Consider the following 56,103-nt stretch of genomic DNA (forward strand, 5'->3'; position numbering starts at 1 on the left):
CGCCGGAACGCAGACGGTGATGGGTTCGATCACGGCGGCCGCCGCACCGGACAACCGCCGGACGCCGAGCCGATTACCAAGTGCCACCGCACAACCCGCGAGCGCGATGCCCGCGCCCGCCCGGACGGCCGCGCCGATCACCGGGGCGCGCTCAGCGCCGGGCGCGCTCGCGCCACCATCGCGACAGCGAGATCCGCACCTTCGGATAACCCTGCGGCGGTGCGGGATTGCGATCCATATAGGCCACCGCCGCCACCACGGCGGCGACCGCGAGCGTGATACCGCCGACGATGCCCGCCCATCCGGCGAACGAGCGGGTGTTGGGGTCGGCGTAGCTCACCTCGGCGCGCAGCGTCGACACATCACCGGGCGGCAGCTTCCACGACACGGTGGAATCGTCGTCGCGATTGCCGTTGGTCTTGGCCACCCGGGCCGGGAAGGCGATGGTGAACTGCACGTCCGACCCTTGCGGCGGAACGGATTTCAGGTCGACCCGGCCGTTCATGCTGACCAGATCGCCGGTGCGCTGGAACTGCAGGTTGAACATGCCCTGCGTCTGATCGGAGAGCCCGCCCAGCTGCTGCACCTCGCCGAAGGACAGATCCTCGAAGAACACCTGACTGCCCACGTAGCCGTCCTGCGCGTACTTCTCCACCCGGACCTTCGTCGCGATCGGGTCGGGCGCCTTCAGCTGCGGGCCCTTGTCACCGGGGTTGGCGGGCACCACGGCGGCGACGATCCGGCCGGACACCCGGTCGTTGGAGGAGACGCCCATCGACACCTGCACCCGCAGGCAGCCCGCGAGCACGGGTGCCAGCAATACCGCGAGCAGCAGCGCCGCCGCGACGCGTACGCGCCTGCGCGGCATCCGTTTCACCGGGGCATCGGGCATGGTCGTGAGATCAGGGCTCGGCTGCACGGCTCACATCGTGCCAGGCCGGTCGCCCGGACTGCCACACGACACCGCCGTGCCCGCGCCGGATTCCGGCGAGCAGCAGCGGAATCCCGAGGATGCCCAGCCCGACACCGCCGTACCAGGCGGAATACGGCAGTCCGAGGAAGGCGGCATGCGCCAGCACGGAACCGAGCCAGGTCCACAGGAATACCGCGACCGGCACGCCCGGCATCCCGGCCGGGCGCGGCGAGACCTGCTCGAGCAGGCTCAGCAATCCGGCCATCACCAGAGCGACCGCGAACCAGCCCAGATAATTCGTGTACGGAATCTGCGCGATACCCGGCAGCCCAGGCGCACTCGCGCACCAGGTCCACTGCCCGTCCGCGACCATCTGCGGATCGAGGAACAGATCCCATCCGACCGCGCCGACCGCCGTGAGCCCGACACGGACCGCCCGCCTCCGCGTCAGCAGCCCGGCCACCACCCACACCGGATACAGCCCGCCGGTCCACGCCAGCGGCACAAGCAGCGGCACCCCGGCCAGTGCGGGACCGATCCGCCCGTCCGCGTAGTCGTAACATCCGAACGGGAAACCGGTTGCCGTGCCGAGTATTTCGGCCAGCAGTCCGAGTCCGGACACGATCGTCAGCAGGCCCGCGGCATAACGAATGCCTCGGGTACCTGCGGCGTGCGTCAAAGCCGTTGCCGTCGAAAGCAGTACCACGCCCACGGTGATTCGATCCCGGGCAGCGCCGTGGGCCAGCGGGTACATGATCTGCGCCGCGACCCAGGCCGCCGTGAGCAAGATCGGCGCGACCCCGGCGAGCGATCTCCGCCGGACCGGGCCCGGCTCGGGCGGTTGCGCCACGATACGGGTCGTCGCGAGCGCGATCGGCGCGGCCCGGGCGAGCCATCTGGACCGGATCCGCCTCGACCCGGGTGGTTGCGCCGCGATCTGGGTCGTCGCGACCGGGATCGGCGCAACTCCGGCGAGCCATCTCGACCGGCCCCGGCTCGACTCAGATGCCCGCGCCGCGGCTGACCCGGCCGAATCATATTGTCCGGCACGATCTGTCGCATTGCACGCGGCAGTGGGCCGGAGCGACTCCGGCTCGGCCGCCGCCGACCGGTCGCCGCCCGTCGATGATGGCGGGTCGGAGCGGTCGGAACCGGATGTTTCGCTCATCGCCTGCGCAACAACGGAATCCGGCCCTTGCGCCGATCGCGCAGCACCAGCCGCGCCGCCGTCCGTCCACTCGCGCCGGACACCCCGCCACCCGGATGCGTCGACGCCCCGGTCAGATACAACCCCGGCGCACCGGGCACCCGCTGCCCGGCGAGCTCCGGCAGCGGCCGCCACAGCATCATCTGATCCAGCGACATCTCCACATGCATCACGTTGCCGCCGCGCAGCCCGAGCTCGCGTTCCAGATCGACCGGCGTCTGCACGAACCGCTGCCGCACCGAATCCGCGAAACCCGGTGCGTACGAATCGACCTCGGCGACGATCCGGTCCGCCTCCCGCTCGGCGTGCCCGGCCCAGTCGCCGCCGTCGGCCAGCCGGTACGGATGCCACTGCGCCCACAGTGAGAGCTGATGTTCCCCGGCGGGGGCGATGCTCGGGTCGAGCGCGCTGAAGCTCATCGCGAGCACCACCGGGCGCGGCGGCAACTCCCCGGCCAGCGCCGCGCCGTGCGCCAGCCGCAGCTGCCGCCGATCGTCGACGAGCAGTTGCAGCCCGTGCGCCGATTCGTCCGGCGAACTTCCCGGATACCTGGGTAATTCGGTGGTCGCCGCGCGCACCACCATGCCGATTCCGGGGCCGACCCGGATCCGTCGCCGCCAGTCGTCGAGTGTGCTCGCGTCGAATCCGCCGTCCCGCAACATATCCAGTGTCGCCAGGATGTGTGTGCCCGCGATCACCGTGTCCGCGAACAGGTTTCGGCCCGACGCCGTGGTCACCCGCCAGCCTTCGCCGTCCCGCCGCAGCGCCGTCACCGCATCGCCCGCGGTGACCGTGCCGCCGTCGTCGCGCAGCCGCGCGACGAGAGCCGTTGTGAGCGCGCCGCTTCCGCCGACCGCCCGGCCCGGCGGCAGGGTGTGCATCAGCGCCGCGAAACCCACCATCGGCGCGGTGCCCGGCTCCGACATCGGCGGCCCGGACTGCGCGCCGAACCAGGCGAGCGCGGCCTTCAAGCGTTCGCTCCGGAACCAGCTGTCCAGCAACGCATCACCGGACTGCAGGAATTCACGGGAAAGCGCGCCGCCGTCGCCGCGCCCGCGCGCGCCCGCCGCGCTGCGCGGATCCAGCCCCCAGAACGAGCGCAGTAGATGCCCACCGGTCGGTGCGCCACCGAACGCCCGCATCACCCTGGCGCTGCGCGGCCCCCACACCCCGACGAACCGGCGATAGGCGTCGGCATCCGCCGCGCCGCAGGCGTTCTCGATCGACGCACAGGTCCGTGCCAGGTCACGATGGAAGACGATGGCCGCCGCGTCACCGGTGCCCGGCGCGAAACCCCAAGGGTCGCAATCGATGTACCGCAACCCGAAATTCGCGAGCTCGAGCTCCTCGATGATCCCGGTGTGCCGGATCATCAGGTGCGCCGACGACCCGCGATCCACCAGATGACCCGGAAACCGCTCGACGGTGGACACCGCACCGCCGAGCACCGTATCGCGCTCCAACACCTCGACCCGCTCGCCCGCACGCGCCAAATAGCAAGCGGCGACGAGCGCGTTGTGCCCGGAGCCGATGACGAGCACGCTCACTATCCCGCCTCCAGCGGCAGCCGCCGCCCGAGAATGGCGAACGGCCGGTTATCCCCGGCGAATACGAAATTCCGGATGACATCACCGAATCCGGCCCGCCGGTACAACCGCCACGCGCGATTGTCCTCGCGGTCAACCTCCGGGGTGGAAAGCAATACCGCGCGTTCCTGGCGCTCCCGCAGAAGTTTGGTCAACAGGGTTCCGCCGATGCCGCGACCCTGCGCGGCCGGATGCACATGTAGTTCGGTCAATTCGAAATAGTCCGAAAGTAGTTCGCGCGCGGACTGCTCCGGCCAGCCGGAGCGGCGCATGCCGCTGTGCACCTGCTGATGCCACCACTGATGCGGCGCGCCGCGGTACCCGTACGCGATGGCGACGATCGGCGCCCTGCGCAGGTCGATCCGCCCGGAGTCGTCGGGGACGACGGCCGCGACCGCCTGCCATCCCGGACGGGTGGTGTGTTCGGTCCACATCGGCGCGCGGTGCTGTTCGGTACCCCGCGGATAGTCCATGGCCGCGACATAGACGGCCAGCGCGTCGTGCAACCTGGAACGTAAGGCGGCGACGGAGAGGTCGACGACGGCTGGGGCTGGGGTGTGATTCGGCTTGACGGCGGTCATATCTCTCGTCGGCCGCGCACGCGCGGAAGTTTGTCGGTGGTCGTCTCTATATTCAAGCTCAATTCAAACGTTCGAATACCTGTTCGGTCCGCGCGGTGCGGCATTGCGGCGCAAAGGGACCGGGGTGCGGCGAATGCGGAGGAACGGCTGATGTCTGGTCGCAACGGTCATCCGGGGCAACCCGGCCGCGCGAGCAAGCTGCTCGAGCGGGCCGACGGCATGCTCATGCAGGCGGCGGGGGAGCGGGATCCGCGCGAGCGTTTCCGCTCCGCGTATCTCGCGGCGCTGCGCGGTGCGGGCGCGGTGCTCGCGTTCACGGGGGCCGATGCGGCGCCGCGGGCGCGCTCGCGCAACGCGTGGGTGCTGATGCAGCGCGCCGCACCGGAATTCGTCATGTGGGCGGACTATTTCAGCGCGCATTCGGAGTTGCGGGCCGCGCTGGAGGCCGGGCTGGACCGGGATGTCGATGATCACACCGCCGACGAGTTCGCCTCGCGGGTCGGCGCATTCCTCCACGATGTGGAAGACCTGCTGGCCACCGCCTCACGCCTGCGTCCGGCGCCCGGTCTGTCCGGCGGCATGACCGCTTAGTTATCACCGAGTAGGTGTCTTCTTGTGGTACGGCTCTGATCGAACTCGTATCATTGGTGGCAGATGGCCCGAAAAGTCGGCCGTCTGTCGTCTACCCGGAGGCGACAGCCACGTCCTAGTGCCGGGGGAGGTACCGTGCCACTCTCCGAGCACGAGCAGCGCATGCTCGAACAGATCGAGAGCGCGCTCTATGCTGAGGATCCGAAGTTCGCCTCGTCCGTCCGCGGCGGACGTCTTCGTTCGACCTCGAGTCGCCGCAGACTCCAGGCCGCGGCCTTGTTCGTCCTCGGCCTTTTCCTACTCGTCGCCGGCATCGCCGCACCAGTGAAGCCCGGCGGCTTTCCGATCATCAGCCTGATCGGTTTCATCGTCATGTTCGGTGCGGGCGTGCTGCTGTTGCTCGGCAGCACGAAGGGTATGACGCGGAGCAACCGCTCCGGCGACGCGCAGTCCGGCGGGCCGAGCGGTGGCGGATCGAGCGGGCCTGGGCGACAGCGCAAGTCCGGTGGTTTCTCCGAACGCATGGAAGATCGTTTCCGGCGGCGGTTCGAACAGGATTAACCCGGCCGTAGCCTGACGGCGGCAATATACGACGGCGGCGCCGCACCGAATTCCGGTGCGGCGCCGCCGTCTTCGCTTGTCTGTCAGGCCCCCTACCTAGCGATCTTTCCGACGCTCCCCACATTGCCCCACAAGCCTCCGTCATCGACCCTTCATGATCGGCCGAATGGGGTCGACCAGGCCGTTTGCTGGCAGTTTTCGGGCGATCGTGTCGAGGCGGCGCGCGTGTCGGCAGAACACGGAAAAAGTTCTCCCACCCCGTGATAGCTGGGATGACCTGGGAAATTGCGGACGCGGGGAGCCAGATCACCCGTGGTTTCGATTGAAAGTGGGGGAAAGTGGGGTAATGTGGAGCGCGCACTACAGGAGAGGCCGTACCAGCTGAGGTGATCCAGTAGGGAGGTTCCGGGGTGTTTCTCGGTACCTACACACCGAAGTTGGACGACAAAGGGCGACTGACGTTGCCTGCGAAGTTTCGAGACGATCTGGCGGGAGGGTTGATGGTCACGAAGAGTCAGGACCACAGCCTTGCCGTGTATCCGAAAGAGGAGTTCACCGCGCTCGCCCGGCGGGCGGCGGCGGCGTCTCGAAGCAACCCACAGGCGCGTGCGTTCGTCCGCGCACTCGCGGCCGGAACCGATGAGCAGCGTCCGGATACCCAAGGCCGGATCACCTTGTCGCCCGACCATCGGCGCTACGCCAACCTGAGCAGGGATTGCGTGGTGATCGGTGCGGTCGACTACCTCGAAATATGGGATAAGCAGGCGTGGGAGTCCTACCTCGCCGAGCATGAGGAGGATTACGCGCAAGCGAGAGACGAGTCGCTGGGCGGAATCTTCTAGCCCCGAGCGAGGCGAGTGCCACGCGGCCTCTGCCCGGACGCGGACCCTGACGTACTTCCCCGACGCCAGGTGCCGTATTCGGTCAGAGACCACGCGGCACTCGCCATTCGATTGGCTTTCGAAAGCTTAAGTCTGACAAGGCGACCGCAAGCAAGCGTGGATCCGGGAGGTCGAGGTGAATCATGAGCAGCCCGGCCCCCGCCATGTTCCGGTGCTGCTCACCCGGGCCGACGCGCTGCTCGGCCCCGCGCTGAGCGAACCCGGCGCGGTCTACCTCGACGCGACACTCGGACTCGGCGGACACGCCGAATATTTTTTACGCACCTATCCGCACCTACGCCTGGTCGGTCTGGACCGCGATACGTCGGCGCTGGAGCTGGCTCGGGCCAGGCTCGCACCCTATGCCGACCGAATCACGTTGGTGCACACCAGATATGACGGCATAGCCGCGGCGCTCGGCGAGGCCGGACTGCCCGCGACCGGTGCGGTGTCGGGCATCTTGATGGACCTCGGCGTGTCCTCGATGCAGCTGGACGAGGCCGACCGCGGCTTCGCCTACTCGGTGGACGCGCCGCTCGATATGCGGATGGATCCGACCACCGGGCCGACGGCCGCCGACGTGCTCAATACCTACAGCCACGGCGACTTGGCCCGGGTGCTGAAAACCTATGGGGAGGAACGGTTCGCGGGCAAGATCGCCAGCGAGGTACTGCGCAGGCGCGCCCGCAAGCCCTTCACCACCAGCGCCGAACTGGTGGAGCTGCTCTACGACACCATCCCCGCCGCGACCAGGCGCACCGGGGGACATCCGGCCAAACGGACCTTTCAGGCACTTCGGGTGGAGGTCAACGGCGAACTCGACTCGCTGCGGGCCGCGCTGCCCGCGGCGCTGGACGCGCTGCGCGTCGGCGGGCGGATCGTGGTCATGTCCTATCAGTCGCTGGAGGACCGGGTGGTCAAACAGGAGCTGGCGACGCGGTCGGCATCCAGGACACCGGCCGGCCTACCGGTCGAATTGCCCGGTATGGGACCGGAATTCCGGATGCTGACCCGCGGCGCGGAGAAGGCGACGGAGGCGGAGATCGAGGAGAACCCGCGCGCGGCGCCGGTGCGGATGCGCGCCGCCGAGCGGGTGGAGGTGAGCCGATGATCCCGCATATCGGCTCCGGTGGATGCGGATGTCCCGCGCAGACACAGCAGGAGGGGAGAGGATGAGCATGCGGACGCGCGCGGTGGCCGCGCCGGGTCGGGTCGCCCGGCGTGCGCAGGATGCCGAGCGGGTGAAATCCGGTGCGGCACAACGGGCCTACGCCCGCCGCCGGAGCCGGGCGGAGCAGCGGTCGGATGCGCCGGTACTGCCGTCGCGCAAGATGGCGGAGATGACGGCGGGGCGGATCCCGTTCGTCGCGGCGATCATCGCGCTGCTCGGCTGCGGACTCGCGTTGACACTGCTGCTCACCACCAGGGCCGCCGAGGACAGCTATCAGCTCAGCGACGCCAGACAGACCAACCGCACGCTCGCCGATGAGCGGGCCGCACTGCAGCGTGAGGTGGAGGCCGCCGATTCCGCACCCGAATTGGCCGCCAGGGCAAGGGATCTGGGCATGATTCCGGCGAAGGACCCGGCCCGGCTGGTGGTCGGCCCCGACGGCGCGATCACCGTGATCGGCAAGCCGGCGCCCGCGCAGGGCACACCGGTGCCGCCGCTGAACGTCTCGCCGACCGCGTCCGACGGGCCGCAGGCGGGCAACGCGCAGGCGCGCGGCGAACGGGTGGTTCCGGTGCCGACGACCACGAAGCCGCCGACGCCCGCCCCGGCCCAGCCCGCCGACCCCGCCGCGAATGCCGCTGCGGTACCGGGCGCTCAACCGGGCCCGGCCCAGGCTCCGGCGAATCCGGCAGCCGCGCCGGTCAATCCGGCCCAGCCGCCCGCGAGTCCGGCGCCACCGCCGCCGAATCCGGCTCCGGAACAGGCCGCGAACCCGGCCCCATCGCCGAATCCCGCTCAGCCCCCGGCGAATCCGCCTCAGCCTCCGGCAAATCCCGCTCAACCGGCGAATCAGGCGCCGCCGCCGAATCCGGCTCCGCCGCCCGTGCCCGCGGAAACCCCGCAGCCGGAAGCGCTTCCGAACCCGCAGCCCACCGGGGGTACGCCGCAGTGACCAGACAGACGTCCACACGCAGGCAGAGCAGGCCCGCGCCGCAGCAGCGACGCGGGCCCGCGCCGTCCAGGAAGCCGAGAGCGTCCGCGAGTCAGGCCGTCCCGGAGCGCCCGCTGCGGCTGCGGCTCGGCTTCGGCCGCATCGTGATGCTGGTCGCCCTGCTCGTCGTCGCGCTCCAATTGCTGTATATCCAAAGCATTTCCGCGCCGTCCCTATCCGCCCAGGCGGCCAGTCAGCGCACCACACGCGAGCCCGATTACGCGACCCGCGGTCCGATCACCGACCGCAACGGCAAATCGCTCGCCTTCTCGATCGCCGCGAAGGAGCTGACCTTCCTGCCGGTCGCGGTCCGAAAGCAGCTCGCGGCCGCGAAGGAGAAGAGCGACAAGGCGCCCGATCCGGACGAGCGGCTGAAGGCCATCGCGAAGGGTGTGCACGACAAGCTCGGTAAATCGGGTCCGTCGGAGTCGGATCTGCTGACCAAGCTGCGCAGCGACAAACAGTTCGTCAGCCTGGCGCAGAACGTCGAGCCGAGGATCGCCGCGGATATTCGCGCCGACTTCCCGGAGGTCGGCGCCGACACCCACTACCAGCGGGAGCATCCCGGCGGTTCACTCGCGGCCAATGTCATCGGCACCACCGGCTGGGACGGCCACGGTCAAATCGGCCTGGAGGCCTCGCTGGATTCGGCCCTCGCGGGCACCGACGGCTCGCTGACCTATGACCGCGGCTCCGACGGCGCCGTGATCCCCGGCAGCTGGCGCGACCGGCAGCAGGCCGTCAACGGATCCGGCGTCGAGCTGACCCTGGACTCGGACCTGCAGTACTACGTCCAGCAGCAGGTGCAGCAGGCGAAGGAATTGTCCGGGGCCAACGGTGTTTCGGCGGTCGTGCTCGACGCCAAGACCGCGCAGGTGCTGGCCATGGCGAACGACAATACGTTCAATCCGTCACTGCCGCCGAAGGATTGGGCGGCGGCCGATATGGGCAATCCGGCGGTGCAGGAGGTCTTCGAGCCCGGTTCGGTGAACAAGATCGTCACCGCCGCGGCCTCCATCGAATACGGGCTCACGAATCCCGATGAGGTGCTTCAGGTTCCGGGTGAGATCCAGATGTCGGGTGTCACCGTGCACGACGCGTGGCCGCACGGCACCGCGCCGTACACCACCACCGGCATCTTCGGTAAGTCGTCCAATGTCGGCACGCTGATGTTGGCGCAGCGGGTCGGCGATGAGCGGTTCGCCGATATGCTGCACCGCTTCGGCCTCGGCCAGCGCACCGGTGTCGGCCTGCCCGGTGAGAGCGCGGGCGTGGTGCCGCCCCGCGGACAGTGGTCCGGCGGCACCTTCGCGAACCTGCCTATCGGACAAGGGTTTTCGCTGACCACCCTGCAGATGGCCGGGATGTATCAGGCCATCGCCAACGACGGCGTGCGCATCCCGCCGCGGATCGTGAAGGCCAAGACGGCGCCCGACGGCACCCGCACCGAGGAACAGCAGCCGGAGGGTGTGCGGGTGGTGAGCCCGCAGACCGCCGCGACGCTGCGCACCATGTTCCAGGCCGTCACCCAGCGAGATCCGATGAACTCCAACCAGAACGGCACGGGTTGGCCCGCGGCGATCGAGGGTTATCAGATCGCCGGGAAAACCGGTACCGCGCAGAAGGTCGATCCGAGCTGCCACTGCTATTCGACCTCGGCGTTCTACATCACGTTCGCGGGCATGGCCCCGGCCGACAACCCGCGGTACGTCATCGGTCTCATGATGGACAATCCGGTGCGCAGTTCGGACGGCAGCGGCGGCCAGTCGGCCGCACCCCTGTTCCACAACATCGCCTCCTGGGCGTTGCAGCGCGACCGCGTTCCCCCGTCGCCGACACCGTCGAAGCGATTCGTCCTCCAGGCCGGATAACGGGAAACGGGCCCGGATCGCCGGGCCCGTTATTGTTTTAAACCTGTCCCCAGAACACATGGCCGTCCGGTGCGAGCTGGCAGCTCGCGACGACGTTCCCACGCGTGTCGTACAGCCTGTTGCCGCGATCCGCGATGGTGTTGCACACATTTCGATCACCGGTATCGGCATTCGCCGCGACAACCGGCAGCAACAGCCCCGCCGCCGCGATGGCCAATCCGGCGGTGGCGATTCGAATCACGGTCATATTGCCCCTCCATTGATGTGAAGACAGGGGAGGCTTCCCCCTGCAAGCGACGGTAGCCCGAAAACTGTTGGCCCCGTGAATGTTTGGCAGGAAGCTGGCAGGAGGTCGGCAGCTCGCGCCACACCCGGACCCGACCGGCCGATGCCGGGCCGTGGTCTCCGCGCGGACCGTCCCGGCGCGGGACATCGATCCGGAACGGACACCGTGCGTTTCCCGGTCGGTACCCCGCGTGGCGGTCCCGCTCTCGGCCGACCGCCATCGTAGGGTTGGGCGTGCGGGATTGATGCCGGGGACCGCGTGGTCGAGCAGTGGGCCCGCGCCGGTAACCTGACACCTCGATCACCGCCGCCGAGAGGAGCCTGGTTTCTGTGCAGTTCGGTCAATCGCGTGCGTTGCGCCCGGCGCATCCGCCCGCGACCCCGCTGACGACGCTGGCCTCCGCCATCTCCGCGCGGATGCGCGGCGCGGCGGACGCCGCACCGGTTTCGGTGACCGGGATCGAGCAGCGATCGGACGCGGTGCTGCCCGGCGACCTGTTCGCGGCCATGCCGGGCGCGCGGGCACACGGCGCGGCCTACGCGGGGGGCGCGGTCGAGCGGGGCGCCGTCGCGGTGCTGACCGATCCGGCCGGCGCCGAGCTGGCGGGCGAATTGCCCGTTCCGGTGCTGGTGGTCGACGACCCGCGCGCGGTGCTCGGCGAGCTGTCCGCCACGATCTACGGTCGCCCCTCGGACCGGCTGCGCATCATCGGCATCACCGGCACCTCCGGCAAGACCACCACCTCTTACCTGGTGGAGGCCGGGCTCGCGGCCGCGAAACTGTCCACCGCACTGATCGGCACCATCGAGACCCGGATCGGCGGGCAGCGGGTGCCGAGCGCGCTCACCACGCCGGAGGCGCCGCAGCTGCACGCGATGTTCGCGGTGATGGTCGAAAAGGGCGTCGACGCGGTGGTGATGGAGGTGTCCAGTCACGCGCTGGCGCTGGGCCGGGTGGACGGGGTGCGGTTCGCGGTGGGCGCGTTCACCAACCTGTCCCAGGACCACCTGGATTTCCACGCCGATTTCGAAGACTACTTCGCCGCCAAACGCAAACTGTTCGAGGCGGATTCGCCGATCGCCGCGCGCACCGCGGTGATCTGCGTCGACGACGAGTGGGGTGTGCGCCTCGCTGAGTCGCTGGAACGCCCGATCACGGTGTCCACCAACGGTTCCGGTGTTTGGAGCGTCTCCGGGCCGATCGAGGCGCACGGCGGCGCACAGGAATTCACCGCCGCGGGCCCGAACGGCGCGGTGCCCGTTCGCCTTCGGCTGCCGGGCCGCTACAACGTCGCGAACGGTCTGCTCGCGGTGGCGGTCTGCGCCGCGGCCGGAGTGGATCCGGCGACCGCCGCGTCCGCGCTGGCCCACGTCGACGTGCCGGGCCGGATGCAGCGGGTGGAACGCGGGCAGGACTTCCTGGCCATCGTCGACTACGCGCACAAACCCGCCGCGCTGGAATCGGTGATCGCGACGCTGCGCGAACACCTCGCCGCCGATACCGCCGGGCGGCTCGCCGTCGTGGTCGGCGCGGGCGGCGACCGGGACGCGGGCAAGCGGGCGCTCATGGGCGCGGCTGCGGCGACCGGGACCGAACTGCTGATCGTCACCGACGACAATCCGCGCGGCGAGGATCCCGCGGTCATCCGGGCCGCGGTACGCGAAGGCGCGCAACAGGTTCCGGCCGCCGATCGGGCCGAGGTGCGCGAACTCGGCGACCGGGCGGCCGCCATCGCCGCCGCCGTCGAGTGGGCCGGGCCCGGCGACGCGGTCCTCATCGCGGGCAAGGGCCATGAGCCGGGGCAGGAGATCCGGGGCGTCAAGCATCCGTTCGACGACCGCGACGTGCTCGCCGCCGCCATCGACCGGCGACTCGGCCAGACCACCCATCCGGGCCAAGCCACCCATCCGGGGGAGTCCCATCAGTCACTAGAACAGGGTCCGCAGGGGTCGGACACGAAGGACTTGACGGTTTCATGATCGAGATGACACTGCGGGAGATCGCGGAGGTCGTCGGCGGCACGCTGCACGACGTACCCGACCCGGAGGTGACGGTGCCGGGCGCGGTCGAATTCGATTCGCGCCGAATCGGTTCCGGTGATCTGTTCCTGGCGTTGCCCGGTGCGAACGCGGACGGCCACGATTACGCGCGGGCCGCGGTCGCGGCGGGTGCGGTCGCGGTGCTCGCGGCCAGGCCGGTGGGCGTGCCCGCCATCGTGGTCGCCCCGAATCCGGGCGCGGTACCCGCGAGTTCCGTTGCGCTGGCCGGTGATTCGGACGGTTCCGGCGCCGCGGTGCTCGCCGCCCTGGCCACCCTGGCCCGGGTCAGCGTCGAAAGGCTCACCGCCGCGGGCGGTCTCACGGTGGTCGGGGTCACCGGTTCGTCCGGTAAGACCTCGACCAAGGATCTGCTCGCCGCGGTGCTCTCACCGCTCGGGCCGGTGGTCGCGCCGCCCGGCTCGTTCAACAACGAGCTGGGGCATCCGTGGACGGCGTTGCGCGCCAACGCCGATACCCGCTTCCTGGTGTTGGAGCTCTCGGCCCGCGGCCCCGGCCACATCGCCGCGCTGAGCCGCGTCGTACCGCCGGGCATCGGCGTAGTGCTCAATGTCGGCACCGCCCACCTAGGCGAGTTCGGCAGCCGCGAGGCCATCGCCAAGACCAAAGGCGAACTGGTGGAAGCACTTCCGTCGTCCGGGCTGGCCGTGCTCAACGCCGACGACCCGCAGGTGGCCGCGATGGCCGAGCGGACCCGCGCCAGGGTGGTGACGGTCGGTCAGGCCGCCGGCGCCCAGATCCGGGCCACCGATATCCGTCTCGACGCCGAGGCGCGCGCCGAATTCACCATGCACACCCCCAAGGGCAGCATCGGAATCCGGTTGGCCGTGCACGGCGAACATCAGGTGGGCAATGCCCTGTCGGCCGCCGCGGTCGCCATGGAATGCGGCGCGGATCCGGAGACCATCGCGGCGGCGCTGTCCGGCGCGCACGCGGTCTCGGAACGGCGGATGGATGTGCGCACCACCGCATCCGGCGTCACCGTCGTCAACGACTCGTACAACGCGAACCCGGATTCGGTGCGCGCGGCGCTCAAGGCGCTGGTCACCATGTCGCGGGCGGGTGCGGCGCCGCGCAGGAGCTGGGCGGTGCTCGGCGAAATGGCCGAACTGGGCGAGGAATCCGTCGTCGAACACGATCGGATCGGACGGCTGGCCGTGCGCCTGGACGTGGACCGGCTCGTCGTCGTCGGCACCGGAAGGCCGTCCCGGGCGATGCACCAGGGAGCGGTGATGGAAGGCTCATGGGGCGAGGAATCGGTCCTCGTCCCCGATATCGGCGCGGCCATCGCGCTGCTCGACGCCTCCGTCGAGCCGGGTGACGTGGTGCTGGTCAAGGCATCCAAGTCGGTCGGCCTCTGGGAGGTCGCCGAACATCTGACCGGTGGAGAGGCGGTTAAATGAGGCAGATCCTGTTCGCGGCGGCCATCGCGCTCGCCGTCTCGATCCTGCTCACGCCCCTGCTGATCAAGATGTTCGCCAAACAGGGCTTCGGACAAGAGATCCGGGTGGACGGCCCGGCCTCGCACCAGGCCAAGCGCGGCACGCCGACCATGGGCGGCGTCGCCATCGTGATCGGCATGTGGGCCGGATATCTGGGTTCGCACCTGATCGGCATCGGCTACCACGCCGACGGACCATCCGCATCGGCGCTGCTGGTGCTCGGCCTGGCGACCTTCCTCGGCGCCGTCGGCTTCGTCGACGATTTCATCAAGATCCGCAAGCAGCGCAATCTGGGCCTCACCGCGGCGGGCAAATACCTCGGGCAGTTGAGCGCGGCCGTCGTATTCGGCGTGCTGGCACTGCGATTCCGCGGCGAGAACGGGTTGACGCCCGCGAGCAGGCACCTGTCCTACGTCCGCGACATCACCACGGTGTCGATGAGCGTGATCATCTTCCTGTGCTTCGTCTGCTTCGTGGTGGTGGCCTGGTCCAACGCGGTGAACCTGACCGACGGCCTGGACGGTTTGGCCGCGGGATCGATGAGCCTGGTGCTCGGCGGCTACGTGATCATCACGTTCTGGCAGTACTACCACGCCTGCTCCACCAAGCCGGAGGCCGGCTGCTACAACGTCCGCGACCCGCTGGACCTGGCACTGGTCTGCGCGGCGGGCGCGGCGGCCTGCGTCGGCTTCCTATGGTGGAACGCGGCCCCGGCCAAGATCTTCATGGGCGATACCGGTTCGCTCGCGTTGGGCGGTCTGCTGGCCGGACTGTCCATCACCAGCCGGACCGAACTGCTGATGATCGTGATCGGCGCGCTGTTCGTCGCCGAGGCGGCGTCGGTGGTGTTGCAGGTGGTGGTATTCCGCACCACCCGCAACCGGTTGTTCAAGATGGCGCCGTTCCATCATCACTTCGAACTCAGCAAGTGGGCGGAGACGACCGTGATCATCCGGTTCTGGCTGTTGGCCGGGATCGCGTCGGCGGTCGGACTCGGCCTGTTCTACAGCCAATACCTTTCCGCGGTCGGGTGAAGCATAACGATGGTCGAACATTCTCCGAGGGCCCTGCGATCACCGGGGCCCATGCTCGAATTCCTGCGCGGCCGTGACGTTCTCGTCGCGGGCTGGGGCGTATCCGGTCGGTCGCTGATCGAACCGCTGCGCGATATCGGCGCGCGCCCGGTGGTCACCGACGCCGGTGCGGCCGCGCTGTCCGAGGCCGCCGGTCTCGGTTTGGACGTGGCCACCTCGGTGTCGCTGGAATCCACCGATTGGAGCCGGTTCGCGCTGGTCATCACCAGCCCCGGCTGGCGACCGGATTCGCCGGTGCTGGCGGCCGCGGTCGCCGAGGGCACCCCGGTGTGGGGCGATGTCGAATTCGCCTGGTGGGTCGACCAGGCCAGGATCTACGGCCCGGTGCGCAAGTGGCTGGTGGTGACCGGCACCAACGGCAAGACCACCACCACCTCGATGGTGCACTCGATCCTGCGCGCGGCCGGTATCGCCAGCGTCGCGTGCGGCAATATCGGGCTGCCCATCCTGGACGCGCTGCGCCGCAACCCGGGTCCGCAGGTGCTCGCGGTGGAGCTGTCGTCGTTCCAATTGCATTGGGCCCCTTCGGTGCGGCCCGAGGCGGGCGTCGTGCTGAACGTGGCCGAGGATCACCTCGACTGGCACGGCAGCCTCGACGCCTACGCCGCCGCGAAGGCCAGGGCGTTGACGGGCCGCATCGGCGTCGTCGGCCTCGACGATCCGGTGGCCGCCTCGCTGGCCCGTCGCTCGAAGGCGCGACGGACCGTCGGCTTCCGGGTCGGCGTCCCCGCCGACGGCGAATTGGGTGTCGTCGACGGAAAGCTGCTCGACCGCGCCTTCACCAAGGCCGCGATCCTCGCCGAGGCGGGCGATATCAGCCCGCAGGGTCCCGCCGGTGTCGCCGACGCGCTGGCTGCTGCCGCGCTCACCAGGGCGATCGATGTCGCGCCGCAGTTCGTGCGCGAGGGTTTGATCGAGCACAAGGTCGGCCCGCACCGGTCGGCGTTCGTGCGCGAGGTGGCGGGCGTCGAATTCATCGATGACTCCAAGGCCACCAACCCGCATGCCGCGCGCTCGGCGATCCTGGCGCACCAGCAGGTGGTGTGGCTGGCCGGCGGGCAGTTGAAGGGCGCGAGCATCGAGGATTTGATCGAAGAGGTCGCCGAACGCTTGGTCGCCGCGGTGTTGATCGGGGCCGACGCGCCGGTGATCGCCGCCGCGTTGGCGCGACACGCGCCCGAGGTCCCCGTCGTCGAGGTCGACTCGGGAGACGATGCACTGATGCGTGACTCGACTGCCGACAAGGCCGATGCCGTCATGGCCCGAGCCGTCAAGGTCGCGGCCGGGTTCGCCCGGCGCGGTGACACCGTGCTGCTGGCCCCCGCGGCCGCGTCGTTGGATATGTTCGCCGATTACACGCATCGCGGGCGCAGCTTCGCCGCCGCGGTCGACGCTTTGGAAGACGGTGACATCGGGCGGCAGCTATGACGGAGCGGCGTAAGCGGCAGGTGGGTACTCGGTTCGGGGCTTGGCTGGCGCGGCCGCTCGCATCCTTCCATCTGGTCGTCACCATCGCGACCCTGCTCACCGTGCTCGGTCTGGTGATGGTGCTTTCGGCGTCCAGCGTCGAGGCGGTGCACGAGGGCGAATCGGCGTATTCGCTGTTCCTCCAGCAGGCCATGTTCGCGGCGATCGGGTGCGTACTCTTCTACCTGGCGTTGCGGGTGTCGCTGAAACGGTTGCGGCAGTGGTCTTTTCCGGTGTTCGCGATGTCGGTGCTCGCGCTGGTGCTGGTGCTGATCCCGGGCATCGGCACCAAGGTGCAGGGTGCGCGGCGCTGGTTCGTGCTCGGCCCGATATCGGTGCAGCCGTCGGAGATCGTGAAGGTGGCGCTGGTGGTGTGGGGCGCGCATCTGCTCGCCTCGCGCCGGTCCGAGCAGGCGAGCCTGCGCGAGATCCTGGTGCCGCTGGTGCCCGCGGGTCTGCTGGTGTGTGTGCTCGTCATGTGGCAGCCCAATCTGTCCACCACCATCGCGCTCGGCATCGTGCTCTCGGCGCTGCTGTGGTTCGGCGGGCTGCCGGTGCGGTTGTTCGTGACCATCGCGGCCTCCGGCTTTATCGCCGCGGGCGTGCTCGCGCTCTCGGCCGGCTATCGATCCGACCGCATGCGCGCGTTCTTCAATCCGGGTGACGATCCGCAGGGCATCAATTACCAAGCGCGCCAGGCGCTTTACTCACTGGCCGACGGCGGGATCCTCGGCCGCGGCCTCGGTCAGAGCCGGGCCAAGTGGAGCTATCTGCCCAACGCGCACAACGACTTCATCTTCGCCATCATCGGCGAGGAGCTCGGCTTTCTCGGCTGCGCTGTGGTGCTCGGACTGTTCGCGCTGTTCGTCTACACCGGTCTGCGGATCGCCAGCCGTTCGGTGGACCCGTTCCTGCGGTTGCTCACCGCCACCGCGACCACCTGGATCACCGGCCAGGCGCTGATCAATATCGGGTACGTGGTGAACCTGCTCCCGGTGACCGGCCTGCAGCTGCCGCTGGTATCGGCGGGCGGCTCCTCGCTTGCCATCACGCTGCTCATGTTCGGCATCATCGCCAATGCCGCCCGGCACGAACCGGAGGCGGTGGCCGCGCTGCACGCGGGCCAGGACGGCCGGGTCAGCCGATTGCTGAGATTGCCGAAACCCGAGGTATATTCCCCCGCCCGGGCCGATGCGGCCAGGGCCCGCTCGGCGGCGAAGGCCAAGGCAAACTCGAATGCCAAGGCCGCCAACGCCAGGGCGCGGGCGGCCGCGTCGCAGCGCGCGCGGCAGGCGGCGCTACCGTCGAGGAGAATCGAGCGTGGCCCGGAGCCGGGCCGCCGGGTTCCGGAGAGCCGGGGCACCAGTTCGGCCCGGGCGACCAGGGCCTGGGAGCCGAACTATCCGATGCCACATGCGAGAGAACGGGGTAGATCCAGGTGAGTGACCGCGGTACCGGAGCGCGAGAGCGCAGCGCCGCCGAGCCGACCCGGCCGACTCTGTCGGTGATCGTCGCGGGCGGTGGTACCGCGGGTCATATCGAACCCGCGCTCGCCGTCGCCGACGCGCTGCGCAAGCTGGACCCCGCGATCCGGGTGACCGCGCTCGGCACCCAGCGGGGACTGGAGACCAAGATCATTCCGGAGCGCGGATATCCGCTGGAGCTGATTCCGCCGGTTCCGTTGCCCCGCAAGCCGACCGCCGACCTGCTGCGCCTGCCCGGCCGGGTGCGCGCGTCGGTGGCCCGCACCCGCGCGGTGCTCGACGCCGTACAGGCCGATGTGATCATCGGATTCGGCGGATACGTCGCACTGCCCGCGTACCTGGCCGCGGGCGCCGGTGTGCTTGGCCGCAGGCGCCGGGTGCCAGTGATCGTGCACGAGGCCAATGCCAAGGCGGGTATCGCCAACAAGATCGGCGCCAGGCGGGCCGCCAGAGTGCTTGCCGCGGTGCCGGATTCGGGATTGCCGCGGGCCGAGGTGATCGGCATTCCGGTGCGCGAATCCATCACCTCGCTCGACCGCGCGGCCCTGCGCGCGGAGGCCCGCGCGCATTTCGGGCTGCCCGCCGACGGCCCGGTGCTGCTGGTCACCGGCGGTTCACAGGGTGCGCGCAGCCTCAACGAGGCGGTATCCGGTGCCGCGCCACAGCTTTTGGCCGCGGGCATCTCGGTGCTGCACGCGCACGGGCCGAAGAACAGTTTGACTGTCCCCGGCGGGCAGGAGCGAAGCGACCCGGGAATCGGCACAGCGGGGATGGGCCCGCGCGCTACGTCGCCGTGCCGTATCTTTCCCGGATGGATCTGGCCCTGGCCGCCGCCGACGCGACCGTGTGCCGTTCCGGCGCGATGACCGTCGCCGAGGTGTCGGCGGTCGGGCTGCCCGCGTTCTATGTGCCGCTGCCGCACGGTAACGGCGAGCAGGAGTTCAATGCCGCACCCGTCGTCCGCAAGGGTGGTGGCAGAATTGTCCCCGATTCGGAGCTGACCCCGAAATACGTGATCGACGAGGTGATCCCGCTGCTCATGGACTCAGCACGGCTGATCGAGATGGGTCGCGCCGCGGCAGGCGCAGGCCACCGCGACGCCGCCGACGCGGTCGCGCGCATCGCCGTGGAGGTCGCGGGCCGGTGAGTGCTGGGTTCGACAACGCCGGACCGGACAGCGACGGCGCCGCGCGCGACAAACGTTCCGAGCTGCCGCCCGCGCTGCGGCGGGTGCATATGGTCGGCATCGGCGGTGCAGGAATGTCCGGTATCGCGCGGATTCTGCTGTCCCGCGGCGGCGCGGTCTCCGGTTCGGACGCCAAGGAGAGCCGCGGTGTGCTCGCGTTGCGGGCCCGCGGCGCCCAGGTCCGCATCGGTCACGACGCCAGCGCGCTCGATCTGCTGCCCGGCGGCCCGACCGCGGTGGTGACCACCTACGCCGCCATCCCGAAGACGAATCCCGAACTGGTGGAGGCGAATCGGCGCGATATCCCGGTGCTGCTGCGCCCGGCGGTGCTGGCCTCGCTGATGCAGGGACACCGCACCCTGCTGGTGTCGGGTACGCACGGCAAGACCTCGACCACCTCGATGCTGATCGTCGCGCTGCAGCACTGCGGCTCCGATCCGTCGTTCGCGGTGGGCGGCGAGTTGAACGAGGCGGGCACCAACGCCCACCACGGCACCGGCGACATCTTCGTGGCCGAGGCCGATGAGAGCGACGGTTCGCTGCTGCAGTACGACCCGGATGTCGCGGTGGTCACCAATATCGAATCCGACCATCTGGACTTCTTCGGATCCGCCGAGGCGTACACCCAGGTATTCGACGATTTCGCGGACCGGCTCGGTCCGGGCGGGCTGCTGGTGGTCTGCCTCGACGACCCGGGTTCGCGCGCGCTGGCCGAACGCGTCGGCCCGCGCCTGGCCGCGAAGGGCGTGCGGGTGCTCGGCTACGGCTCCGGCGAACTCGCCGACGCGCCGGTTCCGGTCGGCGTCCGGCTGCACAGCTGGGAGCCGAGGGATGTCGGCGGCGTCGCGCAGTTCCAGCTGAGCGACGAGCCGGGCCCGCGGTCGCTGCGGCTGTCGGTGCCCGGCAGGCATATGGCGCTGAACGCGCTCGCCGCGCTGCTCGCGGCCCGTGCGTCGGGCGCGGATGTCGACGAGATCGTGCAGGGGCTGGAGGGTTTCGGCGGTGTGCACCGGCGCTTCCAGTTCACCGGGCGGGAGAACGGCGTGCGCGTCTTCGACGATTACGCCCACCACCCCACCGAGGTGCGCGCGGTGCTCAGCGCCGCGGCGGAGCTGGTCCAGCAGGAGGCGCGCGACGGCGCACGGTCCAGGCAGGGCCGGGTCATCGTCGTCTTCCAGCCGCACCTCTACAGCCGCACCGCCACCTTCGCCGCGGACTTCGGCGCGGCGCTGAGCCTGGCCGACGAGGTGGTCGTGCTCGACGTCTACGGCGCGCGGGAGGAGCCGCTGCCAGGAGTGAACGGCGCGCTGGTGGCCCAGGCCGTCACCAAACCCGTTCACTACCAACCGGATATGTCGCGGGTGGGCCGTCAGGTCGCCGCGCTCGCGCTGCCCGGCGATGTGGTGATCACCATGGGCGCCGGCGATGTGACCATGCTCGGCAGCCAGATCCTCGACGGGCTCAGGGCGCGTCCGCGCGGCGCGAATTCCGGGCCCGGAGGAGGTGGCGGAGCGTGAGCGCCGCCGATTCAGCACCGCGGCGCGAGCGTCAGGACCGGAGGCGGCAGCGGAGCGTGACCACGCAGGGACAAGCGAGTGCCGCCGATTCAGCACTGCGGCGCGAGCGTCAGGACCGGAGGCGGCAGCGGAGCGTGACCACGCAGGGACAAGCGAGCGCCGCCGATTCGACACAGTACGGGCGGTGAGCACGCGATGGCGCCCGCGTTCACCCGCCGCATCCGCCCGCCCGGCGGGTTGAGCCCGAGGGCGGTGCGGCGCGTCCGGCTGTGGGGTGCGATCGCGGTGGTCGTGTTGATCGCGCTCGCGGCGATCGCCTGGTTCACCCCGGTGCTGTCGGTGCGCACGGTCGAGATCGACGGCGCGGTAGCGGTTTCCGAGGATCAGGTGCGCGAGCTGCTCGAAATTCCCGAGGGCCGTTCGATGTTGCGGATCGATACCGAGGCGATGGCCCGGCGGGTCGCCGCGCTGCCCAAGGTGCGGTCGGTGCGGGTGCGGCGGGAGTTCCCGTCGACGGTGAAGGTGACGGTGGTCGAACGCGTTCCGGTGCTGTACTTCGACAGCCCGCAGGGCGCCCACCTGGTGGACGCGCAGAGCGTGGAGTACTCGATCGAGGCGCCGCCGATCGGCGTGCCCAAGCTGATCACCCCCCATCCCGGCGCGAGCGATCCGGTGACCGATGCGGCGGTCGCGGTGCTCGCGATACTGCCGCCCTCGCTCGGCATCCAGGTGAGCGAGGTTGTGGCACGGTCGATTTCGGATATCTCGCTGAACCTGAAGGACGGTCGCACGGTGGTGTGGGGCGGTGCGAACGACGGACAGCGCAAGGCGGCGGTGGTGGTTCCCCTGTTGACGCGCGAAGGAACCGTATTCGACGTTTCGAGTCCGAATCTGGTCACGGTAAAGTGATCGATACTCATTGTGCCCAGGGAATTTTCGGCGGATCGCCGCCGCGGAAACGCCGGGCCAGGGGGGCAACCGTCCTACGATACGGTGTGTTGCGCGGCGAGACGAGAGGGATCACACAAGATTCTGTCACTCGTTTCGGCGCGCCTGCACGCGGATCGCGGCGGCTGCGAATAGCGTTCCGCACCAGTCGGATACTTGACATAACACTAACCCTATGGTTGAGGTTTAGGGTTTGCCCGGGAGGCGGATCGCTGCGATGAAGCCGTCCCGAGCAGACGATGTCTCGAATCCGCAAACGACAGGCTTTAGATCGAAGGAAGGCGAGAGCCCATGACGCCCCCGCACAACTACCTTGCAGTGATCAAGGTCGTCGGTATCGGCGGCGGCGGCGTGAACGCCGTCAACCGGATGATCGAACAGGGACTCAAGGGAGTCGAGTTCATCGCCGTCAACACCGACGCGCAGGCGCTGCTGATGAGCGATGCCGACGTCAAACTCGACGTCGGCCGTGAGCTCACCCGCGGTCTCGGCGCCGGTGCCGATCCCGAGGTCGGCCGCAAGGCCGCCGAAGACCACAAGGACGAGATCGAGGAGGTGCTCAAGGGCGCCGACATGGTCTTCGTCACCGCCGGTGAGGGCGGCGGTACCGGCACCGGCGGCGCGCCGGTGGTGGCCAGCATCGCCCGCAAGCTCGGCGCGCTCACCATCGGCGTTGTCACCCGGCCGTTCTCGTTCGAGGGCAAGCGCAGAGGCAACCAGGCCGAGGTTGGGATAAACCTGCTGCGCGAATCCTGCGACACCCTCATCGTCATCCCGAACGACCGGCTGCTGCAGCTCGGCGACGCCGCGGTGAGCCTGATGGACGCGTTCCGCTCCGCGGACGAGGTGCTGCTCAACGGTGTCCAGGGCATCACCGACCTGATCACCACCCCCGGCCTGATCAACGTCGACTTCGCCGACGTCAAGAGCGTGATGTCCGGTGCGGGCAGCGCGCTGATGGGCATCGGCTCGGCGCGCGGTGAGGGCCGCTCGGTGAAAGCGGCGGAGGCGGCGATCAATTCGCCGCTGCTCGAGGCGTCGATGGATGGCGCGCACGGCGTGCTGCTCTCGATCGCGGGCGGTTCGGATCTCGGCCTGTTCGAGATCAACGAGGCCGCCTCGCTGGTGCAGGAGGCCGCGCATATCGAGGCCAACATCATCTTCGGCACCGTGATCGACGATTCGCTCGGCGACGAGGTGCGGGTCACCGTCATCGCCGCGGGTTTCGACGGCGGCGGCCCGGCCCGGCGCACCTTCGACACCACCACCCGCAGCCACATCGGCTCCGGCCGGGCGGGCGAGATCTCCGCGGGCCGGTCCAGCGAGGTAGCCGCGCGCACCGAAACCGGTACGAGCACCACGTCCGGCACCACTCGCGGCATCCCGAGCTACCGGGAGTCCGAGCGGGCCCGCCTCGCCGAGCCGACGGTCTCCGGCAACAGCCGCTCGCATATCGAACCCCCCGACGCCGGCGACGATGACGACGATGTCGACGTCCCGTCGTTCATGCGCCGCGGTTAGGTCGATAGCTAGCTATCGGCGCCGGCCCTTCGGTGCTGTGGGATCCAAAAGGTGTGGTGCATCCCGGCTTTCACCGGGGGTGAGGGGCAGTTGTGGAGCGCGGAGCGGGGAGTCCGAGCTCCACAGGGTGACGGTGATCTCCACAGGGTGACAGGTGATTTCGTAAGCACATGGGTAACTCGCCGGGTACGCCCATAACCGGGCCAGACAGACTACCGTCGGCCCGGTGACCAAGTCCGGCGGCTCTCACGACCGGCGAGAAGTCGCGGAGGGGCGGGGGAGTGGAGAGGCGGGGGAGCGGGGAGCCGGGGGAGTCCTATTACTCTCGGTCGCATGACATCTGCGCCGACTCTCACCGTTCGACGGGTGACGACAACGCGGGCTGGCGGCTTCTCCGCCCCGCCCTACGACTCGTTCAATCTCGGAGACCACGTCGGGGACGACCCGGCCACGGTGCGGCGCAACCGGACCCGGCTGGCAGAGGGGATCGGCCTCGCGCCGGAGCGACTGGTCTGGATGGAACAGATCCACGGCCGCAATGTCGAAATCGTCGACGGGCCGCGCCAGGAACCCGTCCCGGCCACCGACGCGCTGGTGACCACGGTTCCCGGTCTCGCGCTCGTGGTGCTCACCGCCGACTGTGTGCCGATCCTGCTGTCCGATGACGAGGCGGGCGTGATCGCGGCCGTGCACGCGGGCCGTATCGGCGCCCGGATCGGCATCGTGCCAAGGGTTCTCGACGCGATGCTGTCCGTGGGAGCCAGGATGGACCGCATCGGCGCCTTCCTCGGCCCCGCGGCCTCCGGCCGCCAGTACGAGGTGCCCGCCGATATGCGCGACGACGTGGAGGCCCATCTGCCGGGCAGCGCGACGACGACGGTGCGCGGCACCCCGGCCCTCGATCTGCGTGCGGGCATCCGCAGGCAGCTCACCGAGGCCGGTGTCGGCGCGGTCGCCATCGACCCGCGCTGCACCATCGAGGATCGCACGCTGTTCAGCCACCGCAGGGGTGCGCCGACCGGGCGGCTCGGCGGGGTGATCTGGATGCAGACGGGGGAGCGAGCATGAATTCGGTTGCGCCACAGGCCGTCGACCGCCGTACGGCCGAGCTGTCGGCCAATCTGGACGCATTGCTGGCCCGGATCGATGCGGCGTGCGCCGCGGCGGGCCGCGATCCGGGTTCGGTCCGCCTGCTGCCGGTGACGAAGTTCTTCCCGGCCTCCGACGTGGAGATCCTGTACCGCATCGGCCGCCGCGAATTCGGCGAATCCAGGGAGCAGGAGGCCACCGGGAAGGTCGTGGAGCTCGCCGGGCTGCGGGATATCCAGTGGCACATGATCGGTCGGTTGCAACGCAACAAGGCCCGCCATGTGGCCCGCTGGGCACACACCGTGCATTCGGTCGACAGCGAACGTCTGGCAACGGCTCTTGACGCCGCGGCGACGGCCGCGCTCGACGCCGGGGAACGGACCGAACCGGTTCGTATTCTGCTTCAGGTAAGCCTCGACAACGATCCGGATCGGGGTGGGGTAAGCCCCGAAAACATTGGGCCGCTTGCCGATCGGGTGGCCGCCGCCCCCGGGCTGCGATTGGCGGGACTGATGGCCATTCCCCCGCTGGGGGCTGAGTCTGATAGTTCATTTGCGCGACTTGCGACTTTGCACACGCTGCTGCTCGCCGATCATCCTGATGCGAAGGAACTTTCCGCAGGAATGTCCGGAGATCTGGAATCCGCGATCGAACACGGCTCGACGGTTGTGCGTGTCGGTACCGCCTTGATGGGCGCGCGACCGATAACCTCGGCGTAGCAAAGAAACCTCATCAGTCACATTCGACACATATGCTTGGAACTGACGAGGGCTGCGCAAGACTTCAACACCCGGCCGCCACCGGGGCCGAAGGAAGGTCGACCAAATGAACGAGCGAGGCGTAAGGGAAGCCACCTGCGAGGTGGGAGCATGAGCACGCTGCACAAGTTCAAGGCGTACTTCGGCATGGTTCCGCTCGAGGATTACGAGGACGATTACGTCGCCGAACACGACGCGCGGGCCGGGGAGTCCCGTGCTGCCCGCGGCGCGGACGATCGCGGCGCGCGCAGGTCGCGTCGTGACTATTCGGAGCGCGGTGGTTACGGCGACCGTTACGCGGATGACCGGTACGGTTCGGATCGCTTCGAGGACGAAACCGATTACCCGGAGCCCGCTTACAAATCGCCGTATCAGGCCGGATATCCGGTATCCCGGCGCGAGGACTACGACGAACCCTATGGCGACGATCGGTACGAATCGTCGCGGCGTCCCACCCGCATCGAATCGGCGCCCTCGTCGGGCCGGTTCCGCGCGGGCGGTGGCGCGCCGGTGTTGCGGGGGGCCACCCGGGGTGCGCTCGCCGTCGATCCCGAGGCCGAGGAGCGGCGGCTGGAGGAGCGCATGCGCCCCGAGCCCGCACCCGCCCGCAGGCCGGGGATCTTCGAGGACGGAGGTCCCTTGTCCAAGATCACGACGCTGCGCCCGCGGGATTACAGCGAGGCCCGCATCATCGGCGAGCGGTTCCGCGAGGGCAACCCGGTGATCATGGATCTGGTCGATCTGAGCAATGCCGACGCAAAGCGGTTGGTGGACTTCGCCGCTGGGCTCGCCTTCGCGCTGCGCGGTTCGTTCGACAAGGTGGCGACCAAAGTGTTCCTGCTCTCACCGGCCGATGTCGACGTATCGGCGGAGGAACGCCGACGCATCGCCGAAACCGGGTTCTACAACCAGAAATAAGCTCGTGATCTGGGGGGAGATTCGGACCGGACGCCCGTTCAGCGGCGCGGTCATTTTGCGCGGCGCGGATTTTCGGGCAGAGTGAACTCGTGGCCTTGTTCGCGGTGCTGTACTTCGTACTGTTCATCTTCTGGCTGTTGCTGATCAGCCGGGTGATCGTCGAGTTCATCCGTAACTTCGCCCGCGACTGGCGTCCTACCGGCGTCGTGGTCGTGATCCTAGAGGTGATCTTCACGATCACCGATCCTCCGGTGAAACTGCTGAGGCGGTTGATACCCCCGGTGTCACTGGGAGGAATTCGCCTGGATCTGTCGATTATGGTCCTGCTTTTCATCGTCTTCATCCTGATGTCGATCGTGGGCAGGCTCGGGCAACCAGTAGCCCCGGTGTGACAGAATGGGCCGAGAAGATTGCTCGCTAGATCTGCTAGATCTCCAAAAGACGCGTGAAGGGATCCTTCGATGCCGCTGACCCCAGCCGATGTGCACAACGTCGCGTTCAGCAAACCACCGATCGGGAAGCGCGGCTACAACGAGGACGAAGTCGACGCCTTCCTGGATCTGGTCGAGCAGGAGCTCTCACGTCTGATCGAGGAGAACGCCGACCTGCGCCAGCGGGTTGCCGAACTGGATGCCGAACTGGCCGACGCGAAGAAGAACCGGGGCCCGGCACCCGTCGCGCAAACCGTGAAAGCCCCTGTGCAGCAGGCTCCTCCGCCGCCGCCGGAACCGATCAAGCCGCCGGTGCCGCAGGCGCCGCCCGCGCCGATGCCCGCCGCGCAGCCGAAGGACGCCCCCGGCGCCGACGCGAATCTGCAAGCGGCCAAGGTGCTCAGCCTCGCCCAGGAAATGGCGGACCGGCTCACCAGCGATGCCAAGGCGGAGGCCGAGGGCCTGCTCGCGAACGCTCGCGCAAACTCGGAGCGACTGGTCGGTGATGCGAGAACGCGGTCCGAGGCGATGATCGCCGACGCCCGCCAGAAGGCCGACGCCATGCTGTCGGACGCGCAGAGCCGGTCGGAGAATCAGCTACGGCAGGCCAAGGAGAAGGCCGATTCCCTGCAGGCCGACGCCGAGCGCAAGCACACCGAGATCATGGCGACCATCACCCAGCAGCGCAGTGTGCTGGAGAGCCGGATCGAGCAGCTCAAGACGTTCGAACGCGAATATCGGGTGCGCCTGAAGTCGTATCTGGAATCGCAGCTCGAGGAGTTGGAGAACCGTGGTTCGGCCGTCCCGGTGGACGGTGGCGAATTCGGCGCCGCCGACACCGCGAACAACCTGCAGCCCGCCACCTTCGTCAAGGGCGGTAAGTAGGGCCGCCCTGCCGCCAGCAGTCCGAGTAGCTAGAGGTCCTGTCGAGCCGCCTGGCACGCCAAGGGGGTCACTGTGCTCGTCTTGACGCTCGTCCTTGCCGCGATCGGTTTCGCCCTGCTCGTGACCGCGCTGACCACCGGATCGGTGATCTGGGCGTGGGGATGCATCGTCGTATGTGTCATCGGTGCCGTGCTGTTGCTGGTGAGCGCCCTATCGATGCGCAGGCCGGACGGAGATGCCGCGCCACCTCCCGGACGGCATGCGAAACGTTAGCGGGCGGGTCCCCGCTAGTTGTTTTGACCACGCTGGCTAGAATCAAACATGTATACGGCGTCGATCCGGCCATCACCGGGGAGCCTTCGGAAGAACAGCGCACCGGCAATCATCCGGTGGCCCAGTAGAACCGAACGGGTGAGCCCGTCACAGCTCGTAACGAGAGGTCCGGTGGAGCTGCCGGACAAGCGGGGTGGTACCGCGGTTTCGGCGCATACGCGCCGGCATCGTCCCCGTGCCCACTGAATCGACATGGCACGAGGAGACGCACCGCGATGGCGGACGAAACTTCCACGAACAGCGCATACCCGCGCGTAGACCTCGGGGTCGGCGCCAATGCCTCGTTCCCGGATCTGGAGCGCCGCGTGCTCGACGCGTGGGCGGCCTCGGACACCTTCCGCAGGAGCATCGAAAATCGTTCCGGCGCATCGGAATTCGTGTTCTATGATGGCCCGCCCTTTGCCAACGGGCTACCGCATTACGGCCATTTGCTCACCGGATACGTCAAAGATCTGGTTCCGCGTTTCCAGACCATGCGCGGTAAGCGGGTCGATCGGCGTTTCGGCTGGGACTGCCACGGATTGCCCGCGGAAATCGAGGCCGAAAAGCAGCTCGGTATCACGGACAAATCACAGATCGATGCGATGGGCCTCGCGGAATTCAATGCCGCGTGCAAATCCTCGGTGCTGCGCTATACCGGTGAGTGGCGCGATTACGTGACGCGTCAGGCCCGCTGGGTCGACTTCGACAACGACTACAAGACGCTCGATCTCGACTTCATGGAGTCGGTGATGTGGGCGTTCAAGTCGCTGTATGAGAAAGGCCTTATCTACCAGGGTTTCCGAGTTCTGCCGTACAGCTGGTACGAACAGACTCCGCTGTCGAATCAGGAAACCCGGCTCGACGACGCGTACAAGATGCGCCAGGATCCGGCGGTCACCGTGGATATGGTGCTCGCCGTTCCCGCCGACCATCCGCTGCACGAGCTGGACGGCGCCAATGCGTTGATCTGGACCACCACGCCGTGGACCCTGCCGTCGAATCTGGCTATCGCCGTGCATCCCGATGTCCGGTACGTGCAGCTGCGCGGTGCCGACGGTAAGCGCTACCTGCTGGCCGCCGAACGGGTTTCGCACTACGCCAGGGAATTCGGTGACGAACCGGAGGTGCTCGGCGAATACGACGGCGCGGCGCTCGCCGATCTGGCGTACCGTCCGCCATTCGACTTCTTCCTCGGCCATCCGCGCGCGCACCGGGTGCTCACCGCCGACTACGTGACCACCGACTCCGGTACCGGAATCGTGCACCTCGCACCGGCTTTCGGTGAGGAGGATATGGATGTGGCGAGCGCCAACGGAATCGAGCTGGTGCAGCCGCTGGATCCGGGCGGCAAGTTCACCTCGATGGTGCCGCCGTACGAGGGCCTGATGGTCTTCGACGCCAACCCGGTGATCATCAAGGATCTCAAGGCCGCGGGAAAGCTGTTGCGGCACGAGACGATCGAGCACTCGTACCCGCACAGCTGGCGCTCCGGCCAGCCGCTGATCTATATGGCGGTGCCGTCCTGGTTCGTCGCGGTGACCAAGTTCCGCGACCGGATGGTCGAGCTGAACAAGCAGATCACCTGGGTGCCCGAGCATATCCGCGACGGACAGTTCGGCAAGTGGCTGGAGGGCGCGCGGGACTGGAACATCAGCCGGAATCGCTACTGGGGCAGCCCGATTCCGGTGTGGATGTCCGACGATCCGGCATATCCGCGGGTCGACGTCTACGGCTCGCTGGACGAGCTGGAACGCGACTTCGGCGTGCGCCCGACGGATCTGCACCGGCCGATGATCGACGAGCTGACCCGGCCGAATCCCGATGATCCGACCGGCAATTCGACCATGCGCCGGGTGCCGGAGGTGCTCGACTGCTGGTTCGAATCGGGGTCGATGCCGTATGCGCAGGTGCACTATCCGTTCGAGAACAAGGAGTGGTTCGATAGCCACTTCCCCGGCGATTTCATCGTCGAGTACAACGGGCAGACCCGCGGCTGGTTCTACACCCTGCACGTGCTGGCCACCGCGCTGTTCGACAGCCCGGCCTTCAAAACCGTTGTCGCGCACGGCATCGTGCTCGGCGACGATGGCCTGAAGATGAGCAAGTCCAAGGGTAACTACCCGGATGTGAACGAGGTGTTCAACCGGGACGGCTCCGATGCGATGCGCTGGTTCCTGATGAGTTCGCCGATTCTGCGCGGCGGCAATCTGATCGTCACGGAGCGCGGCATCCGCGAGGGGGTGAGCCACGCGCTGCGCCCGCTGTGGAACGCGTGGACGTTCCTGCAGCTGTACGCGTCGAAACCCGGTGTGTGGCGCACTACTGTATCTAGCGGGACACCCGCACCCGGGGACTCGCATGTGCTGGACCGCTACATCCTGGCCAAGCTGGCCGCGACCCGGGACGCGATGACCGAGGCGCTGGAGGTCTACGACGTCGCGGGCGCCTGTGACGAACTGCGCTCGTTCGCCGACGCGTTGACGAATTGGTATGTGCGCCGGTCGCGTTCGCGGTTCTGGGCGGAGGACCGCGATGCGGTGGACACTCTGCACACCGTGCTCGAGGTGGTCACCCGGCTGGCCGCGCCGCTGCTGCCGCTGATCTCGGAGGTGATCTGGCGCGGGCTGACCGGCGGGGAGTCGGTGCATCTGGCCGACTGGCCGAAAGATGATGAGCTGCCGCGTGATTCGGAACTCGTCTCGGCGATGGACGAGGTGCGCACGGTGTGCTCGACGGTGCTGAGCCTGCGCAAGGCACAGAATCTGCGGGTGCGCCTGCCGCTGGCCGAGGTCACCATCGCCGCGCCGGATGCCGAGCGGTTGCGCCCGTACGCGGACCTGATCGCCGACGAGGTGAACGTCAAGAAGGTGGATCTGACCACCGACGTCGCCGTGCACGGCCGTTTCGAGCTGGTGGTCAACGCCAGGGCCGCGGGCCCGCGCCTCGGCAAGGATGTGCAGACCGTGATCAAAGCGGTGAAGGCGGGCGAGTGGAGCGAGAGTGCCGACGGTGTGGTGACCGCGGCCGGTATCGCGCTGCTGCCGGAGGAGTACACGCAGCGCCTGGTCGCCGCCGAGCCGGAGTCGACCGCCGCGCTGCCGGGTAACGCCGGCCTCGTGGTGCTGGATTCGGTGGTCACCGAGGAATTGGCGGCCGAGGGCTGGGCCCGCGACCTGATCCGCGACCTGCAGGAGACCCGCAAGTCGCTCGGCCTCGACGTATCCGACCGGATCACCGTCGTGCTGCAGGTCCCCGCCGACCGCCAGGCCTGGGCCGAGACGCATCGCGACCTGATCGCGGGCGAAATCCTCGCCACCACGCTCACTTTCGGCGATCCCGGCGCGGATGCCGCCGAAGTGGTCGGCGGCGTGCGGGTATCGGTCACCAAGAACTGAGGTCGCTCGACTGATCGGGGCGGGGCCGATGGGCCCCGCCCCGACCACGCCCGGTAAACCGAATACCTATGTGTTCAAAGGTGAATAGAGGGTTCCCGCACCCCGTCTTCGAACTGTGCGTTGTCTGTACGGGGTGCGCACCTGAGAGCCGGGGTGCGGCGTAATCCGCGAACCGGGAGCACGGCCGACCCGGTCCCGCTCGGTGGGAACGAGACCCGCCTGCCAGCGCACCACGCGCGTACCTCGGGCGATTAAGTCGTCGTAGTGGCGCAACCAGAACCGAACGCGCCGATTAGTCGGGAAGCCTGCCGATCAATCTCGCGGTCTTGCCGACGATTTCGGAGGGGTGACTAGCCTCCATTGAATGTGACATAGATCACATGCTGAAAATTAGCTGAAACCTTGCCGGGTCGACCAGGTCGGCGGCACAATCGGCAATGTTGCTCTTGTTACAGAAGTCTTCTTCTGTGATAGGAGTTATTTCTCGTGCCGTGCCTGATCTGAAAACTGCTGTGCCAGGCGGGGTTTCGCCGGCCCGGCCACCCCGTTCGGTCCGACGATGTGGTCCGCCTCGGGTGCCGCCGGGGATGCCGGAGAGTAGCCCTCGGTCGATTGACGGAAGGGGCGAGCAGATGCCGACTCGATCCGCGCGTAAGCCGCTGCGCCGCATCGCCATCGGATTCCTGGTCGCGACGGCCGCGACGCTGGTGCTGGCCGGGCCCGCCTGGTCCGATACCGGCAGCGCCTCCGGCAGCGGCGGTTCCGGCTCTGGCTCCGGTTCGGGTTCGGGCTCCGGCTCGGGCAGTTCCAGCGGCTCGGCCGCGCTGCCGCTGCCGAGCAGCGCCGGGCTCGGCGCGCTCACCGCCGCATCGACCCAGACCGGTAAACCGTATCGCTGGGGCGGCATCGGCCCGGACGCATGGGACTGCTCCGGCCTGGTGCAGTGGGCGTTCCGGCAAGTGGGCGTCCAGATTCCGCGCACCACCTGGCAGCAGGCCAAGGCCGGGGCCCCGGTGCCGTTCGGTGCGCTCTCGCCGGGCGATGTGGTGATACTGAACGAGGACGCCTCACACGTCGGCATCTACGCGGGCTTCGGCCAGGTGCTCAACGCCTACGACTGGGGCGTGCCGGTCGGTCTGACCCCGCTCAGCCAGTTTTTCATCTACACCATTCGGCGGTTCTGAGACCTGTCCGGCGCCTCCGCCGGGAAATCCTGCGATGAATCGGATACCTTGCACGGCACGGCAGTACGGCTGCGTGATGATGAGGATGATGAGGGAACAGTGCGTATGCGCTTGATGCCGAGTACGCTCGGCGTGCTGGTGCTCGCCGCGGTACTCAGCGGTTGCGGCGGCGGCGACAAGAATGATGCCGGTGATCTGAAACCCGGTGTGATCAAAGGCTTTTCAAATCCGGAGAGCGTACTTGTCGCCGGTGACAAGTACGTCGTCTCGAATATGGGCGCGCAGCAGGATCCGGTCGCCAAGGACGGCGACGGCTTCCTGTCCCTGCTCGATGCCACCGGCAAGGTGATCGAGCAGAAGGCGATGCCGAAGGCGGGCGATCCGCCGCTGAACTCGCCGAAGGGTATGGCGTTCGTGGACAACAAGGTCTACGTCGCCGATGTCGATCGGGTGGTCGGCTACGACCTGAACACCCGAGGGCAGGTGTTCGAGGCGAAGATCGACGGCGACGCCCCGACCGAGCTGAACGATATCGTGTTGCTGGACAACAAGACCCTGCTGGTGACCGACACCCTGCGCAGTTCGGTCTACCAACTCGACCTGGACGGCAAGAAGTTCGCGACGCTCACCAGCGGGGTGCCCGGCGCCAACGGCATCGCGCTGGAGAAGTCCGGCAAGATCGCATACGTCAACGGCGACGGCGCGCACAACGAGGGCGGCGATCTGTTCCGGCTGGAGCTGGGCAAGGCGCCGCTGTCGCCGAAGAAGATCGGCGGCGTGCACGGGCTGCTCGACGGCATCGCGGTGCTGTCGGACGGCAATATCGCTGTCTCGGACTGGGTTTCGTTCGACAACCCGGTGCCGGGCAAGGTGACCGTCTACAAGGCCGACGGCACCGAGGTCGCGAAGGTGAAGCTGCCGGACAACGTGCGCGGCCCCGCCGATTTCACGCTCGACAAGAGCGGGAAGTACCTGTTGATCCCGGCGATGACCGACAACGTGGTGCATATCGTTCCGACGCCGTAACAGGCTGACGCACAACGTATTCCGCGCGATTCGCCGGATGGTTCCGGCGAATCGCGCGGCGGCTCAACCGAGCTCGGTGGCCAGTTGGCGCAGCAGCGGTCCGTACTGCTGATGCGCCAGTGCCGAGGCGAACTGGGCGACGAGGTAATCGGCCGGATTGCCGGTGTCGTACCAGCGCCCCTGGATCACCTGGCCGAACACCGCGTGATCGGCCGCGTACGCGTTGATCGCGTCGGTGAGATACACCTCGCCCGTTCGGTGTTCGTACCAGCGCTTGGTCTGGATTCGCAGTTCCTCGATGATGCCGGGGGTGACCACATAGCCGCCGATGGCGGCGAAATTCGACGGCGCGTCCTCCGGCTTCGGCTTCTCGCGCAGGCCGCTGATGCGCAGCAGCCCGCTGCCGAGATCGTCGGCGACCACCGGAACGCCGTAGCGCTGGGATTCGCTGGGGTCCATCGGCATCAGCGCGAGCACCGGACCGCTGGTGCGCTCGTACGCATCGATGAGCTGCTGGGCTCGCGGGGTCTCGGCGACGAATACGTCATCGGGCCACAGCACCAGCATCGGCTCGTCGCCGAGGTGGCGCGCCGCGTTGAGCACCGGGGTGCCGTTGCCGTACGGGCCGTGCTGGTCGAGGTAGGTGATGTGGCCGAGCCGGGACAGCTCGCCGACCTCCTCGACCGCGTCGGCGTATGCGGTCTTGCCGTCCGCGCGCAACTGTGCGACGAGTGCGGGGTTCGGGCGGAAGTGGTCCTGGATCAACGACTTTCCGCCGCTCACCACGATGGTGATATCGGTGATCCCGGAGGCGACCAGCTCGCGTACCGTGTGCTCGATCACCGGTTTGTCGCCGACCGGTAGCATCTCTTTGGGGATGGCCTTGGTCAGCGGGAGCAACCGGGAGCCGATACCGGCGGCCGGGATCACGGCCTTGCGGATCTTCATGCGTCCGATCATCACATATACGCGGAAGCTTCAACTTGGATCCCCATCACACTCGTGTGTACGGATTCTGTCAGTGTCCGCGCGTAGATTTCGGGTGTGACCACCGATGATGCGATAACCGCGGCCCGCCGCTGGGTGTTGCACATCGATATGGACGCGTTCTTCGCCTCGGTAGAGCAGTTGACCCGGCCGACGCTGCGCGGGCGGCCGGTCCTGGTCGGCGGTACCGGCGCGCGGGGTGTGGTGGCCGGCGCGAGCTATGAGGCGCGGGTATTCGGTGCCCGCTCCGCCATGCCGATGCATCAGGCGCGCAGGCTGGTCGGGGTCACCGCGGTGGTGGTGCCCGCCCGCGGGTCGGTGTACGGCGCGGTGAGCGCCCAGGTATTCGATGCGCTGCGCTCGCGAATTCCGGTGCTGGAGACGCTGTCCTTCGACGAGGCGTTCGGCGAGCCCGCGGAATTGGCCGGGGCCACCGCGGGGCAGGTGCACCGGTTCTGCGAGGAGTTGCGCGCGGTGGTGCGCGAGCGCACCGGATTGGTCGCCTCGGTCGGCGCGGGCACCGGCAAGCAGCTGGCCAAGATCGCCTCGGGACTGGCGAAACCCGATGGTATACGGGTGATTTCACCGGTCGAGCAGCAGCGGCTGCTGGCCGGGCTGCCGGTGCGCAAGCTATGGGGGATCGGCCCCGTCGCCGAAGGCAGGCTGCGCTCGCTCGGCATCGAGACGGTGGGCGCGTTCGCGGCGCTGCCCGAGGCGGAGGCGGTCTCGATCCTGGGCGGCAGCGTCGGCGCCGCACTGCACCGGCTGGCCCGCGGCATCGACGACCGCCCGGTCGCCGAGCGCGCCGAGGCCAAGCAGATCAGCGCCGAAACCACCTACGAGCACGACATCGTCACGCTCGCGCAGCTGCGCCCGGCGATCGAGGCGATGGCCGGGGCCGCGCACCGCAGGCTCGGCAAGGACGGGCGCGCGGCGCGCACCGTGGTGCTGAAGCTCAAGAAGTCCGATATGTCCATTGTCACCCGATCGTTCACCCTGCCTTACGCGACAACCGATCTGGCCACGCTCACCACCGCGGCGCTGCGGTCGGCGATCGATCCGGCCGAACTGGGTCCGGTCCGGCTCGTCGGGGTCGGCTACGGCGGGCTGTCCGCGGTGCGGCAGGAATCACTGTTTCCCGAGCTGGATCAGGATCCGCTATCGGAAGGTGAACTGCCGCAGCCCGATTCGGGTCCGGGCGGATTGATCGCCGCGCCGCAGGTAGCGGACGCGAGCCGGGTCTGGTATCCCGGAATGGATGTCGCACATCCCGAATTCGGGCACGGCTGGGTACAGGGTGCCGGACAAGGTGTTGTGACGGTCCGATTCGAGACCAGCTCGACAGGGCCGGGCCCGGCGCGTACGTTCGCAGCCGACGACATCAGTTTGTCGCGGGCGGATCCGCTCGGCAGTCTGCGCTGACGGGTAGCCTGGGTACCTCGTGCAGCGCTGCCGTTCGGGTGGTTGCTGCCTGGTGTGACCGAAACGTACCTACTCCGAACGCAAAGGACGAGCAGTTGAAGAAGACTGGACGCATCGCTATCGCCGGCCTGGCCATCGTCGCCGCCCTGAGCATGACCGCCTGTGGCAGCGACGACAAGAAGAGTGACGCCAAGCCGACCAAGGCGACCACCAGCGTCAAGGCGTCTGCTTCGAACCCGAATCTGCCGCCGACCCCGACCGTCGCCCAGCTGAACGAGGAACTGCAGCGCGCGCTCGACCCGAACGTGCCGGTCGCCGAGAAGCTGGAGATGGTGCAGGGCGCCCAGGCCGATCCGGACCTGCCGGGCCGCCTCGCCGAGGCGTACAAGCAGACCGGCGCGTCGGTGGTCGTCACCGACGTCACCGCATTCGGCGACACCGTCAACGCGAAGGCCAAGCTCACGCTGAACGGCCAGGAGAACGTCGCCGACGTGCCGTTCGTCGCCGAGGACGGCAAGTGGAAGGTCCAGAAGGCGTGGGCCTGCCAGATCCTGTCGCTGGCCAACGTGCAGTCGAAGGCCTGCGCCGCCTGATTCCGGTGTGGTCCGGCTCATCGTTCGGTATCGGTGAGCCGGACTGCCGGAAATTCTCAGCTTTTCCGAAAGTTCCTGTTGGCGTGCGGTTTTGCCGCGTTTTTGTGAGCCCGATCACCGTAGCGTGGTATTTGGGCCCGATGTCGTACCGCTAACATCTGCTGCCGTGGCTGACACGATGGTGTGGGCGGGGCAGCCGTCCGTCGAGGACTCCGAACACGGTACGGCAGATAACGATAGACGTGGGGGATGGGCTCGACGGGTCGCGATCATCGCGGGCCTGCTCGGATTCGTGCTGGCGGCAGCGGTGCCGTTCCTGCCGGTGCGCCAGGAGGCGGCGAGCGTCGACTGGCCGCAGGCGGCCAATGCGGTGAATGTCGAATCGCCACTGCTTTCCTATGCGCCACTTGATCTTTCGATGCAGGTGCCGTGCTCGGCGCTGACCGCGCTCGCGGCGTCCGGCGGCACCGTGCTCTCGACCATCCCGCGGCAGTCGGCGGATGTCGAACGCTACGGCCTCGTCGTCAAGGTCGTCGCGGACACCGCGGAGCGGCCCGGCCGGGTCGATGTGGTCTCGCGCAATACGCTGCTGTGGTCGGCGCCGCTGAGCGCGGTGCGCGACCAGGCGTGCGGACTCGCGATCGATATCTCCGCCGCGAACGCCACGGTGTCAGTAACAGGCGGCGGCCCAACGGATTCCGGCAAGGTGACCGCGGGTGATCTGCGGCCGCAGGTGGTCGGCGTATTCACCGAACTGACCGGCGCGGTGCCGCAGGGCATGCGCGTGCACATCGCCGTCGACTCCCGCTTCTCCACCTCGCCGACGCCGCTGAAATTGGCGGTGATCGTGCTCTGCCTGATCGCGACCGGCGCCGCGCTCGTCGCGCTGCACCAGCTCGACCGGCTCGACGGCCGCCGCACGCGGCGTTTCTTGCCGCAGCGCTGGTGGCGGCTGCGCCCCACCGACTGGGTGGTTTTCGCGACGCTGCTGGTCTGGCATTTCATCGGCGCCAACACCTCCGACGACGGCTACATCCTCGGCATGGCGCGCGCCTCGCAGAGCTCGGGCTATATGTCGAACTACTACCGGTGGTTCTCGGTGGACGAGGGCCCGTTCTACACGCCGTACACCGACATCATCTCCTGGCTGGCGCGGATCTCGACGGTGAGCCCCTGGGTGCGGCTGCCGACCCTCGCGGTCGCGGTGCTCACCTGGTGGGTGATCAGCCGCGAGATCCTGCCGCGGCTCGGTAATGTCTTCCGGCGCAACAAGATCGCGGTGTGGACCGCCGCCCTGGTATTCCTGGCGTTCTGGCTGCCCTACAACAACGGCCTGCGCGCCGAGCCGTACGTGGCCTGCGGTGTGGTGCTCACCTGGGTGTCGGTCGAGCGGGCCATCGCGACCAGGCGGCTGCTGCCCGCCGCGCTCGCGGTGATCATCGCGGCGCTGACGCTGACCGTCGCGCCGTCGGGCCTGATCTGTATCGGCGCACTACTGGCCGGGGCGCGCAGCCTGACCCCGGTGCTGCTGCGGCGGGCCAAGGACGTCGGCTACCTGGCGCTGCTGTTACCGCTGCTCGCGGCCGGATTCGTCATTCTGACCATCGTTTTCGCGGATCGCACGCTCGGCGCGGCGCTCGAGATGTTCTACGTGCACAACCGAATCGGGCCCGGCGACACCTGGTTCGCGGAATACCTGCGCTACCAGTATCTGATCCAGCCCAACGGCGACGGCTGGCTCACCCGCAGATTCGGCGTCTTCGTCATGCTGCTCGGCCTGGTGGTCTGCGCGGCGACCATGCTGCGGCGCGGCGGTCATATACCGGGCACCGCGCCGGGGCCGTCGCGCCGGGTGGTCGGCATCACCCTGGCCGCGATGGTGCTGCTGATGTTCTCGCCGACCAAGTGGAACCACCAGTTCGGCGTCTTCGCCGGACTGGCGACCTGTGTCGCCGCGCTGACGGCCGTCGCGGTCGGTCCGGCGGTGATGCGTCCACTGCGCAACCGGGCGCTGGTCGCCGCGGCCGTATTCTTCGCGCTCGCACTGACTTTCACCGCGGCGAACGGCTACTGGTACGCGTCGGCGTGGGGTAACCCGTGGTGGGACAAGCCGCCGTCATTCCACGGAAAGGGTTTCTCCACCGGGTTTTTCGGGCTGTCGGTGCTCGCGCTGCTGGTCGCCGGATGGTTCCACATCCGTCCCGAATCGCGGCCGCGGCCGGATTCCCCGGCAGGCCGGATCATGCGTACCCCGGTGCTGGCGGTGACCGCGGCGGCCATGGTGGTGTTCATGCTGCTTTCCTTCGCGAAAGCCGCTGTGGCGCAATATCCGTCGTATTCGCTGGCGCAATCCAACGCGGCCGCGGCGGTTTCCGGCGGTTGCGGTATGGCCGACAAGGTGCTGGTGGAGCCGGATACCAACGCCTCGATGCTGCGCCCGCTCTCCGGTGATGTCGGCACCGCGCTCGGCCGCACCGAATCCACCGGGTTCGGGCCGAACGGTGTTGCGCCGGTACTGGTTTCGGACGAGGTCGAATCGACCACCGGCCGCGCGAATTCGGTGTCGAGCGATCCGGACCAGCTGCGCGACGCGGCCAAATCGGCGGGGTCCGGATCGGATACCTCGCACGGCAGCGGCATCAACGGCAGCACCGTATCCCTGCCGTTCGGGCTCGATCCGGCGACGACGCCGGTGCTCGGCAGCTACCACGACGGCGACCAGACGCCGGCCTCATTGATCAGCGACTGGTACCGGTTGCCGAACGAGGTGAACGGCAGCCGCGGCCAGATCGTCGCGATCGCGGTGGCGGGCCGGATCCATTCGGTGGATGCCGAGGGCGTCGTGCATCAGGGACAGAATCTGGAGCTGGAATACGGTAGGTCGCAACCGAATGGCGAGGTCACCGCGCTGGGCCGGACGGTGCCGATCGATATCGGTCCGTCGCCGATGTGGCGCAACCTGCGGGTCCCGCTGAACCGGTTGCCCGGCGACGCGGACGTGGTGCGGTTGGTCGGCGAGGACAAGGATCTGAGCCGGGACCAGTGGTTCGCGGTGACGCCGCCGCGGGTGCCGCAGACGAAAACGCTGAACAGCCTGCTCGGTTCGAAGACACCGGTGCTGCTGGACTGGGCCGTCGGCCTGCATTTCCCGTGCCAGAACCTGGTGCCGACGCACGACGGCGTCTCGGATCTGCCCAGGTACCGAATCCTGCCGGACCGCAACGGCGCGACCATCACCAACCTGTGGGAGGCGCACGACGGCGGCGGCCCGCTCGGCTGGACCCAGCTGTTGTTCACCTCGCGCCAACTGCCCTCGTACCTGGACGAGAAATGGAACCGGGACTGGGGTTCGATCGAGCAGTTCGTGCCCATCGACGCGACGGCCGAACCGGCCAGGGTGACGGTGGATCAGGTGCGCCGCTCGGGCGCCTGGGCGCCGCCGCACACCATCCTCGACTGGTGACGTTTGACCTGAAGATAAGTTGAGGTTGCAGCATGGTGGTCGTCCGAAGCCACGAAAACCGAAGGGCCACCATGCTGTTCACCGACGCCGAATTCGAATACCTGAACACCCAACTGCTCGGCCGCCTGGCGACCGTGCAGTCGAACGGCACACTGCAGGTCAGTCCCGTGTCGTACCGATACAACGAGCAGACCGGCACGATAGACATCCGCGGCCTGTACATGTCGCGCAGCCAGAAGTTCAAAAACGTCGCCGCCAACGGCCGAGTCGCATTCGTCGTCGACGACCTGCCGTCGATCCAGCCGTGGCGGGTACGCTGCCTGGAAATCCGTGGCCGCGGCGAAGCGCTCACCGCGCCAACGGATTCCGCGTTCGAGCCGGACTCTAACGTGGACGGGGCGATCATTCGGATCCATCCGGAGAAGATCATCGGCTTCGGGATCGATGATCCGGACCGGGATCCGCACGAGCTGGAGCCGAATATTCGTAAGGTGCCTGCGGTTTGAGGGGTGGCCGACTACTCGGTGAAGACGTCGTCGAGGGTGGCGACGCTGAGGATGCGGCCAGTCCACGCTTCCAGTTGACCCAGGTTCGCTGCCTGAACTGTATCGGTGATGTGTTCGGGCAGAGTTCCGAACTTCACTGTCAGCAGGTCTAGCAGCGCCTCGGCTCGACCCTCGGCTTCCGCTTTGTCTGCGGCCCAAGTCTCGATCAGATTCTTCGCTCTGACATGCGCCTCGGCCCAAGCGCTGACTTCTTCTTCGCCGTAGATGATGTGTTCGAAGTTGCCGCCGATTAGGAATCGGTCCGTCCAGGTTTGGATCTGTTGTGCATCTGACCATCGGATATCGGCATCAAGCCAGAAGGGTAGTGGGCCGAACTTTATTAGCATCAGCGCCTCCAGAAGACGACTGTCGGCGCAAGGGAAAGGCTCGATCGGTGTCTGACTGTCGAGGATTTCGGCAAAATCAGGGTTGTTCGCGAACCGGCCTACCCATGTCCGCACCTGCTCTGTGTCTGCTGCGCGGACGCGGTGGATGGTCGATGCAGACAGTGGGCCAAACCTCAGCGTCAACATCGCGAGCAGAATCTCGGAATCGGTACGATCTGTGGAACCGCATGTGGCACAAAGCTTTTCAGTGTTAGGGAAAGCGATCTCCTTGGCTCGGGAGGCTTGACGATCGAGGACATGCTCGAGAGTAGCGGCTGTCGGTCGCCGACAGCACCAGATTTGCGGTCGAAGATGTCCGCAAGGGTCTTGGAGTCCAGAAATCGGTCCATCCAGGTCTCGAGCTGGTCGGGGCGGCGGTGCCCGACGGTGTTGGTGACTTCATCGGGTCGCGGCCCGAACGTCCGGGCCAGAAGTCGAAGCAACACAGATCCGAACTTCTCTTACAGCAGGTCGAGCAGCGTCTCGGCACGCTCTTCGATGCGCCCTTCGGCGAGGAGCCGGTCAGCGGTGGTCATGGTGGCCTCTTTGGCTCGGGGCGGCAACCTACGGAGCGAAGACCTCTTCGGGAGAGGCGGCATCGATGATCCGGTCCGTCCAGGTCCGCATTTGCTCTGGAGTCGCAGTGTCGATGAGGCGGGTGAACTGGTCGGGCACCGATTTGAACTTCAGGGCCAGCTGTCGACGGAGAGTGTCGGCGCGTCCTTTGGCTTCGCCTTTGGCGAGGAGTCGGTCAGCGGTGGTCACGAGGGCCTCCTTGGCTCGGGGACCTATTGAGTAAAGACGTCCTCGAGGGTGTCGGCGTGCAGGATGCGGCGAGTCCATATCCGCAATTGATCTGGGTCTGCTGCGTGAACTCTGTCGGCGATATCGGCGGGCACGGATTCGAACTTGTCTTGCAGCTGGTCGAGTAGCGTCTCGGCGCGCCCTTCGATGCGTCCTTCGGCGAGGAGCCGGTCAGCGGTGGTCAAGAGGGCCTCCTGGGCTCGGGGACCGAGTTGGTCGGCGATGGGTTGCAGGTCCGCAACAGTGATATCGCTGACCCTAATAATGTAGTGCATGATGGTGACGAGATCGTCGTAGCCGCGGGGGCTGGAATTGATTGCGCGCAGATCCGTCATCAGTGGAAACAACATGTTTCGGTGACGACTGCCGGGGGCTTTCGTGTGCAGCACCAGCATGACTCGGATCACGGGTGTCAGATCGCGGGCGAGCAGAGTAGGCAGGTCGAGCGCCGCGACGTCATCAAGCAGGAACTGGAAGTGCGGTACATAAGGGCTCAAAGCCGTTCGCATCTCCGGGTCCAGGTCGAATAACTCGGCGAACTCGGTGTGGGTGTTCCAGCGACGGCCTTTGTGACTGCTGTGCACCACCAGCGGGATCACCGTCGGCAACGTTTCGGCGTTCGGATTCGTATCTCGGTGGTGCTCCCAGATATCGACCATGTACCCGAGCAGCCGCAGCGGCATGAGCTTGTCGGTGCTGCTTTGGTGTTCGATCAGTATGTAGATGTAAGCATCGTGGCCAGCCAGGCTGGTCCGGTACAGCACGTCGGCCTGGCGGCCCCGCAGGTTGTTCTTGACGAAGCTGGCCGATTGCAGTTCCAGCCCAGCCCAATCAATGCGCGCGGCAACGGCTTTCGGCAGGACTGCCTGTAGCTCGCTTGCGGCGTCGGCAGGTCGGCTCATGACCTGACGGAAGTAGGAGTCGTGCGGATTCGGGGGTGACGCGGACACACTCATAGCCTTTCGGTCGGCCGAGCGGGACAGGTCAGGCGTTCCTGGTGGCGATGCGTACGGCGAGGGTGACGAGGTCGTCGCCGCGCAGACCGGGGTAGCCGTGCAGTTTCTTGCGCCACTGTGCGGGGACGGCGCGTGCGCCCCAGCGGGCGCCGAGCAGTCCGCCAGCGATGGCGGCGGTGGTGTCGGTGTCACCGCCTGCGCGGACGCACTTCTCGAGTGCGGCGGCGAGTTGTCCTGGGCCGGACGGGTCGGTGTTGGTGATGGCCCACCATGCCGTTTGCAAGGCGTGCACTACCCAGCCGTTCTTCGGAAACAGTTGGGGCCGACCGGTTTCGGCCTCGTCGAGGCGCGGGAGCCAGTAGTCGGCGGCGGGGGAGGTCGCGGCGTATTCGCGGACGCCGTCGAAGGTGCCGTGCAGTACCGCGTGCCGGATGGCGTATGTCCAGATCTTGCATGCCTCGGTGGCGTGCTCGTCGTAGTGGGTGAGCATGCCGATGGCGCCCGCCATCCTGACGCATTCGTCCGCGTCGCGCAGGTAGGCGACGGCGACCGGCGCTGTCCGCATCAGCGAGCCGTTGCCGCCGGTCAGACCGGTCAGCGACATGGCGCGAGCCCACATATCCGCGGCGGATTGCGGACGCACCTCCAGCACCGTGCGGGTCTGGTTGCCGATGTCCTTCGGTCGTGAATCCCACCAGCGGACGAATCCGGCCGCGACGGCGTCGGGATCGATACCCGGTCCGGGTTCCGCGGCCAGCGCGACGGCCACCGCCATCGATGTGTCGTCGGTCCATTCGCCGGGCTCCCAGCGGAAGGCCCCGCCGCCGATCATATCGATCGCGAGATCCGGGTCCGGATTGGTGAATTCGTAGCCCGCCCCCAGTGCGTCACCCGCCGCTGTGCCGAGCAGTACGCCCGCGGCGCGGTCCAGCTGTGCGTCGTCCAGCATTGATTTCCCCTCCCATTTCCTGCCGCCGGCCGCCAATGTACCGCGTGCAACACTCGCTGCCGAGTTGCTGTGCTGCGCGATGCAACCACAACCGATAGCTAGGCTTGCGATCATGTCGATAACTGTGCAGGCCTCGGGGGCGACCGGACTCACGGCGGCCGAGGTCGAACAGCGCCGCCGCGACGGGCTCACCAACGACATCCCCGACCGAGCCAGCCGCTCGGTGCGAGATATCGTCCGGGCCAACGTCTTCACCAGGATCAACGCCATCCTCGGCGTGCTGTTCGTGCTGGTACTGGCCACCGGATCGATCGTGGACGGAATGTTCGGCCTGCTCATCATCGCGAACAGCGGGGTGGGCATCATTCAGGAGATCAGGGCGAAGCGGACCCTGGACCAGCTGGCCATCGTCAGCCAGGCCAAGCCGACGGTGCGCCGCGATGGCGCCGCGCGGGAGGTGCCGCCGAAGGAGGTGGTGCTCGACGACATCATCGAACTCGGGCCGGGCGACCAGATCGTCGTCGACGGCGTCATCGAGGAATCGGCGCAGCTCGAGGTGGATGAATCGCTGCTCACCGGTGAGGCCGACCCGATCGATAAGACCGTCGGCGCCACCGTGATGTCGGGTAGCTACGTGGTCTCCGGATCCGGTGCGTACCGCGCGACGAAGGTCGGCAAGGACGCGTACGCGGCCAAACTCGCCGATGAGGCGAGCAAATTCACGCTGGTGCATTCGGAACTGCGCACCGGTATCGACAAGATCCTGAAGTTCATCACCTACCTGCTGATACCCGCGGGTCTGCTGAGCATCTACAACCAGCTGTTCTCCAGCGGCGAGTCGTGGCGGCCCGCGCTCACCGGCATGATCGCCGCGCTGGTGCCGATGGTCCCCGAGGGGCTGGTGTTGATGACCTCGGTCGCGTTCGCGGTCGGCGTCGTGCGACTGGGGCGGCGCAAATGCCTCGTCCAGGAGTTGCCCGCGATCGAGGGCCTGGCCCGGGTCGACGTGGTGTGCGCGGACAAGACCGGCACGCTCACCGAGAACGGCATGCGGCTCAGCGAGATTCGCGCGCTCGGCGACGGCGATCCGGACCTCGCGCGAAAGGCGTTGGCCGCCATGGCCGCCGACGATCCTCGGCCCAATGCCAGCGTGCAGGCCATCGCGGAGGCGCTGCCGGACGGGCCGGGCTGGTCGCGCACCGCGAACGCGCCGTTCTCCTCGGCGAAGAAATGGAGCGGCGTCTCCTACGGCGACAACGGCAACTGGCTGCTCGGCGCGCCGGACGTGCTGCTCGACCCGGGCTCCGAAGATGCCCGTGTCGCAGAGGAATTGGGCTCCTCGGGACTGCGCATCCTGCTGCTGGCACGCGGTGACCGCCCGGTCGACGCGGCCGACGCGCCGGGCCGGGTGACACCGGCCGCGCTGGTGGTGCTGGAGCAGAAGGTGCGGCCCGATGCCGGTGACACGCTCGAATACTTTGCCCAGCAGAATGTTTCGATCAAGGTGATCTCGGGTGACAATGCCGTCTCGGTCGGCGCGGTAGCCTCGTCGCTGAACCTACCCGGCGGCGACCATGCGGTGGACGCGCGCGAATTGCCGGAGGACCAAAGCGAACTCGCGGATGTACTGGAGCGCGAGACCACCTTCGGCCGGGTGCGCCCGGACCAGAAGCGGGCCATGGTCGCCGCGCTCCAATCCCGCGGTCACACCGTGGCCATGACCGGTGACGGTGTGAACGACGTGCTGGCGCTGAAGGATTCGGATATCGGCGTGGCGATGGGTTCGGGCAGCCCGGCGACCAGGGCGGTGGCGCAGATCGTGTTGCTGGACAACAGGTTCGCCACGCTGCCGTATGTGGTGGGCGAGGGCCGCAGGGTGATCGGCAATATCGAGCGGGTCTCGAATCTGTTCCTCACCAAAACCGTCTATTCGGTATTGCTCGCGTTTCTGGTCGGCGCGGCGGGTGTCGGGTCGAAGATCTTCGGCTACGACCCGCTCGGCTATCCGTTCCTGCCGAGGCATGTGACGATCGCGGCCTGGTTCACCATCGGCATCCCGGCGTTCATCCTGTCGCTGGCGCCGAACAACGAGCGCGCCCGCAGCGGATTCGTTTCCCGCGTCATGCGTTTGGCGATTCCGTCGGGTGTGGTGATCGGCGTGTGCACGTTCGTCGCCTACCTGTTCGCCTATACCGGGAAGGACGCGACCGAGTCGGAGAAGGTGCAGGCGGGCACCACGGCACTGATCACCCTGATCATGATCGCGGTGTGGGTGCTTGCCATCGTGGCGCGGCCGTATGTGTGGTGGAAGGTCGTGCTGATCGGTGCGTCGGTGGCCGCGTATGTGTTCTTGTTCACGGTTCCGTTCACCAAACATTTCTTCAAACTGGATCCGTCGAACGCCGGGCTGACGGCGGCCGCATTCGCCTGTGGCGCTGTGGGAATCGTGTTGGTCGAGGTGGCGTGGTGGGTGGGCGCGCGCATCACCGGCGCGGAACGGCATCCCACACCGGGCGGTATGTGAGCAAACTCGCGTGCTCGTCCAGCAACTGGACAACTGACCCGGCACGCCGCGAGATGCCTTGTGCGAAGCGCTGATTCGGGGTTGGAGTACCTTCTCCCACTATGGAGGTACTGCTGCACCAGATCGACGCATTCGTCGATGGCCCCTTTTCGGGCAATCCGGCCGCGGTGATGCCGCTGCCGTCATGGCTGCCGGACGAGTTGCTGCAAAACCTGGCCGAGGAGAACAACCTCGCCGAAACCGCCTTCTACACCTCCCAATTACCGCCCGAGGCGGGCGGCCCGCCGGGTGACTGGCCCGCCTTCCACCTGCGCTGGTTCACCCCGACGGTCGAGGTGAACATGTGCGGTCACGCCACCATGGCGACGGCGGCGCAGGTGCTGGAGGATATCCACCCCGGCGCGGACCGGGTGAGCTTCTACACCCGCAGCGGCTGGTTGCACGTGGACCGCACCGACGACGACGAGTACGTGCTCGATCTGCCCGCGCTGGAATCGACCGAGGTGGAGCCGAATCCGCAGCTGGTCGCCGCGCTCGGGGTGCGCGCGGTGCGCGCCTACACCGGGTTCGACGAGGTGATCGTCCTCGGCACCGAGGCGGAAGTGCGTGCCGCACAACCGAATTACTCCGCTTTTCCGCCGATACCATTCGATGCGGTGATCACCGCGCCCGGCGACACCGTCGATTTCGTCTCCCGGGTCTTCGGGCCGGATCTCGGCGTTGTCGAGGATCCGGTCACCGGGTCGGCGCACGCCCAACTGGTTCCCCTGTGGGCCAAGGAATTCGGCCGTGCCGAACTGCTCGCGCGCCAGTTGTCCAGGCGCGGCGGAACCCTGCGCGGCGAACTGCACGGCGACCGGGTGCTGCTCATCGGGCGCTGCCGTCGCTACCTCGATGGCGTTGTGACGCTGCCGGATCAGGGTGGCGAGTAAGCCCAGCATCGCGTAGCCATTCGATGCGGGGTGGCGGTCGGGGATCAGTCCGGATCCGCCATCGGAAACAGGATGGGGCTCAACAGATATCGAGCCCTGTCCGGTGTGTACTCGTTGGCGAGCACCGGCAGGATGGCCTCGCGCATCCTGGTGACGAGAGTATTCAGCTCGTCGTCGTCGAGCCAGATGGCGTGCTGCCGGTAGCCGACGGAATCCTTTGCCGGATCGGCATTTTCGCTGTCGAGGTAGGCGTTGAACTCGGCGAGCAGGCCGGCCATCGCCGCCGGGAAACCGCGGCGGTGGTCCTCGGGGGTGAGCCGGGCCGCGGTTTCCTGGTCGATGCTCGCGCGGTCCTGGCGTAGCCGGTAGGTGCGCTCCACCGCGCCACGGACCCGCTGCTCCCCGGCGACCTCCAGCACCTCACCGCTGGTGAGCAGGTCGACGTGGCGGTACACCGTCGCCTTCGAAACATCCGGCAGGCGCGCGCAGAGCTGCGCGGTGGTGAGCATCCTTCCGCCGCGCAACGCATGCACGATGCGCAGGCGGACCGGGTGACCCAGCAGTTCCAAGATGTCCATTGTGCAACCTTCTCATACCTGCTACCTTTCTCAAATATGAGAAAGGTAGATAGTCCCGATAGCTTCACCGAACGCGATATCACCCTCGGCGACGGGGATCGACAGGTCGCCGGAACGTTGACCGTGCCGCGCGGCGCCGGACCGCATCCGGGTGTCGTATTGCTCAGCGGCGGTGCGCCTTTCGACCGCGACGAGACGTCGGGGCCGAATAAGCCGCTACGGGATCTGGCATGGGGACTGGCCGAGCAGGGCGTCGCCGTTGTGCGGTTCGACAAGGTCACCTACAACCGCCTCGAGCTGTATCAGCGCCCCGATTTCACGCCGACGCAGGAGTATGTGCCGCATGCGGTCGCGGCCGTGCGACTGCTTCGGAGCGAGGAAACCGTGGATCCCGCACGGGTTTTCGTCGCGGGCCACAGCATGGGCGGCAAGTTCGCGCCGCGCGTCGCCGCGACCGAACCGGCGGTGGCGGGCCTGGTGCTGCTCGCCGCAGACGCGGAACCGATGCAGCGCGCCGCCGTTCGTGTCTTCCGCTATTTCGCCGAAAAGGGGCTGCTCGGGATCACCGAGGACGCCGTGGCCGCGGTCGAACGGCAGGCCGCCGCGGTCGAGAGTCCGAACCTCTCGCCGTCGACACCGCCCGCCGAACTGCCGTTCGGCTATTCCGGTGGGTATTGGCTGGATCTGCGTGAGTACGACCAGGTTTCGACCGCGGCGGCGCTCGATCGGCCGATGCTTGTGCTGCAAGGCGAGCGGGACTATCAGGTCACCGTCGACACGGATCTCGCGCTATGGCGAAAGGGTCTCGCGCATCGCGACAACGTGACGTTTCGGGTGTACCCGGCCGATGATCACTGCTTCTATCCGGGTGAAGGTCCGTCGACCCCCGCCGACTACGAGTCGCCACATCAGGTCGATCCGGCGGTCATCGCGGATATCGCGCATTGGCTCAGGTCGGGTGAGCTTTGATCTCCTGATGAGTGATGAGCGGAAAAGCATCACCCATCGCATCACTGTTTGATGTAGAGTCTGATGCATGAGCAGGCGGACGACTTTGACATTGACTGATCGTGAGGAGGAGGCACTCGCGGTATTCGCAGATAAGCGGGGGCCGGAGTGGGTGTTGTTGCAGTTGATCGCCGCCGAGCTCGGTTATGAACTGACCGAAACATCATCGGAGGCAACAGTTTTGCGAGTGTTGATGGCGGCTGGACTGCAGCAACTTCGGGATCGGATTCTGGATCGCGGCTATGAGCAGATGGCGCGAATGATGGAGGAGGATGAGGAGTTCAAGGACTGGCCGGCGGAGTCGGCGGAATTCCTGCGTCAGTACGCGGAAGACGTCGATCGGGACATGCCCGCATGACGGCGCCGCTCCGTGGTCAGGTATACCGCGTTGATGTCGGTCATGGTCTCGAGCCGTGGCTGATCGTGTCGAACAATCGGCGTAACCGAACACTGTCGGATGTGCTGGCTGTCCGGATTTCGACGTCGAGCAAGCATGCGGAGTTGCCTACCTGGGTACCGCTCTCGGCCGCTGATCCGGTGGTCGGTTACATCGTGACCGACAATTTGGAACGAATACGGCGCAGTGTTCTCGGTCCCATTGTGGGGACTGCTGCGCCCTCGACAATTCTGGCAGTCAATGCTGCGCTCAAGACAGTCTTGTCCATTCCTTGACCGTGCGCGATCTACTGAAATCACTTATCCGGAACTGGGCCGTTATCGGGTCCCGGCGTGGCCGTCTCGGTCCATTCCGGCAGTAACGGAACGATCGCGAAGCGGTCCCAGACAGCATCGGCGGGGAGTGCCTGGACCGCGCGAATTCCGTTCTGTGCGGCCAACTCTCGCAGGCGGGGGAGTTGGCCGCGGACCACGAGCCCCGGGGTGCATGCGCAACCCGCCCGGAGGCGAGCCGCGGTGACGGCGACGGTTCGGTCGATGCGCTCGTTACCGCTCGGCGGGCGGACGGTCAGCAGGCTCGCCGCGGCATCCGCGGCGGCCACGGCGACCGCGTCACCCGCCGGGACCGGGATACCGAGCACCGGGGTTTGAACCCCGGGAATAGGGACGTGCTGGATGACCTCGGAGATCCGCAGGCCGCCGCTGTGCGCCGGAATCTGCTGCGGCGTCACATAATCGGTGAACGAGACCAGCGCCCAGTGCTCATCGGCGTCGGTGCCGTTCAGCGAATCCTTGGCCCGGACAAGGTAATCCGCGATCCGCTCACCGCGGTCCGGGCCGAGCCGGTCGGTGGACACGCCGCCGTTCTTGGGCGGTATGAGCACCCCGAGCAGCACGATGAGCACCACCAGCGCCGCGGCGCCGACACCGATGACGATGCGGCGCAGCGGATTCGTCCGAGGGGCCGACGGCTCCTCGGACGCCGCCAGTTCCTCAGGCATTGCGCAGCACGTCCAGCGCGTGCTCCAGATCCGCCGGATACTCGCTGGTGATCTCCAGATAACGCCCGTCGGCCGGATGCTGGAAGCCCAGCGAACGGGCATGCAGCCACTGCCGTTCCAGCCCCAGCCGCTCCGCCAGACGCGGATCCGCACCGTAGGTGAGATCGCCGCAGCACGGATGCCGGATCGCGGAGAAATGCACCCGGATCTGATGCGTCCGGCCGGTTTCCAGATGGATATCGAGCAGACTCGCCGACTGGAACGCCTCGACGGTGTCGTAATGGGTGATGCTCGGCCTGCCGTCGGCGGTGACCGCGAACTTCCAGTCGTTGCCCCGGGCCCGGCCGATCGGTGCATCGATGGTGCCGCTGCTCGGATCCGGATGTCCCTGCACCAGCGCGTGATACCGCTTATCGATGGTGCGCTGCTTGAACGCGCGCTTGAGCACCGTATACGCGTGTTCGGACTGCGCAACCACCATCACACCCGAGGTGCCGACATCGAGCCGGTGCACGATGCCCTGCCGCTCGTGCGCGCCCGAGGTGGAGATGCGGTAACCCATCGCCGCCAGACCGCCGACCACGGTCGGGCCCGACCAGCCGACGCCGGTGTGCGCGGCGACGCCGACCGGTTTGTCCACCGCGACGATATCGTCGTCGGCGTAGAGGATCTTCATACCCTCCACCGGGGTGGCCTCGATGGTCAACTCCCGCTTGGGTTCCGGGAATACGACCTCCAGCCAGGCGCCCGCGGCGAGCCGGTCGGATTTGCCCGCGGCGATGCCGTCGAGCTGCACCGAACCCTCCTCGGCGAGCGCGGCGACGGCGGTCCTGGACAGCCCGAGCAGCCGGGAGAGCCCGGCGTCGACGCGCATCCCGTCGAGCCCGTCGGGCACCGGCATGGTCCTGGTTTCCCTCACGCCTGCACCTCGCCAGCGGCCTCGCTCTTCTCGTCGCCGCGCCCGGTGCGGCTGCCATCCGGTTCGAAACCGAATACGGTCAGCGCGACGAGCAGGATCGCACCGCACACGATGGACGAGTCGGCCACATTGAACACCGGCCACCAGCCGACCGAGATGAAATCGACGACGTGCCCCTGCAGCGGGCCGGGCGCACGGAACAGCCGATCGATGAGATTGCCGAGCGCGCCGCCGAGCACCATGCCGAGCCCGACCGCCCACCACAGCGACCGCAGCCGCCGGGCGATCCTGATCACCCCGAACACCACCGCGGCCGCGATCAGCGTCAGCAGCCAGGTCATGCCGGTGGCCATGGAGAACGCCGCACCCGGATTGCGCACCAGGGTGAACCGCACCACGTCACCGATCAGATGAACCGGGTGCTGTGGCGTCAGCCGCGCGACGGCGATCGTCTTGGTGAGCAGGTCGAGGCCGAGCAGCACGGCGGCAACGATCAACAGAATGGGCAGCCGCTTAGGCGGCTGCGCCGTCTCCACGGCGGGTTCGACGGTGTTCTCCTCGGGCGGCCGGTCGTCACTCACACCCACCATCATCGCTCGAGCGGCGTGGGTCATCCCGCGGTGGTCGCCCGCATGTCCCAGGTGTTACTCAGGAACCGGTCGTAATCTGTGAGCCGTGACGGTGTTGTCTTCCCTCCACACACCCCGGAAAACCCGTTCCGGGGTGCTCATGATCGTGCTGGCGCTCGGGCTGTCGGCCTTCGGCGCGGGCTGCGGCGACGGGAGCGAGGCGCGGACGTCGAGCGACAGCACCGAACCGCTCGGCGTCGGCAAGGAAGTGACAGTACCGATTTCGGTGGCGGTGGCGACCGTGGTGCAACCGGGCGACGAACCGCGCGAGCTGCTGCGGCCGCGCTATCCGGAGGGCACGGTGCAGCAGGTGACGCTGCGCACCGACCACAAGATCTCCCAGCAGATCAACGATCAACCGGTACAGGATTATTCGACGCCCGCGCTCACCATCCCGATGACGGCCAAGGCGGGCGCCGACGGCGTCGACTGCACCCTCGGTGCGGTCTCGACGCCGGATCCGTCGCTGAACAAGGCGTTGACCGCCGCCGACGGCTCGCGGGCCGGCTTCGATATGAGCGAGCTCGGCGCCATCACCGCGCTACGTCTGGCACCGAATCCGGATACCTCGAATTCCGCGCGTGCCGCCCTGGAACAGGCCTTCTACCAAGCGGTTTACCAGTCGATCGCGTTCCCGGACGAACCGCTCGGCGAGGGTGCGGTGTGGACGGTGCGCCAGGAGGTGTCCGGCGGTGTGACCCTCGACCAGGTGACCACCGCGACGCTCACCAAGCGCGACGGCGACCGGTTGACCATCGAACTGAATGTCACACAGAAGCCGAAGTCCGCCGTGTGGAATCTGCCGAACAATGCGGGCGTGCTGGATATCAACGACTACGTGATGCAGGGCAGCGGCACCATCATCGTGGATCTCGGCCTGCCGCTGCCGATTTCCGGGTCGATCACCGTTGGCGGCCACCAGTCCTACCGGGATCCGCAGAGCGCCGCGGTGCTGCAGCAGACGATCGACACGCAGGTGACGTGGAACGAGTAGCCCGCGCCTGCGGTGTGCTGCTCGTCGCGCTCACGCTGGCCGCATGCGGTGGTAAGCAGCAGGCGGATCAGGTGAAACTGCCGCCCGTCGGTCCCGCGGTGCCCGCGGCGACGGCATCCGGCCTGCCGATCGGCGATTCGGAGCGGCTGCGCGGCCTGCTGCTCGGCGTCACCGATCTACCGCCCTCGTTCACGGCGCTGCCCGACCCGAATTCCGATCTCTCGCTCGGCGGTCTGGCGCCGACCACACCCGCCGAATGCGCGAAGGTGCTCTCGCCCTTGGCGAGTCAGACCTCCGGTGCGCTGGCGCATGCGGCGGTCCAATATATGGGGCCCGATTTCGCCGGAATCGATATCGACGCCGCGAGCTATTCGAACGAACTGGTAGGCCAGGCCTTTTCGCAGGTGCAGGCGGTGATCGCGCGCTGCACACGCTATTCGGGTACCGACGGCAACAAACCCATCGACTACCGGATCGGCGGGCTCACCCAACCGTCGGCCGGTGACGCGGTGACCGGATTCCAGGTGCGTTCGGTCAGCGACGATGTGGCACTCACCTCATCGGTGGCGATCGTGCAGGTCGGAGCCACGCTGACCCAAATCGTCGTGTCCGCGCGGCAACCGCTCGATCCCGGAGTGCTCGCCGATCTGACGGCGGCGCAGGTACGTAAGCTGCGCGGGTTCGCCGGGCCATAGGGCGCGTCATCGAAGTCCCATCCGGCGCCTCCGCGGTCCAGCTCGACGCCTGGCCGCGTTGTCGTCGTCGCCGATACAACCCCGGTATCGGCTCCTCCTCCGCCTTGCCAGGCGACGAGCTGGACCGCGGATGCATCCGGCTGGACTTCGGGGACGCGCCCTGGTCAGCCCGCGACGATCGAATCGCCCTGGACGCGTACGGGTTTCGCGGCGAGCGGCTTCGGGGCCGGGCCGTTCGCGACGGATCCGTCCAGGTGGTATCTGCTGCCGTGACACGGGCAGTTGATGGTGCCGTCGGTCACCGCGTTCACCTTGCAGCCCATATGTGTGCAGGTGGTGGACAGTCCGACGAACTTGCCCGCGGTGGGTTGGGTGATCACGGTGTCGCCCTTGATGATTCCGCCGCCGACCGGAACGTCGGCGGTTTTGGCGAGTGCGTTGTCGCCCGGCTGGGCGACGGGGGAGGTCGCGGGAGCGGTGGCCGGGGTGTCGTTTTTGCCGTAGGTAGTGCACGCGGTGAGCGCGGCGGCCGCGGCCACCGCGCCGGCGCCCGCCACCACGGCGGTGCGGCGATTCATGGTCGGGTCGACTGTCATCGTTATTTGCTCCGATCAGAAGGTGAGGCCGTTGTGTTCGAAGAACCAGGCGGCAGAGCTGAGCCAGATGCCGGTGAGCCCGGCGAGCACCAGCCCGCCCGCGACCGGGACGACCCAGCCGGGCAGGCGCCCGCGGGTGAGCAGCAGCATTTTGGCGACGAACGCGCCGTAGAAGAAGCAGCCGAACAGCGAGTGGAGTAGGACGCGCGGGTTGTAATCCTGAAAACCCAAGGCGTACAGGCAATGTATCGCGACGGGCACGCTGATCAGCACAGCGAGCCGTCCGGTCCACACGTGTGCGGCGCCGATCCAGGACGGTGCGCGGAAGTTCGGGATCCTGCCGTAAATCGCCAGGGCGGAGGCCAATTGGGCGAGGCCGAGTACGAGAACCGCGGTGGCGAGCCAGGTTTTGACCGCGAGCGGGCTGGAGAAACCCGCGAGGTTGATCGAGAAGTACCGTGGCTCATGGACTTTCGCGTAGACGCCGAGCGCGACCGCGGCGGCGGCGCCGATGAGCACCGGGATGACGATCGCCAGGGCCGAAATGTTGTTCCGGGCCGTTGGTGCGTTGCGGTCAACCGACACTGTCACCACCACTTACTTTTGTCGCGGTTATCTTGTGGCCGTTGATGATCGCCGTGCCGTCCGGGGCGAGTACGGGTGCCGGGGATGTGCCGCCGTCCGCGGTGCGCTGGACACCGGTGACCCGGCCGTTCGCGTCGACGATCCAGCTCTGCCGGGAATTGTCGGTGCGGTTGACGTACAGCCCGGCGGGGGAATTGACTGGCGCCGCAGTGAAATCCCATTGCTTCCCGGCGAGGGCGAGTATCCCGTGTACGGCGGTGCCGTCGTAGCTGCCGTAGAGTTTCGCGTTGTTCCAACCGGTCAGGTGCACGGCGCCGTTGGTCGCGCCGCCCTGTAGCCAGGATTCGACGGTTTTGCCGTCGCAGACGTAGGCGGTGACCTTGTCGTCCTTCACCGCGATCGAGACGGTCAGCGGTGCTCCGGTCGTGGTGCCGACATAATCGGCCTTGGCGGGGAACGGGATCGCGGCCGGAGTGGTGGGCGGGATGCTGGTCGCGGGTGCTGCCGCGGTGGTCGTCGGCGCGGCGGTCGAAGGCGCGTACGGGTTCGCCGCGGGCGTCGGCGTGTCCTTCGACATGTCGACGGCCAGCAGGATCGCACCGAACAGCACCACTGCCGCGAGTGTCAGCAGTGGTCCGAGACGTTTCATACAGGTCTCCCTCGATGGGCGGCCGTCGATGGCTCAGGCATTACGCATTGTGTACGGGGAAATATGACCCGCCGGTTCAATCGCGTGTTCGCGGCGTGGCGTGTCGGGCTGCTTCAACCGGCTTCGGCCGCGGCTACCGCACGATACGATTTGCCATCGAACGAGAGGGGGAGTCGTGAATTATCCACTCGGCCACGGTATATATCCACCGCCCGGCCCACCGGTGAACGGGCAGCCGGGTTTTCTTCAACCCCAAGGCTTTTCGGTTCAGATGGCGCCGGTCCAGCCGAGCGGTGTCACCGCGAAGGCCGCCGGTTATCTCGGTCTGCTGGTGATGGCCTTCGCGGTGGTGGGCGCGGTCATGACGGCGAATGCGACGGATGCGCTGCGCACGGCCGCGATCGACGCGGGCCAGGAGATCGCGGACCGAACCGCCCGGACCCTGTACACCATCGCGATCGTGGAGGCCGTATTCGGCATGCTGTGGTTTGTGGGCTCGATGCTGCTGCTGAGCCGCAGGTCCGGCGGCCGCCTGCTGCTGGTCGTGCTGTCGTGCGTGGGCTGCGTCGGCTGTGTCATCGGCATGATCGGCGGCTCGCGCGACGGGGTTTCGGTCAGCCCGGCCGTTGGGATTCCCGGCCTGGCCCTGCTGTTGTTGATCTTGATCTTCGCATTGTCGTCGTCGACCACCCGATGGCTGTCGGCCGCCCCGCGAGCGGTCCACGCCCCACCCGCCCAATACCAGCCGCCCCAGTATCCGCAATACCCTCGGTAGCGGAGGTGAAATTATGCCGCAACTACTACAGACGGTGCTGGATACTACCGACGCGCGAGAACTCGCCGAGTTCTACCGGCAATTACTGGATTTGGTCTACCGGCCCGGTGACGAGCCGCCGCAACCGGGGCATGACGACATACGCGGCCGTGACTGGCTGGTGTTGACAACCCGAGATGGATTGCGACGGTTGGCCTTTCAGCAGGTCGATCATCTTCCGTCGAGCACTTGGCCGGATAACGAAGTGCCGCAACAGCTTCACCTCGATATGACGGTGGGTTCGCGGGCGGAACTCGATGCCGAGCACGGCCGGGTCCTGGAGTTGGGCGGCCGTCTGCGCTGTGACCGCGGCGACGATCCC

The 56,103-nt window shown here is 67.6% G+C and carries 54 protein-coding genes and 1 pseudogene (2 of these 55 cut by a window edge); 37 read left to right on the plus strand and 18 right to left on the minus strand.

Going from position 1 to position 56,103, the window contains the following annotated elements; genetic code table 11:
• From F5544_RS15395 to F5544_RS15415, 5 genes are all read right to left on the minus strand, one after another.
• Positions 1-138 carry the beginning of a glycosyltransferase gene (locus F5544_RS15395; protein WP_167479215.1) on the minus strand. Its footprint begins 996 nt before the window's first position, so 138 of the gene's 1,134 nt are visible here — the first part of the coding sequence; its start codon is at positions 136-138; its stop codon lies beyond the left edge, outside the window.
• A gap of 13 nt (positions 139-151) precedes the next feature.
• Positions 152-892, minus strand: coding sequence for an LppM family (lipo)protein (locus tag F5544_RS15400; protein WP_428847172.1), 741 nt, complete (start codon positions 890-892; stop codon positions 152-154).
• 10 nt (positions 893-902) lie between these two features.
• Positions 903-1,667, minus strand: a complete 765-nt coding sequence (locus F5544_RS15405; protein WP_167479217.1) for a carotenoid biosynthesis protein — start codon at positions 1,665-1,667, stop codon at positions 903-905.
• A 410-nt stretch (positions 1,668-2,077) separates the two neighbouring features.
• Positions 2,078-3,667, minus strand: a complete 1,590-nt coding sequence (locus F5544_RS15410; RefSeq protein WP_167473836.1) for a phytoene desaturase family protein — start codon at positions 3,665-3,667, stop codon at positions 2,078-2,080.
• On the minus strand, positions 3,667-4,287 hold the full coding sequence (locus F5544_RS15415; protein WP_167473837.1) for a GNAT family N-acetyltransferase: 621 nt from the start codon (positions 4,285-4,287) through the stop codon (positions 3,667-3,669). Before F5544_RS15415 ends, F5544_RS15410 begins: the two co-directional genes overlap by 1 nt.
• Positions 4,288-4,437: 150 nt before the next feature.
• Between F5544_RS15415 and F5544_RS15420 the strand changes: the two genes are divergently transcribed.
• The 6 genes from F5544_RS15420 to F5544_RS15445 all read left to right on the plus strand — a co-directional run bounded on the left by F5544_RS15420 (position 4,438) and on the right by F5544_RS15445 (position 10,353).
• Complete coding sequence (locus tag F5544_RS15420; RefSeq protein WP_167473838.1) at positions 4,438-4,878, plus strand: SAV_6107 family HEPN domain-containing protein; 441 nt, start codon at positions 4,438-4,440, stop codon at positions 4,876-4,878.
• Positions 4,879-5,013: 135 nt separating this feature from the next.
• Positions 5,014-5,439: a DUF3040 domain-containing protein gene (locus tag F5544_RS15425; RefSeq protein WP_167473839.1), complete on the plus strand. Its 426-nt coding sequence runs from the start codon at positions 5,014-5,016 to the stop codon at positions 5,437-5,439.
• Between the two features lie 410 nt (positions 5,440-5,849).
• Entirely contained in the window at positions 5,850-6,281 is a 432-nt protein-coding gene (mraZ, locus tag F5544_RS15430; RefSeq protein WP_167473840.1) for a division/cell wall cluster transcriptional repressor MraZ, read from the plus strand.
• Positions 6,282-6,441: 160 nt separating this feature from the next.
• Positions 6,442-7,431 carry a 16S rRNA (cytosine(1402)-N(4))-methyltransferase RsmH gene (rsmH, locus tag F5544_RS15435; protein ID WP_428847173.1) on the plus strand — a complete coding sequence of 330 codons (990 nt, stop codon included), beginning with the start codon at positions 6,442-6,444 and terminating at the stop codon, positions 7,429-7,431.
• A 61-nt stretch (positions 7,432-7,492) separates the two neighbouring features.
• Complete coding sequence (locus F5544_RS46350) at positions 7,493-8,443, plus strand: hypothetical protein (protein ID WP_238847257.1); 951 nt, start codon at positions 7,493-7,495, stop codon at positions 8,441-8,443.
• A 146-nt stretch (positions 8,444-8,589) separates the two neighbouring features.
• Complete coding sequence (locus tag F5544_RS15445) at positions 8,590-10,353, plus strand: peptidoglycan D,D-transpeptidase FtsI family protein (RefSeq protein ID WP_167479218.1); 1,764 nt, start codon at positions 8,590-8,592, stop codon at positions 10,351-10,353.
• Positions 10,354-10,390: 37 nt separating this feature from the next.
• Here the strand turns inward: F5544_RS15445 and F5544_RS15450 are convergent, their stop codons facing one another.
• Complete coding sequence (locus F5544_RS15450) at positions 10,391-10,600, minus strand: hypothetical protein (protein ID WP_167473842.1); 210 nt, start codon at positions 10,598-10,600, stop codon at positions 10,391-10,393.
• A gap of 455 nt (positions 10,601-11,055) precedes the next feature.
• Between F5544_RS15450 and F5544_RS15455 the strand changes: the two genes are divergently transcribed.
• From F5544_RS15455 to F5544_RS15540, 18 genes and pseudogenes are all read left to right on the plus strand, one after another.
• Positions 11,056-12,618 carry a UDP-N-acetylmuramoyl-L-alanyl-D-glutamate--2,6-diaminopimelate ligase gene (locus tag F5544_RS15455; protein ID WP_238847452.1) on the plus strand — a complete coding sequence of 521 codons (1,563 nt, stop codon included), beginning with the start codon at positions 11,056-11,058 and terminating at the stop codon, positions 12,616-12,618.
• Positions 12,615-14,099 (plus strand): UDP-N-acetylmuramoyl-tripeptide--D-alanyl-D-alanine ligase, encoded by a 1,485-nt coding sequence (locus F5544_RS15460; RefSeq protein ID WP_167473843.1) that lies wholly within the window; start codon positions 12,615-12,617, stop codon positions 14,097-14,099. Before F5544_RS15455 ends, F5544_RS15460 begins: the two co-directional genes overlap by 4 nt.
• Entirely contained in the window at positions 14,096-15,172 is a 1,077-nt protein-coding gene (mraY, locus tag F5544_RS15465) for a phospho-N-acetylmuramoyl-pentapeptide-transferase (protein WP_167473844.1), read from the plus strand. The genes F5544_RS15460 and mraY overlap by 4 nt, the downstream gene beginning before the upstream one ends.
• A gap of 51 nt (positions 15,173-15,223) precedes the next feature.
• On the plus strand, positions 15,224-16,660 hold the full coding sequence (murD, locus tag F5544_RS15470) for a UDP-N-acetylmuramoyl-L-alanine--D-glutamate ligase (RefSeq protein ID WP_167479220.1): 1,437 nt from the start codon (positions 15,224-15,226) through the stop codon (positions 16,658-16,660).
• Positions 16,657-18,141, plus strand: a complete 1,485-nt coding sequence (gene ftsW / locus F5544_RS15475) for a putative lipid II flippase FtsW (protein ID WP_167473845.1) — start codon at positions 16,657-16,659, stop codon at positions 18,139-18,141. Before murD ends, ftsW begins: the two co-directional genes overlap by 4 nt.
• Positions 18,138-19,330 (plus strand): annotated as a pseudogene (gene murG, locus F5544_RS15480) (undecaprenyldiphospho-muramoylpentapeptide beta-N-acetylglucosaminyltransferase). The gene ftsW and the pseudogene murG overlap by 4 nt, the downstream one beginning before the upstream one ends.
• An 89-nt stretch (positions 19,331-19,419) precedes the next feature.
• Positions 19,420-20,886: a UDP-N-acetylmuramate--L-alanine ligase gene (gene murC / locus F5544_RS15485; protein ID WP_238847453.1), complete on the plus strand. Its 1,467-nt coding sequence runs from the start codon at positions 19,420-19,422 to the stop codon at positions 20,884-20,886.
• A gap of 195 nt (positions 20,887-21,081) precedes the next feature.
• Entirely contained in the window at positions 21,082-21,795 is a 714-nt protein-coding gene (locus tag F5544_RS15490; protein ID WP_167473847.1) for a cell division protein FtsQ/DivIB, read from the plus strand.
• Between the two features lie 330 nt (positions 21,796-22,125).
• Complete coding sequence (gene ftsZ, locus F5544_RS15495) at positions 22,126-23,355, plus strand: cell division protein FtsZ (protein WP_167473848.1); 1,230 nt, start codon at positions 22,126-22,128, stop codon at positions 23,353-23,355.
• Between the two features lie 333 nt (positions 23,356-23,688).
• Positions 23,689-24,423, plus strand: a complete 735-nt coding sequence (gene pgeF, locus F5544_RS15500; protein ID WP_167473849.1) for a peptidoglycan editing factor PgeF — start codon at positions 23,689-23,691, stop codon at positions 24,421-24,423.
• Entirely contained in the window at positions 24,420-25,163 is a 744-nt protein-coding gene (locus F5544_RS15505) for a YggS family pyridoxal phosphate-dependent enzyme (RefSeq protein ID WP_167473850.1), read from the plus strand. The genes pgeF and F5544_RS15505 overlap by 4 nt, the downstream gene beginning before the upstream one ends.
• A 150-nt stretch (positions 25,164-25,313) precedes the next feature.
• Positions 25,314-26,120 (plus strand): cell division protein SepF, encoded by an 807-nt coding sequence (locus tag F5544_RS15510; RefSeq protein WP_167473851.1) that lies wholly within the window; start codon positions 25,314-25,316, stop codon positions 26,118-26,120.
• 89 nt (positions 26,121-26,209) lie between these two features.
• Positions 26,210-26,512: a YggT family protein gene (locus tag F5544_RS15515; RefSeq protein WP_167473852.1), complete on the plus strand. Its 303-nt coding sequence runs from the start codon at positions 26,210-26,212 to the stop codon at positions 26,510-26,512.
• Positions 26,513-26,581: 69 nt separating this feature from the next.
• On the plus strand, positions 26,582-27,436 hold the full coding sequence (gene wag31 / locus F5544_RS15520) for a DivIVA-like cell division protein Wag31 (RefSeq protein ID WP_167473853.1): 855 nt from the start codon (positions 26,582-26,584) through the stop codon (positions 27,434-27,436).
• 72 nt (positions 27,437-27,508) lie between these two features.
• The gene (locus F5544_RS15525; RefSeq protein WP_167473854.1) at positions 27,509-27,709 is read left to right on the plus strand and encodes a hypothetical protein; all 201 of its coding nucleotides are present in this window, start codon (positions 27,509-27,511) and stop codon (positions 27,707-27,709) included.
• 275 nt (positions 27,710-27,984) lie between these two features.
• Positions 27,985-31,146: an isoleucine--tRNA ligase gene (gene ileS / locus F5544_RS15530; RefSeq protein ID WP_167473855.1), complete on the plus strand. Its 3,162-nt coding sequence runs from the start codon at positions 27,985-27,987 to the stop codon at positions 31,144-31,146.
• 632 nt (positions 31,147-31,778) lie between these two features.
• The gene (locus tag F5544_RS15535; RefSeq protein ID WP_167473856.1) at positions 31,779-32,330 is read left to right on the plus strand and encodes an NlpC/P60 family protein; all 552 of its coding nucleotides are present in this window, start codon (positions 31,779-31,781) and stop codon (positions 32,328-32,330) included.
• A 105-nt stretch (positions 32,331-32,435) separates the two neighbouring features.
• Positions 32,436-33,356, plus strand: coding sequence for an SMP-30/gluconolactonase/LRE family protein (locus F5544_RS15540; protein WP_238847454.1), 921 nt, complete (start codon positions 32,436-32,438; stop codon positions 33,354-33,356).
• A 63-nt stretch (positions 33,357-33,419) separates the two neighbouring features.
• Here the strand turns inward: F5544_RS15540 and F5544_RS15545 are convergent, their stop codons facing one another.
• The gene (locus F5544_RS15545) at positions 33,420-34,304 is read right to left on the minus strand and encodes a UTP--glucose-1-phosphate uridylyltransferase (protein ID WP_167473858.1); all 885 of its coding nucleotides are present in this window, start codon (positions 34,302-34,304) and stop codon (positions 33,420-33,422) included.
• Between the two features lie 150 nt (positions 34,305-34,454).
• On the opposite strand from F5544_RS15545, the gene F5544_RS15550 reads away from it, so the two are divergent.
• The 4 genes from F5544_RS15550 to F5544_RS15565 all read left to right on the plus strand — a co-directional run bounded on the left by F5544_RS15550 (position 34,455) and on the right by F5544_RS15565 (position 40,327).
• Positions 34,455-35,765, plus strand: a complete 1,311-nt coding sequence (locus F5544_RS15550) for a DNA polymerase IV (RefSeq protein WP_167479221.1) — start codon at positions 34,455-34,457, stop codon at positions 35,763-35,765.
• Between the two features lie 95 nt (positions 35,766-35,860).
• Entirely contained in the window at positions 35,861-36,358 is a 498-nt protein-coding gene (locus F5544_RS15555) for a hypothetical protein (protein WP_238847258.1), read from the plus strand.
• A gap of 166 nt (positions 36,359-36,524) precedes the next feature.
• Positions 36,525-39,821, plus strand: coding sequence for an arabinosyltransferase domain-containing protein (locus F5544_RS15560; RefSeq protein WP_238847259.1), 3,297 nt, complete (start codon positions 36,525-36,527; stop codon positions 39,819-39,821).
• Between the two features lie 71 nt (positions 39,822-39,892).
• Positions 39,893-40,327 (plus strand): PPOX class F420-dependent oxidoreductase, encoded by a 435-nt coding sequence (locus tag F5544_RS15565; RefSeq protein ID WP_203217657.1) that lies wholly within the window; start codon positions 39,893-39,895, stop codon positions 40,325-40,327.
• Positions 40,328-40,338: 11 nt separating this feature from the next.
• Here F5544_RS15565 and F5544_RS15570 read toward each other — a convergent pair whose 3' ends face one another.
• From F5544_RS15570 to F5544_RS15585, 4 genes are all read right to left on the minus strand, one after another.
• Positions 40,339-40,899, minus strand: coding sequence for a hypothetical protein (locus tag F5544_RS15570; RefSeq protein ID WP_167473859.1), 561 nt, complete (start codon positions 40,897-40,899; stop codon positions 40,339-40,341).
• Between the two features lie 417 nt (positions 40,900-41,316).
• Positions 41,317-41,517 (minus strand): hypothetical protein, encoded by a 201-nt coding sequence (locus tag F5544_RS15575; protein WP_167473860.1) that lies wholly within the window; start codon positions 41,515-41,517, stop codon positions 41,317-41,319.
• A gap of 23 nt (positions 41,518-41,540) precedes the next feature.
• Positions 41,541-42,512 carry an Rpn family recombination-promoting nuclease/putative transposase gene (locus tag F5544_RS15580; protein ID WP_275107036.1) on the minus strand — a complete coding sequence of 324 codons (972 nt, stop codon included), beginning with the start codon at positions 42,510-42,512 and terminating at the stop codon, positions 41,541-41,543.
• A gap of 28 nt (positions 42,513-42,540) precedes the next feature.
• Positions 42,541-43,461: an ADP-ribosylglycohydrolase family protein gene (locus tag F5544_RS15585; protein ID WP_167473862.1), complete on the minus strand. Its 921-nt coding sequence runs from the start codon at positions 43,459-43,461 to the stop codon at positions 42,541-42,543.
• Between the two features lie 112 nt (positions 43,462-43,573).
• Here F5544_RS15585 and F5544_RS15590 point away from each other — a divergent pair, with 112 nt between their 5' ends.
• Positions 43,574-45,985: a cation-translocating P-type ATPase gene (locus F5544_RS15590; protein WP_167473863.1), complete on the plus strand. Its 2,412-nt coding sequence runs from the start codon at positions 43,574-43,576 to the stop codon at positions 45,983-45,985.
• Between the two features lie 101 nt (positions 45,986-46,086).
• A complete protein-coding gene (locus F5544_RS15595) occupies positions 46,087-46,917 on the plus strand; it encodes a PhzF family phenazine biosynthesis protein (protein ID WP_167473864.1) in 831 nt (276 codons plus the stop codon).
• 44 nt (positions 46,918-46,961) lie between these two features.
• On the opposite strand, the gene F5544_RS15600 is transcribed toward F5544_RS15595, so the two are convergent.
• Positions 46,962-47,495 carry a helix-turn-helix domain-containing protein gene (locus F5544_RS15600; RefSeq protein ID WP_167473865.1) on the minus strand — a complete coding sequence of 178 codons (534 nt, stop codon included), beginning with the start codon at positions 47,493-47,495 and terminating at the stop codon, positions 46,962-46,964.
• 36 nt (positions 47,496-47,531) lie between these two features.
• Here F5544_RS15600 and F5544_RS15605 point away from each other — a divergent pair, with 36 nt between their 5' ends.
• The 3 genes from F5544_RS15605 (at position 47,532) to F5544_RS15615 (ending at position 49,175) form a co-directional block, all read left to right on the plus strand.
• Positions 47,532-48,464, plus strand: coding sequence for an alpha/beta hydrolase family protein (locus F5544_RS15605; RefSeq protein WP_203217564.1), 933 nt, complete (start codon positions 47,532-47,534; stop codon positions 48,462-48,464).
• 67 nt (positions 48,465-48,531) lie between these two features.
• On the plus strand, positions 48,532-48,861 hold the full coding sequence (locus tag F5544_RS15610) for a hypothetical protein (RefSeq protein WP_167473867.1): 330 nt from the start codon (positions 48,532-48,534) through the stop codon (positions 48,859-48,861).
• Positions 48,858-49,175: a type II toxin-antitoxin system PemK/MazF family toxin gene (locus tag F5544_RS15615; RefSeq protein ID WP_167473868.1), complete on the plus strand. Its 318-nt coding sequence runs from the start codon at positions 48,858-48,860 to the stop codon at positions 49,173-49,175. The genes F5544_RS15610 and F5544_RS15615 overlap by 4 nt, the downstream gene beginning before the upstream one ends.
• Positions 49,176-49,195: 20 nt before the next feature.
• Here the strand turns inward: F5544_RS15615 and F5544_RS15620 are convergent, their stop codons facing one another.
• Genes F5544_RS15620 through lspA form a run of 3 tightly spaced genes read right to left on the minus strand, consistent with a single transcriptional unit; the run spans position 49,196 to position 51,409 of the window.
• Positions 49,196-49,900, minus strand: coding sequence for a hypothetical protein (locus F5544_RS15620; protein ID WP_238847260.1), 705 nt, complete (start codon positions 49,898-49,900; stop codon positions 49,196-49,198).
• The gene (locus tag F5544_RS15625) at positions 49,893-50,819 is read right to left on the minus strand and encodes an RluA family pseudouridine synthase (protein ID WP_167473869.1); all 927 of its coding nucleotides are present in this window, start codon (positions 50,817-50,819) and stop codon (positions 49,893-49,895) included. Before F5544_RS15625 ends, F5544_RS15620 begins: the two co-directional genes overlap by 8 nt.
• Positions 50,816-51,409: a signal peptidase II gene (lspA, locus tag F5544_RS15630; RefSeq protein ID WP_238847455.1), complete on the minus strand. Its 594-nt coding sequence runs from the start codon at positions 51,407-51,409 to the stop codon at positions 50,816-50,818. Before lspA ends, F5544_RS15625 begins: the two co-directional genes overlap by 4 nt.
• A 139-nt stretch (positions 51,410-51,548) precedes the next feature.
• On the opposite strand from lspA, the gene F5544_RS15635 reads away from it, so the two are divergent.
• Both F5544_RS15635 and F5544_RS15640 read left to right on the plus strand, forming a co-directional pair.
• Positions 51,549-52,442 (plus strand): hypothetical protein, encoded by an 894-nt coding sequence (locus F5544_RS15635; RefSeq protein ID WP_174867599.1) that lies wholly within the window; start codon positions 51,549-51,551, stop codon positions 52,440-52,442.
• Positions 52,430-53,137, plus strand: a complete 708-nt coding sequence (locus F5544_RS15640) for a hypothetical protein (RefSeq protein WP_167473870.1) — start codon at positions 52,430-52,432, stop codon at positions 53,135-53,137. The genes F5544_RS15635 and F5544_RS15640 overlap by 13 nt, the downstream gene beginning before the upstream one ends.
• Before the next feature lie 164 nt (positions 53,138-53,301).
• Here F5544_RS15640 and F5544_RS15645 read toward each other — a convergent pair whose 3' ends face one another.
• The 3 genes from F5544_RS15645 to F5544_RS15655 are packed head-to-tail and all read right to left on the minus strand — an operon-like array spanning position 53,302 to position 54,967.
• Positions 53,302-53,733, minus strand: a complete 432-nt coding sequence (locus F5544_RS15645) for a ubiquinol-cytochrome c reductase iron-sulfur subunit (protein ID WP_167473871.1) — start codon at positions 53,731-53,733, stop codon at positions 53,302-53,304.
• A 15-nt stretch (positions 53,734-53,748) separates the two neighbouring features.
• The gene (locus F5544_RS15650; RefSeq protein WP_428847145.1) at positions 53,749-54,324 is read right to left on the minus strand and encodes a DUF6529 family protein; all 576 of its coding nucleotides are present in this window, start codon (positions 54,322-54,324) and stop codon (positions 53,749-53,751) included.
• Positions 54,308-54,967 (minus strand): hypothetical protein, encoded by a 660-nt coding sequence (locus F5544_RS15655; protein WP_167473872.1) that lies wholly within the window; start codon positions 54,965-54,967, stop codon positions 54,308-54,310. Before F5544_RS15655 ends, F5544_RS15650 begins: the two co-directional genes overlap by 17 nt.
• 271 nt (positions 54,968-55,238) lie before the next feature.
• Here F5544_RS15655 and F5544_RS15660 point away from each other — a divergent pair, with 271 nt between their 5' ends.
• Positions 55,239-55,742, plus strand: a complete 504-nt coding sequence (locus F5544_RS15660) for a hypothetical protein (protein WP_167473873.1) — start codon at positions 55,239-55,241, stop codon at positions 55,740-55,742.
• A gap of 13 nt (positions 55,743-55,755) precedes the next feature.
• Positions 55,756-56,103 carry the 5' portion of a VOC family protein gene (locus F5544_RS15665; protein WP_167473874.1) on the plus strand. The gene runs 63 nt beyond the window's last position, so the window shows 348 of its 411 coding nt (coding positions 1-348); the start codon lies at positions 55,756-55,758; its stop codon lies beyond the right edge, outside the window.

It is taken from the genome of Nocardia arthritidis (assembly GCF_011801145.1).
In the GTDB taxonomy this organism is placed as follows: domain Bacteria; phylum Actinomycetota; class Actinomycetes; order Mycobacteriales; family Mycobacteriaceae; genus Nocardia; species Nocardia arthritidis_A.

Excerpts from the sequence above, each read along its gene's own strand:
- F5544_RS15550 (WP_167479221.1), top strand. The coding sequence starts at position 34,455 with ATGGACGCGTTCTTCGCCTCGGTAGAGCAGTTGACCCGGCCGACGCTG.
- ftsW (WP_167473845.1), top strand. The coding sequence starts at position 16,657 with ATGACGGAGCGGCGTAAGCGGCAGGTGGGTACTCGGTTCGGGGCTTGG.
- F5544_RS15660 (WP_167473873.1), top strand. The coding sequence starts at position 55,239 with ATGGCGCCGGTCCAGCCGAGCGGTGTCACCGCGAAGGCCGCCGGTTAT.
- F5544_RS15570 (WP_167473859.1), bottom strand. The coding sequence starts at position 40,899 with ATGTTGACGCTGAGGTTTGGCCCACTGTCTGCATCGACCATCCACCGC.
- F5544_RS15400 (WP_428847172.1), bottom strand. The coding sequence starts at position 892 with ATGCCCGATGCCCCGGTGAAACGGATGCCGCGCAGGCGCGTACGCGTC.
- F5544_RS15445 (WP_167479218.1), top strand. The coding sequence starts at position 8,590 with ATGCTGGTCGCCCTGCTCGTCGTCGCGCTCCAATTGCTGTATATCCAA.
- F5544_RS15505 (WP_167473850.1), top strand. The coding sequence starts at position 24,420 with ATGAATTCGGTTGCGCCACAGGCCGTCGACCGCCGTACGGCCGAGCTG.
- murC (WP_238847453.1), top strand. The coding sequence starts at position 19,420 with ATGGTCGGCATCGGCGGTGCAGGAATGTCCGGTATCGCGCGGATTCTG.
- F5544_RS15600 (WP_167473865.1), bottom strand. The coding sequence starts at position 47,495 with ATGGACATCTTGGAACTGCTGGGTCACCCGGTCCGCCTGCGCATCGTG.
- F5544_RS15615 (WP_167473868.1), top strand. The coding sequence starts at position 48,858 with ATGACGGCGCCGCTCCGTGGTCAGGTATACCGCGTTGATGTCGGTCAT.
- F5544_RS15450 (WP_167473842.1), bottom strand. The coding sequence starts at position 10,600 with ATGACCGTGATTCGAATCGCCACCGCCGGATTGGCCATCGCGGCGGCG.
- F5544_RS15535 (WP_167473856.1), top strand. The coding sequence starts at position 31,779 with ATGCCGACTCGATCCGCGCGTAAGCCGCTGCGCCGCATCGCCATCGGA.
- F5544_RS15635 (WP_174867599.1), top strand. The coding sequence starts at position 51,549 with ATGATCGTGCTGGCGCTCGGGCTGTCGGCCTTCGGCGCGGGCTGCGGC.
- F5544_RS15590 (WP_167473863.1), top strand. The coding sequence starts at position 43,574 with ATGTCGATAACTGTGCAGGCCTCGGGGGCGACCGGACTCACGGCGGCC.
- F5544_RS15510 (WP_167473851.1), top strand. The coding sequence starts at position 25,314 with ATGAGCACGCTGCACAAGTTCAAGGCGTACTTCGGCATGGTTCCGCTC.
- F5544_RS15645 (WP_167473871.1), bottom strand. The coding sequence starts at position 53,733 with ATGACAGTCGACCCGACCATGAATCGCCGCACCGCCGTGGTGGCGGGC.
- mraY (WP_167473844.1), top strand. The coding sequence starts at position 14,096 with ATGAGGCAGATCCTGTTCGCGGCGGCCATCGCGCTCGCCGTCTCGATC.
- pgeF (WP_167473849.1), top strand. The coding sequence starts at position 23,689 with ATGACATCTGCGCCGACTCTCACCGTTCGACGGGTGACGACAACGCGG.
- murD (WP_167479220.1), top strand. The coding sequence starts at position 15,224 with ATGCTCGAATTCCTGCGCGGCCGTGACGTTCTCGTCGCGGGCTGGGGC.
- F5544_RS15610 (WP_167473867.1), top strand. The coding sequence starts at position 48,532 with ATGAGCAGGCGGACGACTTTGACATTGACTGATCGTGAGGAGGAGGCA.
- F5544_RS15565 (WP_203217657.1), top strand. The coding sequence starts at position 39,893 with ATGCTGTTCACCGACGCCGAATTCGAATACCTGAACACCCAACTGCTC.
- F5544_RS15540 (WP_238847454.1), top strand. The coding sequence starts at position 32,436 with ATGCGCTTGATGCCGAGTACGCTCGGCGTGCTGGTGCTCGCCGCGGTA.
- wag31 (WP_167473853.1), top strand. The coding sequence starts at position 26,582 with ATGCCGCTGACCCCAGCCGATGTGCACAACGTCGCGTTCAGCAAACCA.
- F5544_RS46350 (WP_238847257.1), top strand. The coding sequence starts at position 7,493 with ATGAGCATGCGGACGCGCGCGGTGGCCGCGCCGGGTCGGGTCGCCCGG.
- F5544_RS15580 (WP_275107036.1), bottom strand. The coding sequence starts at position 42,512 with ATGAGTGTGTCCGCGTCACCCCCGAATCCGCACGACTCCTACTTCCGT.
- lspA (WP_238847455.1), bottom strand. The coding sequence starts at position 51,409 with ATGGTGGGTGTGAGTGACGACCGGCCGCCCGAGGAGAACACCGTCGAA.
- F5544_RS15605 (WP_203217564.1), top strand. The coding sequence starts at position 47,532 with ATGAGAAAGGTAGATAGTCCCGATAGCTTCACCGAACGCGATATCACC.
- ileS (WP_167473855.1), top strand. The coding sequence starts at position 27,985 with ATGGCGGACGAAACTTCCACGAACAGCGCATACCCGCGCGTAGACCTC.
- F5544_RS15655 (WP_167473872.1), bottom strand. The coding sequence starts at position 54,967 with ATGAAACGTCTCGGACCACTGCTGACACTCGCGGCAGTGGTGCTGTTC.
- F5544_RS15585 (WP_167473862.1), bottom strand. The coding sequence starts at position 43,461 with ATGCTGGACGACGCACAGCTGGACCGCGCCGCGGGCGTACTGCTCGGC.
- F5544_RS15460 (WP_167473843.1), top strand. The coding sequence starts at position 12,615 with ATGATCGAGATGACACTGCGGGAGATCGCGGAGGTCGTCGGCGGCACG.
- F5544_RS15545 (WP_167473858.1), bottom strand. The coding sequence starts at position 34,304 with ATGAAGATCCGCAAGGCCGTGATCCCGGCCGCCGGTATCGGCTCCCGG.
- F5544_RS15415 (WP_167473837.1), bottom strand. The coding sequence starts at position 4,287 with ATGACCGCCGTCAAGCCGAATCACACCCCAGCCCCAGCCGTCGTCGAC.
- ftsZ (WP_167473848.1), top strand. The coding sequence starts at position 22,126 with ATGACGCCCCCGCACAACTACCTTGCAGTGATCAAGGTCGTCGGTATC.
- F5544_RS15490 (WP_167473847.1), top strand. The coding sequence starts at position 21,082 with ATGGCGCCCGCGTTCACCCGCCGCATCCGCCCGCCCGGCGGGTTGAGC.
- F5544_RS15455 (WP_238847452.1), top strand. The coding sequence starts at position 11,056 with ATGCGCGGCGCGGCGGACGCCGCACCGGTTTCGGTGACCGGGATCGAG.
- F5544_RS15405 (WP_167479217.1), bottom strand. The coding sequence starts at position 1,667 with ATGTACCCGCTGGCCCACGGCGCTGCCCGGGATCGAATCACCGTGGGC.
- F5544_RS15420 (WP_167473838.1), top strand. The coding sequence starts at position 4,438 with ATGTCTGGTCGCAACGGTCATCCGGGGCAACCCGGCCGCGCGAGCAAG.
- F5544_RS15620 (WP_238847260.1), bottom strand. The coding sequence starts at position 49,900 with ATGCCTGAGGAACTGGCGGCGTCCGAGGAGCCGTCGGCCCCTCGGACG.
- F5544_RS15595 (WP_167473864.1), top strand. The coding sequence starts at position 46,087 with ATGGAGGTACTGCTGCACCAGATCGACGCATTCGTCGATGGCCCCTTT.